Consider the following 57,671-nt stretch of genomic DNA (forward strand, 5'->3'; position numbering starts at 1 on the left):
AAAAAAAAGAGCGCCTCAGCTTTTGCTGAGTCGCTCTTTTAAGGTTGTTACTAAAAGCGTTGTGCTATTAGTCTTCTGCGACGAATGGCAAAAGACCCATAACACGTGCACGCTTGATAGCAGTCGTCACCTTACGTTGGTTCTTAGCAGACGTACCCGTCACACGACGAGGCAAGATCTTACCGCGTTCTGAGATGAAACGCTCCAACAATTCAGTGTCCTTGTAATCCACGTATTCGATGTGGTTGGCTGCGATAAAGTCAACCTTACGACGACGGCGAGGGCCGCCACCACGACGTTGTTGTGCCATGATTAATTCCTCCTGATAGACTTATGTCGTTAGACAATTAGATATATCAACTTAGAATGGTAGATCATCGTCAGAGATATCAACCTCTTGACCACCACCGAAAGGATCATTAGATGATTGTGCAGGTGTTGACGCTCCACCAAACACATTACCATTCGATGCAGGTGCACCAAATGGGTTTTGTGCTGGTGCGGCATTAAAGCCGCCTTGGTTGCCACCCTGTTGACCACCGCCGAAGTTATTGTTTGCTGAACCACTTTGTGCGCGGCGTTGCTCACTTTCAGCGCGACTCTCCAACAATGAGAAGTTATCAACGACAACTTCTGTGACATATACACGTTGACCTTGTTGGTTCTCGTAGTTACGAGTTTGCAAACGACCTTCAACTGCAACCAATGACCCCTTAGAGGTAAAGTTCGCAAAGTTTTCAGCCGACTTACGCCAGATAACAGCGTTAATAAAGTCGGTCTCACGCTCACCATTAGCGTTAGTAAACTGACGGTTAACAGCTAGTGAGAAAGTTCCGACAGCAGCACCTGAAGTCGTGTAACGTAATTCAACGTCACGCGTCAAGCGACCAACCAGAACAACACGATTAATCATATGGAAAGTCTCCTTTCAATGGTCCATCGACCAGTAAAACTAAGTCAATACAAATGTTAGACAATTAAGCTAACAATTACTCAGCTGATGCAAAGTCGCGCTTTACAACCATGTGACGCAAGATATCTTGTGAAATCTTTGCCAAACGATCAAATTCGTTGATGGCTGCGTCATCTTCTGCAGAAAAGTTAACGATGTGGTAAGTACCCTCACGGTAACCTGCAATTTCGTATGCAAAACGACGTGATGACCAGTCCTTAGACTCTGCCACCGTTGCACCGTTATCCGCCAAGATCTTGTCGAAACGCTCAACCAATGCCTTCTTAGCATCAGCGTCCATGTCAGGGCGAATGATGTACGTCAATTCGTATGCCATAATAACTTCCTCCTTTTGGTCTATGGCCGACTTCCTGCCGGCAAGGAGAGCTGTTGAAACAAATTTCAACATAACTCACAAGAATTAAGTTTACACGCCCCACCAACGTTTTGCAAGTAGAATGGATACGCCTTTTTCAACATGATTTTTTTGCACACAGCTAAGATTCCTAAACTTAGCGATTAATCATTATGGCATTCCTCACGAGAGCGACAGAATAGTCCTGCATATGAGACACATTGATCAAATGAACCCGAACCACTCTAAAACAATGGGAAACAAATAAAAAATTATATAAAAATATTTTTTAAGTCTGGTTTTGTAAAAGTTTAAAACTCACCAAAAAATCCGAACGCCATTTTCGTCGTTTACGCACTCAAAACTAACGATACTATACAAAGATTATTGCTTATTATTAGTAATTACAAAAGAGAAGGAAGGAGTTAGTAACATATTATGGATACATATAAAGTTTCACGACGTTCAGCAACACGTCGTTTGCTATTTAGTGTCGCACCACTAGGGACCGTGACACTATCTGTGCCAATTTCTGTTGTCGCTGCAACGAACGGGTTTTCTGTTTCAATACCATCATCTCCTTACGATGTGGTAAACGGATTTCTCACCTTTGATTCCCAAACCTCAAAAGATTAAAGCTGGCTAGTTCCAAGTGGTAATTGGTAATTCTCAGTTAATACCGCAGACATTAACGCCGGTTTAGCGAACCCCGAAGTGCACGTATTTTACATCAGTGCCTACGGTCAGCGCACCCAATTAACCTTCAATGGCAACGGTACGCAAACTCTAACTGGCGATTGTGGCGTCTCATATCGTGTTCAAGTTAAGAATTGTGAAGTTAATTTGTATAGCGGCGGTTCAAATGCTTCAATGGCTATCCCCTTTCGCACAACACAAACAACGTACTTCAAGGATGTTAAAGGCAAGGATATCGCACCTGCCGTGGCACAAAGTAACGCAATCGTTGGGCAAGACTACACCACAACGTCTAAAGCAATTCCTGGTTATGCCTTGACTGAGACACCCGTTAACGCCACCTGTACTGTTTCAAATCAAAAGACGACTTATGTTGTTGGCACAACAACAACGGAGCCACTTTACGATGACAACAGGCGCCAATGGGCCATCGCAACTAAGACAATTACCGATCCAGCTGGCTCAATTACCGAAACATTGCAAGTCACGGATCGCAACGGGAACCCCATCAGTGGCGTCTTACGTCCGTCAGAAGGCGGATCAATTTCACCCGGTATTTATGTACCTTTGCTGATGGTGATATCAAGGTCACTTACCATAACAAGCCTGTCAGTGACGTGGACACAAAGAGTAACATACCAATCGCCAAGGCAGTTACAGGCGTGCACGAAGCCACACCGACGCCTACCACGGCTACTCCCGCTACGACACCAACCAATAACACAAACACAGCGACATCAGATAATGCACCTGTTAACTCTGATGACAAGCCAGCACTAGCACAACTATTGCCAGAAACTGGTCAAGACTTGCAAGTAGTCGTATCAATTATTGGTTTTGTGATGCTTGCATTCGCTGCGATTTACACCTTTGTAATTCACCCAGTGCATCGTCGCAATAAATAAATTACGTTAAAAAAGCGATGGGAAATCGATATGATTTCCCATCGCTTTTTACATGTTAATTAACGAAACAACGCTGTCGTGTAATTCATGAAACGTTCCAAGTAGAATGGTTCATCAACTGCCACAGCTGCAAAGTTATTCTTATGTGGATTACGTAAGCGGGTTGGATCACCAATTGTACGTCCATCTCCATGTGTCACCATCATATTCAATGGCAACAACGTTACCAAGTTGGGGTCGACTGCCACACCAACGGCCAACGGGTCGTGCAAAGCTGCCCCAGCTTTGTTGATATCCAAGTCGTAGTAAGCATCAATGTAGTAATCAAAGATATCTGCAAAGACACGGCCCTTTTCAGTACCCAAATCACGCCAAACTTGTGTTTCTTTCTTTGTTAACAGTGTTTGCAAAGTAACATCAAGACCAACCATCACTAGGTGCTTAGCATGCTTGAACACATAATCAGCTGCTTCAGGATCTTGATTAATGTTAGCTTCGGTATAAGGCGTCACATTTCCAGGCACGACCAAAGCACCACCCATTAGCGTTATGTTACCAATCAAGTTTTCGATTTCAGGGTCCTTTTGATAAGCTTCAGCTAAGTTAGTCAATGGACCAGTTGGTACGATTACCAAGTCATCAGCGTACTTGTGTGCTGATTCAATAATAAAATCGACCGCCGTTTGCGATGACAAAGCTGTCGTCGGCGCAGGCAACGTCACATCCCCGATACCATTCTTACCGTGAATATCCATTGACACTTGCATTGTCTCAAAGTTATCCGTTGTCGATGAATGAGCCGCCCCGATAAAGACTGGAACATCCGCACGACCCAATAGCTCAAGTAGCTTCAGTGTATTTTCACCTGCCGTCGTCACTCGTGTATTTCCAAATGAGGAAACCACACCAATCAAATCTGAATCCGGCGTGGCCAACGCATACGCCAAAGCCAAGGCGTCATCTACACCAGTATCCAAATCCAAAATCATCTTTTTCTTTGCCATCATATAACCCCTTTATAAAATAAAAGCACTGCTCTAAATCATTATTAGAACAATGCTGTTACTGTCAAAATGTATTAGTCGACCGTACGGTGGAAACGGTTCTTAAACAATGGAGAAACAGCTTGGTTCTCATTGATTCGCTTAATCGCTTCACCAATCAATTCAGCAGTCGTAACTTGTACCAACTTAGGGAACTTCTTCTCTTCTGGCAAGTTAATTGAGTCCGTTACAATAACCTTCTCAAAGACCGAGTTTTGCAATGTATCGACGGCCTTACCCGAGAAGACAGCGTGCGTTGCCACAACATAGACTTCAGCAGCCCCTTCATCCTTCAACTTTTGGGCACCTTGTGAAATTGTACCACCGGTATCAATCATGTCATCAATCATGATGGCACGCTTACCCTTAACATCACCAATGATGTTCATGATTTGCGCAACGTTCGCCTTTGGACGACGCTTATCAATAATGGCAATTGGTTCTTGTGAACCTAGCAATTCAGCCAAAGCACGTGCACGCGTCACACCACCGTGATCTGGTGACACAACGACAGTATTATCATCGGCGATCCCCGATGTAATTAAGTAATCAGCCAACAATGGTGCACCCATCATGTGGTCAACCGGAATGTCGAAGAACCCTTGGATTTGCGCAGCGTGCAAATCCAAAACCAAGACACGCGTTGCACCAACCATCTCAAGCATGTTGGCAACCAACTTCGCTGAGATTGGCTCACGTGAACGAGCCTTACGATCTTGTCGTGCATAACCATAGTATGGCATAACAACGTTGATTGACTTTGCGCTTGCACGACGCAATGCATCAATCATAATCATTAATTCCATCAAGCTATCATTGACAGGCGCTGACGTTGGTTGGATAACGTATACGTTATCGCCACGTACTGACTCTTCAATGTTAATTTGAATTTCTCCGTCACTAAATCGTGCAATGTTGATTTGTGACAATTCCACGCCAATTGAAGCGGCAATCTTTTCCGCCAAAGGCTGATTGCTACTCAATGAAAAAATCTTCAAATGCGGATCCGCATAGGTCGCCATGTTGCCCTCCATAGACACATCACTGTGTTCCTCAAGTGTTCAATAGTTACATTGTACAGTTTTTTTCAGTATTCTTCAACGAATATCCCATCACAGTTCCCGAAGGTTTTCACATATTCTTCTAATTTCGTTAACAATGTGTACAAAAAAAGCCGGATCAGAAAGTCTCTGAACCGACCTATTTATTATCATCATTTACTTATCAGCTAAGAAAGCGTCAAACGCTGCTTTTGCTGCCCGCTTTGCTGATTCCGTATCATCAAACTTCTCACGCAATGGTGTGCGGTTCCAGAAATTAAACTTTGTAATTTGACGTGAACGCGCAATACCCATCGCGTGCGTTGGCACATCATCAGTTATCGTTGAACCAGCCGCAATAAAGGCTTCTGCGCCGATATTAACCGGTCCAACAATCTTTGAATTTGAGCCGATAAAGGCGCGATCACCGACGTTTGAGTGCCACTTGCGCAAACCATCATAGTTAACAAAGATTGAACCGGCACCGATATTAACATCTTCGCCAACCGTCGCATCACCAAGATATGACAAGTGGCCCATCTTTGATCCCTTACCCAAATGCGCCTTCTTAACTTCCGTGAAGTTTCCAGCGTGGGCTTCAACATCCAAGAATGCTGCCGGACGCAAGTGTGCAAATGGACCAACTGAAGCACGTTCGCGAACTTCCGCTTCCTCAAAATGTGAGGCATCAACTTGGGCACCATCTGCCACAATTGAATCAACCAAGCGCGATCCTGATGTAATCAAGACATCAGAACCAATAACTGTCTTCCCCTTCAAGTAGACATTCGGTTCAATAATCGTATCGTGACCAATCGTGACATCAGCATCGATGTACGTGTTGGCTGGGTCAATCAACGTGACCCCGTTTCGCATATGCATCTCATTGGTTCGATCACGTAATACCTTGTTTGCCCGGGCCAAAGCAACACGGTCATTAACACCCATCGATTCATCAAAATCATCCATAACAAAGGCACCAACTGTGTGGCCAGCGTTACGCAAAATTTCCAACGTATCAGGCAAGTAGTACTCACCTTGGGCGTTATCATTTGTTACATGCTTCAGACTTGCAAACAACAATTGATTATCAAACACATAGACCCCAGTGTTGATTTCATCAACAGCTGCCTCTTCAGGCGTGGCATCTTTTTGTTCAACAATGCGAACCACGTTGCCGTTTTCATCACGAATAATACGACCATAACCGGTTGGGTTAGGTGCCTTCGCCGTCAAAACAGTTACGGCATCACCAGATTGCTCATGGAAATCAAACAACTTGTTAAACGTATCCACCGTAAATAAAGGCGCATCCCCTGAACCAATTAAAGTCATGCCTTCTGCATCACCCAATTGTGGTTCAGCCATTTGAATGGCATGACCAGTACCAAGTTGTTCTGCTTGCAAAGCAAATTCTGATCGTCCAGCCAACGTTGCTTCAACTTGTTCAGCCCCGTGACCAACAACCGTCACAATTTTTTCTACGCCAGCCTTTTGAGCAGTTTCCAGAACCAACTCAACCATTGGCTTGCCACCAACTTCGTGCAAAACCTTTGGCAAGTCTGACTTCATGCGAGTTCCCTTACCAGCGGCCAAAATAATAACAAAGCGTTGCATGTTTTTTTACTTCCTACCTCATTAATCTGCAGATGAAATTTCAGCAGGTGAGCCTTCACCGTAAATTTCTTCAGCATAGTTTCCAGCTTTAACTTTGATGATGCCGTCATCCTTGTTGGTATCAACATGTACCAATGATGTGTACTTATCAATCACACGGTGCTCAACGCGACCTTCCGCAACAACAGCGACACCAACAACTTGGCCTTCGAATTCCTTAACCAAAGATGCCATACCACGAATTGTACCACCTGCCTTCATAAAATCGTCAACAATAAGGACACGTGATCCCATCGGTAACGATCGTCGTGATAATTCCATCTTTTCAAGCCGTTGTGATTGTCCAGTCACATAGTTAACAGACATCGTGGGACCTTCCGTCACCTTAGTATCATTACGGACAATTACAAATGGCACATTCAATTGTTCAGCAACGGCTTGCGCAACCGGCACCCCCTTTGTAGCTGCTGTCATCACCGCATCAATTGGTTCACGCAGATATTGTGTCGCAATCAAACGACCAATGCGTTGCAAGAACCAAGGTTGTCCCAACAAGTCAGACAGGTAAACATAGCCACCTGGCAAGACACGGGTCTCATCGTCAATTGCGTTGACTAACGAGGCGACGAAATCAGCAGCTTCCGATTCAACCATGTATGGCGTAAAACGTGCACCACCAGCGGCACCTGGAATCGTTTCTAGTAAACCAATGCCGCGCTCGTGAAATGTACGCTTCAAAATCGTCAAGTCTTCTGAAATTGATGACTTGGCACTTTCATATAATTCTGCAAATTGCGTCAATGAGACCAAAGTGCGTGGTCGTTCTAACAAGTAACGGGTCATATCGACCAATCGATCACTACGACGTGTTTTCATATTTCTAAACCTCGAACGTTCGGTAATTTTTATAGTTATAGGTTTAGTATAACACGTCCGTTCATATAAAAAATCAAAAATAGCTTTAAAACCGAAGACAAACAAGAAAAGTCGACTCTTTAGCCAGCGTTTTTCGGACGTTCGGCTTTTACAAGTTGAACGTTTTAACCTACTGCCATGAAATTGTGCGCGCTTCACCATCGACACGAGCGCCTAATGCTAGCTCATTAATAGTTGGATCATCAAATACCGGCAACATCTCTGCGAATGTATTTGGCAGCACATAGGTCCCGTCGAGCAGTTTTTCACGCGTTGTCCAGAAAATCTCACCTTCCCGACCCGAATGAATGGCACCACTATACGACGTTGTTTTGTACAAGAAGACAATATAGCGCGCGCCATCTTCTAGTGGCCATTCCTTAATGCCCATTAATTGAGGCGCTTCAATTTCTAGCCCTGTTTCCTCACGCGCTTCACGAAAAACCGATTGAGTCACCGTTTCACCTACTTCAACGTGCCCGCCGGGAAAAGTCACCCCTGGCCACTTTGGATTTTGACGGTCTTCAACCAATATTTCATGCGTCATTGGGTTTTCAATCATAATCATGTTCGTTAGTTCAATTGGGGTATACCGTTCTGCCATTTAACTGTCTCCTTATCGCAAAAAGGCACACACCGTTAATAGTGTGTACCTTTTTTAACTCTATTTAATCCTAATGAATTAGCCCTTGAATACCCATTCGTTGCCATCCTTGGCCAACAATTCATCTGACGCAACTGGTCCCATTGAACCTGAAACGTAATTAGGGAATTGTTCACGGGTTGCATCCCACGCTTCTTGAATAGCATCAACGAACTTCCAAGCAATTGCCACACCGTTCCAGTCGGCAAAGTTAGATCCGTTACCGTCCATTGCATCGTGAATCATACGTTCGTATGGTTCCGGCGTCAACTTCTTGTCTTCGTCCGAAACCATCCAGTTCAAGTTAACAACACGCGTCAAGAATTCTGACGTCACGTCCTTGGCGTTAATCTTAAATTCGATACCACCCTTAGGATCGATCAAAATAGTCAAAACTGGGTTTGCCAATTCAACGTCACCACCGAAGATGTTCAAGCCCTTCTTGAAGACAACATCCACACGCGTTGACTTAGCAGCCAAACGCTTTCCTGAACGGATGTAGAATGGCACACCTTCCCAGCGAGGCATCTCAAATTGCAACTTACCAGCCACAAATGTGTTGTTTTGTGAATCAGCTGGCACGTCCATTTCATCCAAGTACTTCTTTTGCGTACCATCAGCAGACTCGCCGTATTGACCACGCACAAAGTTTTCAGCAACTTCTTCACGGTTGTAAATCTTCAATGAATTGAAGGCGGCGTTCTTAGCGGCACGAATATCCGTATCCTTAAATGATGCTGGCTTCTCCATTGCCAACCAACCAATGATTTGCATCGTGTGGTTTTGGATCATATCACGTAAAGCACCAGCTGTATCGTAGTAACCGGCACGCTCTTCAACACCCAAAACTTCTGACAGAGTCACTTGCACATTTTCAATGTAATCCTTGTTCCAAGCTGCATCAAACAATGGGTTTCCAAAACGGACAGCCGCAATGTTTTGTACCATTTCCTTACCAAGGTAGTGGTCGATACGGAAAATTTGGGCATCATCAAAGGCTTCTGACAACTCATTTTGCAAGTCTTCAGCAGTGCCAAACGATGTTCCGAATGGCTTTTCAATCATCAAACGGTTGTACTCACCGTTCTCAGTGATCAAACCTTCTGACTTCAAGTACTTGGCAACTGTTCCAAAGAAACGCGGGGCAACTGACATGTAGAAAATGCGGTTACCCTTCAAACCGTACTTAGCATCCAATTCGTTGTTCAACGTCAACATATCTGCATAAGCAGCTGAATCCGTAATATCTTGTTGGATGTAGTAGAAGTGTGAAATAAACTCTTCAGCATTCGCTTGGTCTTCGACGAAGTCAGCAATTGATTCGCGAACCATCTCGTGGAACTCTTCTGTCGTTAATTCTTGACGGGCCGTTCCGATAACGGCGAAGTGTTCTTGCAAGAAGCCCTTCTTGAACAAGTTGTATGTTGATGGGTACAACTTACGCTTAGCCAAATCTCCAGTTCCACCGAAGAATGTCAACAATGTTGTAATTTCTGCAGGCACGATGAATGCTCCTTTACTCTCAAAAAATCAGTTTCATTTCGTATTTCATAATACCAGCATCTCACCACCGGTACCTTTTATAAACATTATAAACTTTTTTACAAAAATATGCTACAAAAATGTAAAACGCTTACATTGCGATTTTTCTGATTATTCGGACTCAGATGAGAAGATTTGCGTTGCCCTGACTGCATTTCGCCAGCCAGTTAACAACGTTGCTCGACGTTCTGCCGTCAAACTTGCTGTAAATTGACGTCCTTGTGGCACGTACTGTTCTAAGTCTGACAAATCCTGCCAATAACCAACTGTTAGGCCGGCTAAGAATGCGGCGCCAAGTGGTGTCGTATCTTCATCAATTGCCCGTTCTACTTGAATATCAGCCACATCCGCCTGAAATTGCATCAAGTACGGATTACGCGAAACCGTGCCATCAGCCTTCATTTTAATGACATCATCTTTCGACTCAGCTTTCATAATCGCCAAAATATCCGCCGTCTGATATGCAATGGATTGCAACGTCGCTTTGATGAAATCATTTTTACCCGTGCCTCGCGTCATACCGAAGACTGCCCCACGTACTTGGGGATCCCAGTACGGTGCCCCTAACCCGTTAAAGGCCGGGACAACATACACTTCATCAGCGTTTTCTGATACTTCTGCCGCTTGCCAGGCATCCAACTGCGTCTCAATCAACCCTAATCGGTCATGGAGCCATTGCACAGCCGAACCAGCTGAGAAAATTGACCCTTCCAACGCATAGGTAGGACGATTCCCCACTTGATAGGCAATGGTTGTGACCAATTGATTGTCAGACATCACCGGTTCATACCCAGTATTCATCAATAAAAAAGCACCTGCGCCATAAGTATTCTTAATCGTGCCAGGTTCTAGCGCCAATTGACCAACTAATGAGGCATTTTGGTCCCCGATTACACTGGCAATCGGAACTCGACCACCGAAAAATTGCATCGGATTCGTGTGCGCAATTACATCGCTACTCGTGTGAACCTGTGGCAACATGGCTGCTGGAATATTGAACAGCGCTAACAATTCAGCATCCCACGCTTGCGTATGAATGTTATATAGCATTGTTCGAGCTGCATTGGACGCATCAGTTGCATGAACTTTCCCGTCCGTAAGCTGCCACACCAACCAAGTATCAACTGTTCCAAAAACTAGGTCGCCAGCTTCAGCTTGTGCCTGGGCACCCGGGACATGATCCAATATCCAACGAATTTTGGTTGCTGAGAAGTACGCACTAACCGGCAGGCCTGTCTTGGCACGGATTAACTCATCGTGACCATTATTGTGCCACGCATCTGCAATGCTCTGCGACTGTGCTGATGACCAACCAATCGCGTTATAAATCGGTTGGCCGGTGTGGCGGTTCCAAATTAATGTCGTCTCGCGCTGATTGGCAATGCCGATTGCTTTAATTTCATCCCCACGAATACCCGCATTAATTAGTGCATCCGCAATCGCAGTTTGCGCCGTCCGCCAAATATCAAGCGGACGTTGTTCCAACCACCCCGTATGCGGGACGATCGATGTCATAGGAATTGCAGTTGACGTCACGCGTCGTGCATTGTGATTAAAAATCACTGCACGTGTCCCCGTTGTTCCCTGATCAATTGCCAAAATATATTCTGGTCGTGTAATAGCCATAATGCGTTCCCCGATTTATTTCGTTTAAAATTTTTTCACTCCTTATTAGTATATCAAGATGTGAGAATGTGCTACACTTTTCTGCATAGCATAAACGGACAGGCACGGTTACAGTACCGTGCGCGACGTTATATATAGTGGTTACCTACTGTGGAATAACGTTAATTACAATTAGTTGTGTCAGCTAACACAATGGAGGATTTTATGGCAATCCAGTCATCACAACAAGATGGCGAAGCGCTCAAACCGCAACACGTTGAGATTAAAGCACCAATACTCTATATCACCACATTATTCCAATCAACCGGCGCCTCACTCATTTGGCCCATCGCGACATTGTACATGCACAATGTCTTACATGAGACCATGACCATGGCTGGCATGGTCGTGATGGGACTCTCGATTATGATGATGCTTGGTAGTTGGGTTGGTGGTCATCTATTTGATCGTTGGAGCCCTTACAAATCAATCTTAGGCGCTGTCGCCTTAGCAACGGCTATGTTGGCAGCCCTGACTTTTTGGCATTCCTGGCCAGTCTTTGCAATTTTCATGCTAATTCTTGGTTTTGCAGATGGGATTATCTACACGCTCTTAAATTCATATGCGGCCACGATTCAGTCGATTGATTCCCGTAAGGTTTTCAATTTGCAATATCTGTTCATGAACGTCGGTGTCGTCGTCGGAACCGCTATTGTCGGTTTTCTATTCAATCACGGCGTACAATTCGTTTTCGGTGGTGCGACAATCATGTATCTTATTTTCTCGGTCATGGTTTTCTGCTACTTCAACGTGAAGGGACTCACCGCCCAAGCGACTAAGGACGCCGCTAAGGCCGCTAAGAGTAGTTTCAAGACGCCTGTGCTGATTTATGCCTTGCTCGGTTTAGCCTTCTCCCTTTATATGGGTTATATTCTATGGGAAACCGTCGTTGCAACGCACATGACTGATCTGGGGATGACAACCCAAGATTACTCATTCCTATGGACGATTAACGGTATCGTGATTATCGTCGGGCAAGGTCTACTAGACCGCATCATCGAAAAGCTAACATTCCGACTCACCGTCTTAGGTGGAACCGCCTTGTTCGCGGTATCATTCCTATTCTTGATGAACGCGAAGACCTATCCGATGTTCATCTTCACCTTCATGATTTTGACGATTGGTGAAATGTTTGCCAGCCCACAAATGCCTGCTTGGATTGATCACATCAGTGACCCCAACGCCAAAGGACGGGCACAAGGCTTCATGACGATGGCCATCTCACTTGGTCGTGCGGTTGGCCCACTATACGGTGGCTTAATGATTGATCGCGGCTCATACAAAGCCTTGTTTGCCTCAATGTTTGGCTTCATGATGCTCTTCGTAGTCGTCACCTTTATTCTCGACCGCGCCTCAAGACGTCGCCAACGTCGCCTGGCTAATTAATTTGATAACACAAAACGACCCCTGCAGCGTATCCGCTGTCAGGGGTTGTTTTTTATCGTCATCGGAAGATTTGTTATTTTAGGAGTTGTTAATTACGCGATGACCTTTTGAATGTTCCCTCTCACGTGGAACCCATTATTCAGATTAGGTCACGCAATTTAACTTTTTAAAGACTCTTGAAATCAAAGACCATACGGCCAGTAACCTTGTTGTTGTGCATTGCATCAATAACATCGTTAATGTCACGGATATCAGCACGAGTCACGATTGGCTTTACCTTACCTTCTGCACCAAATTGGAAGGCTTCCTTTAAATCTTCACGCGTTCCTACAAGTGAGCCCTTCACTTCAATACCGTCCAAGACTGTCTTCACAACATTCAACTGCATGTCACCCTTTGGTAGTGCCACAGCAACCAGCTTCCCCATTGGTCGCAATGATGCAATTGATTGATCAAACGCCTGTGTGTTAACAGCCGTTACCTGTGCGTTGTGCACGCCGCCAACCTTTTCTTGGATAATAGCAGGCACATCTTCTGTCTTACGGTTGATAAGCAATTCGGCTCCCATTTGACGGGCTGCTTCCAACTTGTCTGGGTTACCATCGACCGCAACCACGTGGGCACCAAACACGTTGTGCGCATATTGGATGGCCAAGTTCCCTAAACCACCGGCCCCAACTACTGAGACCCATTGACCTGGCTTTGTTTCGCCAACCTTAAGAGACTTGTACATTGTCACACCGGCACATGTAATTGATGATGCTTCCATCGGATCAAGACCTTCTGGTACCTTAACCGCATACTTGGCGTTGACGACTACTTGTTGCGCCATCGCCCCATCAACTGAGAAACCAGCATTGCGCACCTTACGGCAGAACGTTTCATTTCCCGTGTTGCAGTACTCACAGTTTCCGCAAGCATCATAGAACCACGCAATTGAAACGCGATCACCTAACTTCAAATAATCCGATGCGCCTTCACCAAGTTTCGTCACGATTCCAACGCCTTCGTGCCCAATGACACGACGGAATTCGCGTGGATTAATCTCATTTGGATTACCGAAATCACCATTAGCGACGTGCAAATCAGTGTGACAAAGACCACTGTATTCTACATCAACCAACGCCTCACCAAATCCCAAGGCGCGGGGTTGCCAATCATCAATCAAATTTACAAATCCATCTGGTGTTTCACGAACAACTGCTGCTTTCATGTCTAATCTCCTCGTGTTATCAATGACTATTTGTTCTTTTATTCACAAACATTATTATAAACGAGTTTCGTTCTTTTGCAAGCGTTTTCTTGGAATATAATCAAGAATTTTTTGCGTTTTTTTATAAGCTGGAACCTGAAAAAAGCGTCCTCCCAAATGGCGGACGCTTAACTTCTTTTAAGTTAGTTTAATGCGATGATTTTCTCTGCACTAAAGGCATAAATAAACCGACGTGGCATCGGCTTTCCCATCGCTACTAGCGCCTGTGCATAAACGTTCAATTGACCTGAATAACGTTGCGTGAGTGTTTCAGTCGCTGTTTCAGGTGTTACCCGATCAGTCTTATAATCGAACAACCACACCTCATCATCAACTTGGAAATAACCATCAATAATACCGTGAATCAAAACTTTTTCTGATCCCTGGAAGTCTTTGTATAGACGATCTGCATCAAGCAAAAGTGAGAACTGCACTTCACGTTGCAAAGAGTCAGCATGCGCCACCATTTGCTGGCCCAACGGCGAATTCGTGAAGAAACGTTCAATCTTAGACAACGAAATCAGATGAGACACCTTATCTTCGATTAACTCTTGGTCAACCAAATCGGCCACTAGCCCGCGCAAGTCAGCCTGAGTCGGTGCTCCTGTCGATAGATCAACGCGTTGCATAACTAAGTGCGTTGCAGTTCCAATCGCAGCTGATGAAATACGCGTTTCTGTTTCTTGCATAAAGGTTGGCTCCGGTAACGCTTCATCCGTAAAACGCAATCCTGCAAATTCGTCTGCTTGGATACGCCCGTCGACTAAGCCACGGCCAGCTGCCAAATCCGGATCTTCAAATAAGCGTTTAATTTCTGAAACTGACTGGTACGCCGTAGCGCGGGTCGCCTCATCAAATTGATAATCAAATTGCAACACCGAACGCCAATCATTGATGATGCCGTCCTGCGTGTCACCGGTTTTTTCTGATATCGACTTAGACATTGGCATCGCTTGATAGGCATCAACTAGTGCGCGTAAATCAGCCCCATTCATGATTTCTAGACCAAAGTTAAACGGTTGCTTTGGTGCTCTCGTCCGAATTTCATCGAAATCAACAACATTCTTATCATCGTAAGCTGTCAGCACGTTAGCCAATTCCGGTGCATTTGGATGGCGCATCAAGGCCATCCCCATCAAGTCCATGAACGACTTTCCTTCAAGACGGGCCCACTCTGGCAACATCCATTCCGTGCCTGCTTCAGCTAACGACCACTTATCCCACAGGGCTTTCACACTGTCATATGCCCCCACCAAAAACAAGTGTTGTTCCGCACGCGTTAACGCAACATAGAGTACCCGTAATTGTTCGGCGAAAGCACCACGAACGCGCGCCTGTTTAACGAATTCACGTTGTGGCGTTGGTAGCTTGAGGTGGTGATCCAAATCAATGTAATCCATCCCGGCACCAGCTTCAGCATCAAGCAGAATGTCACCCATTGTTTCGCGCTGACTAATCATGCGACGGGTACTATTCAGGACAAACACAATCGGAAACTCCAGCCCCTTCGAGTGGTGAATCGTCATCAATGAGACACTATCGCTCGCCACGTTTGCATCCGCTTCACCGAGGTCTTTGTCCTGACTTTGTAGCTGCGTCACATAATTAATAAATTGATACAAGCCGACGAAGCTACTCTTTTGGTAGGCGGCAGCCCGTTCATACAATGCATGCAGATTAGCTTGACGCTGCGGACCAGATGGTAACCCACCGACATAATCCAGCCACCCCGTTGTGTTATAAATCTGCCATAGCAAATCCACAATTTGGTTTTGGACGGCCAACGTCCGGAAGATCTCCAAATCCGCTAGGAAACGTCGCACCGCCGCAATCGTCTCATTAACCTGGGTCTCAGAAACGCCGGCAACTGTAATTGTCAACGCATTATTTGCTAACGCCTGCACCGCTGTATAGAAATCTTCGGTCATCGCTTGCGTCCTAATTAACGCTAAACCATTTTCATCAATGTTATATAGTGGTGAACGCAATACTGCTACCAACGGTATATCTTGGTGTGGATTATCAATCACCTGCAACAAGCTCATCATGACGGAAATTTCAGTCGTTTGGAAATAACTCTCTGCCCCATTAACGACGATGGGAATGTCCATTTCACGGAACACATCCAAGACATCCAAATTTTGATTCTTAGTCGGCACCAAAACAGTCATATCACTATACATCACCGGTCGCTTTTCACCGGCTTTACGATCAAATATTTCAAACTTGGTGTCGATTAACTCCCTAATTTTCAACGCCATCATCCGAATTTGACCGGTTGCTTTCGTAAAGCCATACTCATTGGCGACCTCTGGATTGTCATCCGCATCGTCTGTTGTTGTCCCATCATCCAGGTACACCATCATTTCCGCTTCTTTGGGTAAGTCAACTGGATAATAATCGGACCCGGCGACCAATTCTGCTTCGCCAGTATAGTCAACATCACCCAAGCCAACGCTCATGATTTGCGCAAAAATGAAGTTAATGAAATTCGTGACGTTTGGTTGTGAGCGGAAGTTTTCTTGCAACGTAATCACCGTATTACCCGGCGTTTGTGGGTACGTTGCGAGTTTATGACTAAACAAAGTTGGATCCGCCTGACGGAACTTATAAATCGACTGTTTAATATCACCCACTTGGAATGTATTATCACCGCTCGCAATAAAACTTAAAATCGCTTCTTGCAGCTGATTCGTATCTTGATACTCATCAACCATCACTTCGTTATAACGTGATCGCAATTCAGCTTGCACTGTCGGTTGGCTGACAATTTGAAGCGCAAAGTGTTCCAAATCATTAAAATCTAGGACCTTACGCCGTAACTTTTCAGCTAAAAAGGCTTCACGAAAAGCTTGCGTAAATGTAACTAATTCGGCAATCACCTCACCAGCCCCACGCACAGCTAGTTGCATGGCCGCTTCATCCAGGGAAAAAAAGCTGGTTTGTAATGCTTCCAATCGTTCCTTAATCCGTTCACGCTGGGTCTTCACCAGTTCCCAGGCAGCTTTTAGTTCAGGATCATGCTTTGCAGTAAAATTCTTGCGCTTGCCGTCTGCGCCACTCCCCCAGCCCATCACATCGGCTGACAAAAAGGCTTGGCGCATATCGTCCCAACTAACCGTCGCATCCTGGACGACTTGCAATAACCGTTGGTAGGTGTCGGAATCCGTCTGCAAATTTAATAAACGGTTCAAAGCAGGCGCTTCATCCATCGTATCGGGCGCTTGATTCAGTAATTGCTCAGCCTGTGTCACTAGCGTCTGCAATTCAGACGTCATAACTGGCAACATCTGCTTCTGATAGAACGGCGTCTCAGTCAACGAACCGGCAATTTCATATTGTGCAGCCAATCCTTCTAACCACGCTGTCGTATCTGGTCGCGCCATAGCAAAGTTGAATAGTGTAAAAACGGCTTCCTGCAACGTCCGATCGTCCGTCGACCCTGAAGCAAACTGCGAAGCAAAACGGGCAAACGCTTGGTCCTTGTCATCAGCGTAGCGCGCCTCTAATAGATCGCCATACACTTCCATCATCAACAACGTCCGTTCAGCATCATCAGATAGACGGAACTGCGGATCCAAATCGATAGTGTAGTGATATTGTTCAATCAACCGCAGACCAAACGCGTGCAGCGTTGAAATGTTGGCGACGTTTAATAATCGCAATTGCTTCAACAGGTGTTGGCGTTGTGCACCCTCAGACTCGGCTAAGGCGCTACGAATCGCACCTTCAAGTCGCTCTTTCATTTCCGCAGCGGCAGCTTCAGTAAACGTAACAATCAAAAACTCATTCACATTTTCGCCGGCTAACAAACGACGGGTCACACGTTCAACCAACACGCGAGTCTTACCTGATCCCGCTGAGGCAGACACCAAAATATTTTCACCGCGTGCCGTAATGGCGGCTTCTTGTGATGCTGTAAAATTCATGGTCTAGTCGTCCTCCTCGTCTGTAATAACTGATTGCATCGCTGCCAAAGCATCCTTAGCATCTAGCTTTTTAATATTGCGATACTGATTTCCCATCATGGCATCAAACATCATGACTGGCTTAAATGGCGTATACATCATCCCGGTTTTGTTTGGGCCATCGCGGAATGGCAACAACGGAAAATGCCCGAGCAAAATTTGACTCGCAATCTGGCGGATTTTGACTTCGTTAAAGGCCAACAGAATATCCAAATCGGCTTCATCGACGACGTCTGCTGTCTTCGCAAACGATTCGTTTTTATTACGTTTGATGGCAAATGGTGCCTTCACACCATCGACGCCCTCAAGTCGCTTAATATATGCCTCATCATTGCGCAAAACCCCGCGATAGGTGCCTTGGTTTGCCGCTGCCACGTCAGCTTGTGTCTGTAAATCTGCCAATGTATCACCTGCGATATCCTTGGCCTTAATCCACGGATTCTGGAGAGACCAGAAGACAGCCCCCCCCACCTCGCTTGGTGGTAATACTGTCGCATTCGCCAACATAGCCGTCCAATAAGTCATTAATTGCAACTCCAACCCTGCGAAGGCCTGGGTGTAATCAAATGTCCGCTTGCCCGACTTATAATCAACAATCGTCAAAAAGTTGCCAGTCGGAGTTTCGACCAAATCATACCGATCAACCTTACCGCGGACCGTCACCTTACCTAAGGGTAATTCGTACTGGACTGGCTTGAGCTTACTATGCGGTAAGCCAAAACCGGCCTCAACACCTAACGTGTGAACACCACCATCGACCAACTGCCCACGTTTCATATTTAGCACCGCATCATGAACTTGATCGGCCAAACGTTGCGTCAAAAACGTCATTCGCGCAGAACTGCTGAAGATATCAAATGTGGCATCCCCACTGCGTAGCAAGCCGTTCAAGATATTGCATTCCAGGTTTTCAAGATCACTATCTGTTAATTCGCTTAACGTTTTATCTTGGCGAATCAATTCCGCGAACAACTGCTCTAGAATTGTATGCATCAACGTCCCCTTTTCAGCCGGAGTTAGTTGCAAAACTTGTCGCTCCTTGAGACGCAAGCCGTACTGCAGGAAGAACTCAAAGGGGTTCTTGGCATAATTTTCTAAACGTGAAATCGACACCTTCAAATCATTACTAAATAATTGACTCATCAGTGATGCCAAGATTTGTTGTGGCTCATTACGATACGTCAGGCCACCCATCACCCGTGCCGTCTTATCCGGGGCTATTTGGCTAACTTGTTGTTGCAACGTTTGCCAAGCGCTACTCAATGTACCGGCGGGTTGCTGATTGACCGCTTGGCGATTCACACTAACCAAATGCGCTAATGTACTATCAACTGTGCCGACATAATCGCCAATGCGCATCGTATTCGGATCTGGCAACGCCGCAAAACGGCGGACCGGCACGTTAAATTGTTTTGCTAAGCGGGTAACATACGTTGATGGTTGTTGGCTGCCTTCGCCATCACTAGTTGCATAGAGCCAAATCAAACGATCAGCAGCCGTCATCATCGCACTATACATCAGCAATGATTCTTGTGCCATTTGCTGTTCAGATGTTTCCCGCAAGAACGCGTGCTCTGGTAACCGATCCTGCAAGATTTCTCGATCACCGTCATGCAACAATGCTTTTGTACGTGTCGTGGCCGGTAAATTCACACTGGTGGCACCAAAAACAATCACCGTATGGTAATCCTGGCGTTGCACAATGCCACTTTCCGACACGCGTACTTGATCCATCGTCGCTGGAATTCCCGTGTACTTGGCACTATCAAAGGCCGCCTTCAGTAATTCTTGCAGCTCTGCAATCGTCATTGGCGTATGATCAAAGACCGCGACAAAATCGTCCAATACACCAATAAATGTTCGCCAAACTTGTTCGGGCTGCTGGGCCGTCCACAAGTCACCCTGCGCAATTGACGCATCACGCCATGCTAGCAAACGTTGTTGCACGCCAATTTCTGTTAGGAAGAGGTAGAAACGGCGTGCCATCTCGCGCGCATCTGGCGCCTTGGCAAGATCGGCCAAGAACGGCGCCACCACGGTGCTAATTTGATCATGAATCAGTGCCAATTGCGCATCCTTTTCCGCAACGTGTTCTCGTAAAACTTCATCATCTGAATCGGCGACGTTACGATCAAATTGCCAAGGTTGCTTGTCTGTCCAGCGCCATCCTGGGGTATTTTTAGCCAATACATAATTCTCAGTTTCCGCCAACGCTTCCCGGTACTCAGCGACAGTCACATCTGCTGGAATCAGTAATTCCGTTTTCAACAAGCCCATGACATCCGCGATTGTATACGCCGGTGCTAAGCGGAAAAGTTTATCAAGAAAGGCCACTAGGGGATGGGCCGCCATCGGCCGGTCCAAATCCATGAATACCGGAATTTGATAGCGTGCAAAAACTGCCGGCAGCATGTTTTCATACTGTCCTAAATCTCGGGTCATTAACATGAAGTCCCGGTAGCGGCGCTTGCCACTGGCCACTTCTTGCCGAATCATGCGGGCCATCTGTTCAATTTCTTGATATCGCGTCGTCGCCTGCCAAATCGCCAAATCCTTGGGGCTTGGGGTCTGACCGTTGGGTTTCACCCCTTCTTGTTCATAATCAATCCAAAATGATTCAACTGTCGTCATTGTTTCACTGACTGGTCGTTGCACAGTGACACTGCTTGCGGTAACCGCAACCCGATGGTCGGTCGCAAACTGACGCAATTGTTGTGCTAAGCGCTTAGGCCGATAAAATAAATCATTTTCTGACAAACTCTCTGCTGTCACGCTGGCCGAACCATCATCAGCCGGCAGGGCAATCGTGACGCCCCCTGCCCGTTCGATTAACGCTTCAACCACGCCACGTTCTGGGGTCGTCATTTGGGAATAACCATTAATGAAATAGTAGTGGTGTGAGACATCCGTCTTCTCAGTTGCTAAATAAACCTGTAAGGCTGCCAATAATTGACTGCTTAAATACTGGTTACGCGCTGCTAATTCTTGATCCAAGGCCTCACCAATCAAAGCTAAGTCATGGAGTTTCATTTGAAGCGTCCCCTGTTGGGTTAAGTCATCCGCCATGTCACGAACTTCTTGCCATGACAAGCCAGCTTGCTTAAGTTCCAAAATTTGACTCGCAAACTGGCTAATAAAACCTTGCTTCGTTAATAGGTTACCGTACAATTCAAGTTCCGTTTGATGCGCCCGTAACAATGATTGCACCAGCATTGTCATCCCCGTCGCTGACAAGTTGGCTTGCCGATAGATGGGATCGTTTTGCATGTAGTACCAAGCCAAACGACTCAGTGAAAAAACCTGCACATTTGGCACAGCAACTGCCGCGCCATGCCGATCCTGTAGAGTTGCTAGTCGGTTCAAAACCTGAATTTCCGTTTCAAACTTAATGTGGTTCGGGACCACGTAAAAGATTTCCGCTTGATCATCAGCCGCTAACGTAGCTTGGACACGTTCGAGCAACGCTAATTCATGGTCTGAGCTTGCCCGACCAAACAATAATTCAAGTGCCATTTGCCCCTCCTTTAAAAAGCGATTTGTTGGGTCTATTTTACCAGTTATCTTGAGTTTCCCCTAATCTCTCTCATGCAACACCCAATCACCAAAAGTTCCGCTGATTTCGCTTACTTCCTTGGTGGCGTGCCAAAGGGTGTCACGCGTTTCTTCGATTGGATGTTCAATCTATTCAGCAAGTAAACTTAATCAACAATAAAAGCCGCCAATCTCCCGATGTAAAATCGGAGGATTGGTGGCTTTTAAACGTGTTCCGAAAGGCTGAACCCCTTCCATCTCACTCTCTTTTTTATTTTGCTAGTTTTAACAATGATTCTGCAAAAATAGCCATCGAGCGCGTCAAATTAGCAACAGGGGTTGATTCATTTGCTTGATGACTTGTGACTGGCACATCTGGGAACTGCCCACCAAAAGCAACGCCACGCTTTAGCAAACGCGCATATGACCCGCCATTTGACGTACGGGGGTTCATATACATCCCAGTCTGCTTCGCATAAACCAATGACAACGTCCCAACTAATTCATCTGTTTCGGGGACTAAGTGTGGTTCCATCCCACCTGGCCACACTTCAACAGTCGTCGCAAAATCCCCCAAGTGCCGTTGGACCTGTGTGGTCACCGCTTGCACATTCACACCTTGTGGGTAGCGGAAATTCAACAAAATGGTTCCTTGCCCATTTTGACTAAATCGCATGACGCCAACATTAAGCGTTAAGTCCCCCATCACGTCATCATGATACCGCAGTCCAAGGTTTTCAGCGCCAATATCATCATGTACAACGCGACCAATGAAATCCAAAAAGGTTTTGGCATCAGCATTAAATGCAAAACGACGCAGGAAGTTGGCCAAATAGGTTCCCGCATTTTCCCCATCTTGTGGGTAAGCCCCGTGCGCTTGCACGCCCTTCAACAAGAGGCGCACTTCTTGATCCCGAACTTCACTTTGCCCACTTAAAAACGGATATTGCGTCAGATACGTCGCAAATTCAGTTTGTACTTGATCCGGATTTGGCACTGAGATACGCGCTCGTGCTTCACCTGGAACAACGTTTGGTCGCGCTCCAGCAATGAAACGGCGCAACACATAATCTCCGGTCGTCTGGTTCGCAAACCGTAGTTGCACCGTCTGAAAGGCTTTTTCACCATTCACAACTGGGAAGGCACCGTCTGGTGAAAAGCCCATTGTCGGCTCGCCCTCTACCTCGAAGTAACGAGGTAAATCACGCCAACCATTTTCTTCATCTGTCCCAATAATTAAACGAATTTTGCGGGTCAGTATGATTTCATGGTCTGCTAAATACTTCATCGCATAATACGCACTCATCAGGTCGGCCTTCATGTCGGCTGCGCCACGCCCAAAGTAAAGTCCGTCCAAAATTTCTGGCTTAAACGGATCACGTAACCACCCTTCACCAGCGGGCACGATATCAACGTGTGTCAAAATGGCGACCGTTTCTGCGGCATCGGCCGGTCCGTACTCGATCCACGTAACCATGTTGTCGACCCGACCATAACGGAATCCATCGCGCGCAGCTAGCTCTTCCATCTTCGCCAAAGCACGCGCCATGTCAATGCCAAATGGTGTCCGATCCGACTGTGTATTTGGATCTAATATTGATGGTATTTTTACAATTTGATTTAGGTCGGCAATCAAATCCGCCTCATACGGCTTTGTTCGTTCGAACCACTCCATAGCCTTCTCTTTTCTCACGATTTTTTAATACTTTAGATTTTAAACCAGTTGGCCAACCTATGTAAAGCCAAAAAGCGAGGACAACCATGTGTCCTCGCTTTTCTATAACCTGTTTTATGCGCGCTTCTTCTTGTAGTAGTAGAAGACTGGTAATCCAATCAAAACTAGCACAATTGACAAAGCAGCCCCTGCAAAATCGTTGATAATTGTTGAGCCCAAAACAAACAAGGCACCAAAAATGGCAACTAATGGTGTAATTGGGAACAATGGCGTCTTGAACAACGTATCCTGTTCAGCCAAAAGTCCCTTCTTCACTTGGCGACGTAAGATGAATATACCTAAGAATGCGGCGGTATAGAAAATCCAAATCGTAAAGATCGCAATATCTGACAAACGGTCCACGCCCTTCGTATAGAAGATATCCAACAATACCGTCATCAACGTCACCGTGATAATGGCATTCACTGGTTCTTGCGTCTTACGTGTTAGCTTGCTCAAATACTTTGGGAACAACCCATCTAATGACATCGCATAAGCCATTCGTGGGAATGACAACATCTTACCATTCAACGTTCCCAACATTGAAATAATAATGGCCAAACTCAATGCACGCCCGCCAAAGTCACCAAAGGCAGCCCGAACCACCGCAAACGTGGCATTGTTTTGCAATGCCACGATCTTATCTGATGGCAAAGCATGGTACACACCAAACGTAACCCCAACATAAGCCAAGACAACTATTAGCAACCCACCCACGATTGAACGAGGCAATTCACGGCGTGGATTCTTCAACTCACCAGCGATGTTTGATAGCAAAATCCAACCATCATACGCAAACAAGGTTGCCAGAATGGCCATTCCAAACCCACCACTGGTCGTTGCCACTTTGTGAACCGTTTGCCCCAAGGCATCAACCTTACCGAAGAACAATCCATACATAATCAAGACCGCGATTGGTACCAGCTTAATTGAAGTTGTTGCTACTTGGAAAGCAGCCGGCACACGATTCTCCAACATATTGATGCCCGCCACAAAGACCACGAAGATAACCGAAATCCAAGTAGCTGATGATTGTGACAAGCCCAAGAAGTTCGCCGTCAAGAATGCGGCATACCCTGCAATCGAAGCAATAACAGCCGGTGCATAAACCACCACCTGCATCCAACCGGCTAAGAATCCCGCCGCAGGACCATAAAGCTCTTCAATGTAACTGTACAAACCACCCGTCTTTGGCAAACGTGCGCCAACCTCGGCAATTGTTAGTCCTGCCGCCAGCGTAATCACACCACCGACAATCCAAGCCAACAAACCAGCAGTTGATGAACCAGCAGTTTGCAAGACACCCGCTTGCTTAAAGAAGATTCCCGAACCAATCACGGTTCCAATAACCATCGCTAACCCCGACCAAATACCCATCGATCGTTTCAATTCTATCTTGTTTTCCATAACGTAATTCCTACAACTCCCACATAACAATGATAAAAAAAAGCAGCCACCCAATCCTAGCGATTGGATGACTGCAAATCGTTCTTACAGTTCAAGCGTTACACGAAAACGCCCAATCACTAATTGTGTTGAGTTTGAACGATCATTATTATTATTGTTATTAGCAATGACGAACATAATCGTTCTCCCTCTTTTTAGTGTGCGTTTTTTATAACGATTAAAACCTTATCATATTCTCAGAAATTAAACAAGCAATAAAAAAATCTCAAAAACCAAGCACGTTACCCTTAGTTTTTGAGATTAATTGTTTTTAATATTAACTATTAACGAGACTAAGCTTCTTCATACCATGAGTAGTGGTACATCTCACCAGCTGGCTTATCCGTACGCTCGTAAGTGTGCGCACCGAAGTAATCACGTTGCGCTTGAATCAAGTTAGCAGGCAGCACTTCAGAACGGTATGAGTCAAAGTAAGCAATCGCTGCTGACAATGATGGTATTGGTACACCAGCTGCCGTTGCCAAAGCAATGACACGACGGGCTGCTGCTTGATACTTTTCGGCAACATCCTTGAAGTATGGATCCAACAACAAGTTGTGCAAACCAGCTTCATTGTCGTAAGCATCTGTAATACGTTGCAAGAAGCGAGCACGAATAATCGCACCAGCACGCCACAATTGGGCTAACTCACCGTATTGCAAATCCCAGTCATAGTGATCTGAGGCCATACGCAATTGGTCGAAACCTTGTGCATATGACATGATCTTACCGAAGTACAACGCTTCACGAATGTCTTCGACCGTTGCGTCGACATCTCCTTCAAAGCTAAACTCAGGACCGGCCAAAACCTTAGAAGCAGCCACACGGTCGTCCTTCATTGCTGAAATGTAACGCGCGTAAACTGATTCCGTAATTAATGATTGTGGGGCACCAACTTCAAGGGCCGATTGTGATGACCACTTTCCAGTTCCCTTGTTACCAGCACGGTCCAAAATCATATCAACCATTGGCTTGCCTGAGCCCAAGTCATCATCACGCGTCAAAATGTCCGCCGTGATTTCAATCAAGTATGAGTCCAGCTCACCCTTGTTCCACTCAGCAAACGTGCCTGCCAAAGCATCCTTGTCCAACTTCAACAAACGCTTCAACAAGTCATATGACTCAGCAATTAATTGCATATCACCATATTCGATACCGTTGTGGACCATCTTGACATAGTGACCGGCACCATTTGGTCCGATGTAAGCAACCGTTGGCTTACCATCTTCAGGCGCCTTCGCAGCAATTTCCTTCAAGATTGGCTCAACCAATTTATAAGCGTCACGTTGACCACCAGGCATCATTGAAGGACCTTGCAAGGCACCCAACTCACCACCTGATACACCCATGCCGATGAAGTTGATGCCTGATTGGGCCAACTTCTCTGAACGACGCATTGTATCCTCGAAGAACGTGTTTCCACCATCAATCAAAATGTCACCCTTTTCCAAGAAAGGTAACAATTCTTCAATGACGGCATCAGTTCCGGCACCAGCCTTAACCATCAACAAGATACGACGTGGGGCCTTAATTGACTTCACGAAGTCCTCGACAGTATAACCTGGCACAAACTTCTTATCTGAGTGCGTTTGTACCAAGTCTTCAGTACGAGCGCTTGAACGGTTGTAAACAGCCACCGTGTAACCACGTGACTCAACATTCAAAGCCAAATTACGACCCATAACGGCCAACCCAACAACACCAAAATCTGCAGTTGCCATGTTTTATTTTCCTCCAAAGTTTTATCTCTATCCCTCGATTAACTATAAGTTTAGTCCTCATTAGTTTAAAGTCAAAATAAAAAGTGTTGGTGAATTAATTATGAAATTGTTTATCCCATATACAGACGTCAGCTAAGTTGATGCGCCTTGATTGGTAATTGAATTTGCGCAATAAAAAACGCCGGATACCTTGCTGTACGACATTCTTTATGCTTATTTAATATTGTGCCAATACGGACGTCACTACTTCATCTGATGCAGTTATCATCATAAACCGCCCCATTGGGGTGATAGCATGGCGATCTTTAAAAGCTAGCTTCTTGGTTTCTACTAACATCACGGTTAGGTTGTTTTCCGTCAAAAATAGTTGACCTGGCTTACCGAGCTTTCCCTTTGTGTGCTTACCAATACGCCAACTGTGAAAATCAGCCGGCGTGAGCGGGTTCTCCTTGGGTTCAAAAGCGCCACTGTTGCTTTGCGTCATCACAACGCCAATTAATTCTGCTGTTGGATATTTATCTGCCATCATTAACCTCGATAGTATGACCACGGCACTTGCGGATCAAATTGGTCATCCGTTGAGACAACCAGTCCTTTCTTAAAACGTGTTAATAACCAGAAACGCAATGGTTCTGGAATGCCCAACATGTCAAAATCACTTGTCGAAATAGCGTACCGAATACCCTTTTCGTCTTGATTAGTAACTTTTTGGACCCAGTTAGGATCGACGATTAACTCACGCCCAATCGCCGCGCCATCGACCCCTGCTTGTACAAGCGCTTCAACCTGTTCTGGCGTGCGTAATAAGCCAGCCACAATCAATGGAATGTCGCCTAAAATGGCCTTATACTTCGCGTACAACGGCTCATGGTCTTCCTTATTCATAAACGGCGTCTGGAACGCATCTTTCAATGACATGTGGAAATAAGAAATTGGACGCTTGATAATTTCTTGGGCCATCGCCAAGGACTGATCGAAACGGATACCTGGCGTTGTTGGTTCTTCAGGTGATTGACGGTACCCAATAATAAATTGGTCATCGGCATACGTGGTCCGTGCAGCCACAACCGCATCCAAAACCGCCAATCCGTACTGCATACGCGCAGCTAAATCACCGCCCCATTCGTCCGTCCGCTGATTAGCGTGTTCTGAGAAAAACTGTTGCATCGCATACATATTGGCTCCGTGCAATTCCACACCAGCAAAGCCAGCTGCAATTGCCCGGCGTGTAGCCTCACCAAAATCAGCGATACTCTGCCTAATTTCGTCATCCGTCATTGGTCGTGGCGTTGCCATGCCTGGTTGGTGGCTTGGTACATCTGAAGGGCCAACAACATCATCGTGCAATACAGCAGCCGTTTGGGCGATACGGCCACCAAATGATAGTTGCAAAACGGGAACCGAGCCGCGATTTTTGATCGTATCCGCAATTTTCTTCAGACCCGGAATATTCTCATCGACATCCGCCCCAATTTGGCCGACATAGGTTTTACCCGCCATCGATACGTAGGCCATTTCGACAATGACCAAACCCGGGCCACCCGCCCGCATCTTATAGTAATTCACCTCATCATCGGTCACGACACCCGTCGCAAATGATGATCGCAAAGTTGTTGGTGGAAAAACAACACGGTTTTTAATTTCAACACCGTTCGCCAACTTAAACGGTTCAAGGAATTTATAACTCATCAGATTTAACTCTTTCTACTTTATATGTGATTACAATTATAGCATTCTGGACAACGGCGTATTTATGCCCCTTTTTCTCGCTGAAATCTCAGCTGACATTTACAATAAGTTTAACAAATTTGTCGGCTTGTTTTGTAGAAAAAGAGGGGACTCGAATATGAAGTTTGAAACAAAGGTCATTCACAGTGGGACACAAGAAGATCCCTACACGGGTGCTATAACAACGCCAATCTATCAGACGTCAACTTATCACCAACAGACACTTGGTGGTCATGCAAAATACGAGTATACACGTGGTGAAAACCCTACCCGATTCGCTTTGGAATCAGTGATGGCAGCCATCGAAAACGGCACAGATGGGTTTGCCTTTTCATCTGGTATGGCAGCGATTCATGCCACAATGAGTTTATTGAAATCCGGCGACCACATTGTGATGGCCAACGATGTATATGGCGGCACCTTCCGCTTAGTTAATCGGATTTTAACGGATTTGGGCATTACGTTTACGGCCGTTGATACCGCTGACAGCGTAGCTTTACAAGAAGCAATTAAGCCAACGACGAAAATGGTTTATTTGGAATCACCATCGAATCCATTAATGCACGTAACCGATATCGCCGAAGCAGCCCGCATCGCTCACGATTCTGGCGCCATTGCTGTCGTGGATAATACGTTCGCCTCGCCTTACAATCAAAACCCCTTAGACCTAGGTGCCGATGTCGTTATTCACTCCGGCACAAAGTATCTAGGTGGCCACGCCGATGTATTATCTGGCTTCGTCATTGTGAAGGACGCCGAATTGGCTGCACGAATTAAGTTTATTCAAATGTCAATTGGTGCCGTTTTGTCACCCCAAGATTCATACTTAATACAACGCTCGATTAAGACATTGGCGTTGCGGGTACAGCGTCATAATGAAAACGCCATGGCATTAGCCGAATTCTTAAACAATCACCCCAAGGTAGCCAAGGTTTATTTCCCTGGCTTGCCTGGCACACCAGACTACGAAATTGCACGTCGTCAAATGCGCGGGTTCGGTGGCATGATGTCAATTGAGCTGCAGCCCGGGCTGGACGTTAAGCAGTTCGTCGAGAATTTGGCTGTCTTCTTATTAGCTGAGTCACTTGGTGGTGTTGAATCTTTGATTGAAGTGCCAGCCATCATGACCCATGCATCAATTCCGCGCGACATTCGTTTAGCTAACGGCATTAAGGATGAATTAGTTCGTATTTCAGTCGGCATTGAAGATATCGATGATTTGATTGCCGACATGACAAAGGGCTTGGATGCCTTGTAATATTGCTTAAACAGGCAAAATAAAAACCGCGTTAACGTATATCTACGTTTAACGCGGTTTTTCAGTAAGCTACTGATGTCGTCAAATTACTTTGACTCCAATTCAGCCTTACCCTTGGCCCATTGTTGAATGTTAACAACTTCAGCCACACGAGCCTTCTTTGCAGAATCGTGTGATGTTGGTCGCTTACGAGCCCATGAGTTATATGGTGATTGAACAGCCATGATCATTTCCTCCATTTATGTTATCGATAACTTTACTAGTATACCGATAAAAACAAAGTGCGTCAAACCTTTATCCTAAATCCGTCAAACTTTCTCTCATAAATTGTTGAGAAGCATATGCTAAGCCCGTATACTAAAGTTACTATGATTACACAAAAGACAACGTTCCCAGATTTCATCTGGTATCAAGTACATGATATGACACCCGAAGAGCGATCATGGCTCACAACCGACCAGCTCATTCCCAATGAATTACTTAGTTATGCTGTTGACCCCTACGAAAGCGCCCGAATGGAGTATGACGAAGATGCTGATTTAACTCTAATCATTTTCGATGTGGTAACGCCAACATCAACCAGAGCTACAACCGAGCCAATCGGCATGCTCTTCAGCAATGATCAAACGCGTTTGTTTACCTTTACCCGTCCCGAAACTGATTATGTGGATAACTATCTCAGTGGTACCGAAGTGAGTCGCCGGCCATTGCCCGACCACGCTACCCCGCTCGACGTCATTCTTAACGGCGCTGAGCTACTATCTTCTAAATTCATGTCAGCAATTCTGGAAGTCAATCGCCGACGCACGCCAATCCAAAGTGAAATTCGTAAAACCAAGCAAACCCAAAAGACCATCGACCAACTAATGGATTTGCAAACCGATTTAATCTATTTACTTAATTCGCTGCATACCGACCATGATTTACTGCGTTCATACAAAGTACGCAAAACAGTACAATTAACCGACCACCAGGCCGAGCGGATTGATGATGTTACCGTCGAATTACAACAAGCCATCGATACCGGTGAACTCTCACAACTAGTGACCAATAGTGTTTCAGATGCGTTCGTTAATTTGGCGAATTCTAATTTGAATTGGACCATGAAATTGCTGACGGTTTCATCAATCATATTGACGGTTCCTAACATTGTGTCAGGGTTCTTTGGCCAAAACGTTTCATTGCCCTTCACACATACACCAATGGGTTGGATTATCACGATCCTTCTAACCTTGATTCTAATGAGTATTACTACCGTCATTCTATGGCGGTCAGGTTTCTTTCGAAAGTAACCAATTACACAAAAAAGCACCTTCGGCGGAAGGTGCCTTTTTTGTGTCTTACCGACCCATTAATTTCTTCAAAAAACTGTACATCGCATACTTAGGGCCATTGATTGGCTTAACGAACGTTCCCACCTTTTCCTCAGCAAACCCGGCAAAGCCTTGCTTGAAACCAAGCACACCGTCTGATCCATCAAACACACCTGAGATACCATAGAAATTATAGTGTGGAATGTGACGCGCAACTGCTTGCTTAAAGGCATACTCTTGAACGGCATAGGGACCATAGAAATTCTTGTACTCGTCGTAAGTACCTGAATACAAGTAAATCATCTCATTAGCGGTTGCCAAGAACAATGAACCCGCAATGACCACCACATCTTGCCCCGCCTTCTCACGCTCGACCAGTGCTTGAGCAATGCGCTTTTCGTGTTGCTTATGTTGATCCGCATATTCCGCACGTTGACGTTGCAACTTCTTGTAGTTAGGCTTTTTCGCGATGCGGGCATCCAAATCCGCCACAATTTCAGCTAAGTGATCACGCGCAGCTTCTTGGCCCGCAATGTAAGCTGGAAAGTCCATTTCTGCAAAGACAAAGTACGCATCCTCACCAAATTCATGAAAAACGATTTGATAGAATTCTAAGTCCTTATCGTGGTAATCCAATCGATCAGCTGTGTCTTGCGTCAAGGCCTTGAAGTCCGTTAAATCTTCACGCCCTAAGCGACGCAACTTAATCCCAAATTGATCCGTCTTCTTAAGGTAGTATTTGCCATCCTTAGCAAAAGATTGCCGTAACGCCTTTTCGACATCATCAGCTGCCAGCACTGGCGTTAAATCCTTCACATATTGCCATGATGGCGAAGCGTTCGTTGTCCATCCCTTAGGTGCTGGCGTGTGCTTAAAGCCCGCAGCTGTTAAGGTGGTCATTGGTGCTTCGTTAGCTGCGCCGATTTGAGCCCCTTCATCATCGTAACGGCGGTAAATTTCATTGGGCACGACACGCAAGAACAAACCATTATGCGACTTAGCGAACTTTTCAACACCAGCCACAAACTCATTTACAAGCGTTTGGTTGCTGTAATCAATTAGCATCCCCCCATCAATTTGGAAAAGATTGCCCATACGTACTGGAATCCAAGCTAGTACGGCGGCAGCCACAACCGTTGCGTCTTCTACCAGCCCTACCAAAGCTGTTTGCCAGCCACGGCGTGCGAGCAAACGTGCTTGAGCACTGGTTTGCAGGTAACTACCGGCCTGATGACCTTGCGCAAAGTCATCAAATTGGGCCTCCGTCAATTGTTCAAATGATCGTGTCATATCTTCTCACTTATGTCCCTTAACTAGAATTTCAATACCTTAAATTATACGCTATCTACCTGTAAATTAACAAAAACCGCGCGAACCTCTTAATAATTCGGCACTGTGGGTAACCTGTTGAAAAGACTAAACACTATCCACCAGTTATACAAAGTTATCCACAAACCAACAGTTTTATCCACAATAATATCCACAGAAAGCTGTGTAAAAATTAAATTAAACACAAATAAAAACGAACTAACGATAATCGCTAGTTCGTTTTCTATTATTTCAAATGTAATTTACGAGCTAAATTAGTTGCTCGGGCGCCCAGCACTTCCTCACCAACGTGTGTCTTTAACATGGCAATACCGTAAATCACGGCACCAACCAAACCGCCAACAGTCAACAAGATAAGTTGTGGGATTTTCCCATCTGACACAAAGTAGCCTAATGTACTAACGACTGGTGCAACTACAATGTAAATCGCCAGACTCCAGAATAGGATAATCATTGCTGAGTAATTAAATGGTGCCCAACTAATATCAAAACGCTTCGTCAAACGACGAATTGACATCGCTAATCCGACAATAAAGGCCAATGCCGTTGAAACCAATGGCCCCATGCCGTACAACCAAATCGTTAATGGCACTTGTAAAGCGAACTTCAAAACTAGCATCAAAATCAATACTTTAACGGTGTAACGCAAATCATGCAATCCTTGGTATAACGCCAACACAACCATGTAAGCCCCTAGCAAGATTGCCATGAAGCTAGCAAATTGCAACACCAGCGTACCATTCGTTAAATCAGCCGTGTTATAGAACACAATATAGAGCGGTCGTGCTACAGCTGCCATGCCAAGCGAGGCTGGAATCATCACAAATGCCAACAACTTAAACGCAAATTGAATTTGGTTGTTAATATTGTCGCGATCCCCAATTTCATGGGCACGCGCCAGCATTGGCAAAGCTGTTTCGGCCATACCGACTGCCAATGACACAACCAACATAATTAGCTTATTTGAATTAAACGCAAATTGTGAAAACATCGCTTGTTGCGCATGGTTCACAACTGACGTGAAGTGATTCATAATGCGGAAGAACGTGTATTGGTCAATCACTTGCACCAGTGAAATTGCTGAACCAGCAAAAATAACTGGCACTGATTGACGCGCCATGCGTAGCATCACTGCGCGGGGATTGAAATCTGGTGCTGGTACTGCATTTGCAAGCTGCGTTGCAAAGAATTGACGACGACGCCAAATACCATATACCAGAATTACAATTCCAGCTAACGCGCCCCAGAAAGCAGCAAACGTTGACTGGACCGTTGCATCAATCCAATTGCCATGGTGTCCAATCATAATCCAATAAGTCGCAGCTAGCATGTAAATCACACGCACAAGCTGCTCGATGAACTGTGACATAGCCGACAAGCCCATGAACTCGAATCCCTGTACGTAACCACGCAACATTGAAAGTGCCGGAATAATAACCACCGCGGCGGCCAATGAGTGAATGACTGGGATCACGTTTGGATCACCTTGTGACAACACCCCAGCCAAGAAGTAGAGCACCGCCCCAGAGGCGATTCCCAGGATAGCTCCCAATTGTAAGGCCTGGCGGAAGACTTGCTTCACCGCCCCATATTGGCGAGATGCCCCATATTCCGCAACCAACCGTGCCAAGACGTTTGGCAGACCAGCCGTTGCAATTAGCAGGGCCACACTATAAATTTGATAACCTTGGGCAAACAACGAGTTCGCTGACGTGAAATACAAATTTCCAATCATTGCAACCCAGGGGATGATGTACAAGGCTCCTAATACGCGGGAGGCTAAGCTACCGATGGTCATCCATGCCGAGCCACGTAACATGCGCGATGCTGCATTCTCATCATCAATGAAGTCGGCTTCGAGCTCCGGTACGGTTTCAATTTCATCAGCCATAGCTGACGTCGTTTCTTCAGGCACAATTTCTGCCGTGTACGAAGGTTCAGGACGAGTCACGGTTTTCGTAACTGGCGGCCGCACTGGTGCAACCTCTTCAGCTACGGTGGCTGGTTCAGCTGTCATAATATCCGACGGTGTCACCGCCCTGGCCGTCACCGGCTGAACAGCGGCGGCCTCATCCGTATGGTTTTCCTTAATCGAATCTGGCTTCACACTCGCTTCACGCACGAATGTATCAGGTACCTCATGTACCTTGAATGTTGAGATACCTTCCGGACGGGTTACAACTTCGGTCACTGATTGTGGCTCTAACTTCGCCGAAGCTGAATCGTGCTGTGCCTTTTTTTGCTCATCACGGGCTTCGAAGATATCATCAACTGTTGCACCGTTTAATAAAGCTGCCAATTCCTCAAACGTGATGTCACGACGGAATGGTGATTCTTCGTAATTGGATGATTTGTCGTCAGCCATTTCTTGACCGTCCCCTTTCGTTTGTCACAGTAGTCACTACTATAATCGATACTACTTTCAATGACGCTACACAGACTCGAACTGTGATCTAAGACTTAGGAGGTCCTTGTTCTATCCTGTTGAACTATAGCGCCAAAACTTACCTAAGTTATTATTATACACAAGAAAACCCGTTGTTTGTAGAGTCAAAGTAAATCCGAAACAACGGGTATGATTTTCTATTCAATTAATTGTTGCCATTTCGTCATAATCGGTCCCGTCACAAAGTCTTTCGCGCGAGCTAATGACTTTGAGGCCAACACACGCCGCATTTCCGTACTGTGCAGCAATGGTTCCAATCGGTGCCAGATGACTGTTGCGTCCTTTGTGGCTAACTCACCGTACACACCACCTTCAAGTATTTCAGCCGCCCCAGTGTTATCCGTCGACACAATTGGCAAGCCAAAGCTCATTGCCTCAACCAGAACCAGTGGTAGTCCTTCCCATCGTGATGTTGCCAAAAAGATAGATGCCTGCCGATAATGCTCGGCCAGCGCCTCATCATGGAGCGCACCACGATACACGACTTTATTTTCCGCATGATTAGCATGAATCAATCGCTTGAACTCCGCGACATCCGTCGGCGTACCATCACCAGCAATGACAATCTGCCAATTGTCAGGCAAGTATTGTGCAACGGCTAACATGATATCAATACCTTTGTGTTGGATGGCAATGCGACCCGTGAATGCAATTTTGTGGCTCGTCACATCAGCCTGACCCACAATGGGCATCGTAACCGGATTCCAAATTTTAATAGCCCGATCAGTGACTGTTTGAAAGCCAGCTAAATCTGATTCTGTTAAAGCAACTACCACGTCAGCCGCCTTCACACCGTCTACAAATTCAGGTTGCATCTCACGATAATACTGATTAAAGTACGTATCAATATTATTATGCATCCAAGCAATCATCTGCACATGCGGCGCCCGCGTCTTAAGATACGGAATAAAGCTTGTCAAAATCCCCGCATTTACAATTAGCACATCAATTTTTTCAGTTATTAAAACATCCCCCAAATCGGCCATTTGCACCGCATAACGGGTTAATGGCGTGGCCCCATTTTCGGGCATCACTGGATGCTTGGCCGGGACTAAACGGCCTTTTAACTCATAATAAGAAGGCACGTCTGCCAGTTGATAGTACTGTACATCCGCAAATGCCGTCATCGCATTACCAACCACTGTCGCAGCTCGTTTCATGCCGCCAAGTCCCAAATTTTCTATCGCCATGAGTACACGCTTCATACTGCACCCTCCCCTCTACCAAAGGCATAAAAAAAGAGGAACACCCACAATTTGAGTGTTCCTCTTAAGTATAGTCACTTCTGAATAAAAAGTATCATGTCATGTCCTGAAACCTGACATGTTATTTTTTACAAAACGACGTTAACCAACTTACCAGGGACCGCGATCACCTTCTTAGGTTGGCCACCATCGAGTTGCTTTTGCACCGCTTCATCAGCAAGCGCTAGTTCTGTCATCTTGTCACGATCAGCATCGGCTGGGATTGTCAAACGACCACGCACCTTACCGTTAACTTGCAAGACGATTTCAATTTCATCTTCAACTAAAGCAGATTCATCAAACGTTGGCCAAGCAGCATACGTCACAGATTCATCCTTGTGCAAGTAGCTCCACAATTCTTCCGTCATGTGTGGCGCAATTGGGTTCAACAACTTGATGAAGCCTTCAACATATTCAACTGGCAAGTTTTCAGCCTTGTAAGCTTCGTTGATGAAAATCATCATTTGTGAAATGGCCGTGTTGAAACGAAGACCTTCATAGTCATCCGTTACCTTCTTGACCGTCTCGTTGTAAATCTTGTCCAACTTGTGGTCGTTAACCGTTGTAATGTGATCACGCAACTTGTCATCATCATCAATGAACAAACGCCAAACACGATCCAACCAACGACGTGAACCAGCCAAGCCGTCTTCAGACCAAGCAATTGATTGTTCCAAAGGTCCCATGAACATTTCGTACAAACGCAATGTGTCAGCACCGTATTGCTCAACGACGTCATCAGGGTTCACAACGTTGCCCTTTGACTTCGACATCTTCTCGTGGTTTTCACCCAAAATCATACCTTGGTTAGCCAACTTTTGGAATGGCTCCTTAGTGTGCACAACACCCAAGTCGTACAACACCTTGTGCCAGAAGCGGGCGTACAACAAGTGCAACACGGCGTGCTCAGCACCACCAATGTACAAGTCAACATTCTGCCAGTAAGCCTCAGCGTCTGGTGAAACAATTTCCTTATCATTGTGTGGATCCATGTAACGCAAGTAGTACCATGATGAACCAGCCCATTGTGGCATCGTATTCGTCTCACGCTTACCCTTACGGCCATTTTCGTCAACCACATTTACCCAGTCGTCAACGTTAACCAATGGTGACTCACCAGTACCTGAAGGCATGATGTTATCAACTTCTGGCAAACGCAATGGCAATTGGTCCTCTGGTACAAGCGTCTTTTCGCCATCTTCCCAGTGGATGACAGGAATTGGCTCACCCCAGTAACGTTGACGTGAGAAGATCCAGTCACGCAAGCGGTAGTTAACTTGCTTGTGACCAACACCTTGTTCTTCCAACCAAGTAATCGCCTTGTCGATAGCTTCTTGCTTACCCATGCCGTCCAAGAAACCTGAGTTGATGTGCTCACCGTCACCTGTGTAGGCTTCGTCGGCAATATCGCCCCCAGCCAATACTTGGCGCATTGGCAAGTCGTACTTCTTCGCAAACTCGTAGTCACGCGTATCGTGCGCAGGAACTGCCATAATAGCACCCGTTCCGTATGACGCCAAGACATAGTCACCAATCCAGATCGGCAATTCTTCGCCGTTCATTGGGTTAATGGCGTATGCACCAGTGAAGACACCGGCCTTATCCTTGTTTAAGTCTGTACGCTCCAAATCTGACTTTGAAGCAATTGACTTCTTGAAGGCTTCGATAGCTTCCTTTTGGTCGTCAGAAACAATTTCTGATACCAACGCATGTTCTGGTGACAACACAAGGTATGTCGCACCAAACAACGTGTCAGCACGCGTTGTAAAGACTTCAACTTCGGCATCTGAATCCTTCACCTTAAAGTTAACAGAAGCTCCGATTGAACGACCAATCCAGTTACGTTGTTGTTCCTTGATGGCATCTGGCCAATCCACATCATCCAAATCTTCCAACAAACGGTCAGCGTAAGCCGTAATCTTCAATGCCCATTGACGCATTGGGACACGGTAAACTGGGAAGCCACCACGCTCCGTCTTACCATCAATGATTTCTTCATTGGCAACAACCGTACCACCATTGTAATCAGGGGCCCAGTTAACCATGATTTCATCTTCGTAGGCCAAACCCTTCTTGTACAATTGTTCGAAGATCCATTGCGTCCACTTGTAGTACTTAGGGTCCGTCGTGTTAACCTCACGTGACCAGTCATATGACAACCCAAGCGTCTTCATTTGGCGACGGAAGTTCTTAACGTTCTTTGCCGTCACAACACGAGGATCTTCACCCGTCTTAATTGCGTACTCTTCAGTAGGCAAACCAAACGCGTCGAATCCCATTGGGTGCAAAACGTTAAACCCTTGCATACGCTTCATACGTGAAACGATATCAGTTGCCGTGTAACCCTCTGGGTGTCCAACGTGCAGTCCCTGTCCTGATGGGAATGGGAACATGTCCATTGCAAAGAACTTTTCCTTTGAGTGGTCTGATGACGTCTTAAAGGTCTGATTTTCTTCCCAGAAGCGTTGCCACTTCTTTTCTACTTCTTTGTGTTGATATGCCATTATCGATAACCTCACTTTAATGTTCTAACTTTAACAAAAAAACCGCCTTATTTCAATGAACAAGCGGGGTTAACCACTCGAACATTCAGCCGAATTGAGACGTCATTTTGTGATAGACTGAGTTTATGAAATTTTTAATGTGAAAGGAGCTGTTGCATATGTCCCAAATGCGTAAATTCGACTACCTGCAACTTGGTGTCGCAATTGCGGGTTTGCTGATGTTTATCTTTTTAGCGTTTGGTTATACACACCACCTGGGCTATATCGATTGGATTGACCAATTTGGGTTCAAACACATTCGTGAACCCCTAACCCCTGAACGGTCTTGGTTTTTCCGTAACATCACCCGTGGTGGTAATACAAAATGGACCGCCTTGGTCATGGCCATCACCGCCATTATTGCCTTGCTAATCCGTAAAATTGACGTTGCTGTCTTTATGGTCGTCAATGTCGGTGTCTTTGGTCTTGGCGTAATGATGTTAATGAAACATATCTTTCATCGTCCCCGTCCTGACATTTATCATGTCATTACACAAGGTGGCTATTCCTTCCCATCCGGGCATGCACTAAATGCTGTGTTACTATATGGTTCATTGATAGTTTTAGTTCACTACTATCTAAAGAAGCAGGACCAATTGCGCTACGCCTTCATGACACTCTTTGGCGCGTTGGTTTTCGCTATCCCCATTAGCCGTGTCTACTTAGGCGTACACTACTTGTCCGACGTCTTGGCCGGCTTTAGTTTAGGCGTTTTCTTTTTGATTATGTCTAAGGAACTTATTTTTAAATATCGAACACGAGAGGTTTTCGAACATGCAATCAACCCAGAACCTAGCGCAAATCACGCTTAACGAATACTTAGTCCCCGGCGATTTGGCAATTGACGCCACCATTCGTCACGGTGATATCACGCGTTTCTTGGCTAGCCGTGTTGGCGACACTGGTAAGGTATTGGCCTTTTCAGATGTCAAAGCTGAAATTGATGACGTCGCAACCTCACTATTTTTGAGTGGTTTGCACAATCGCGTTGAACTTATCAGCAAGGATTTTTCTGCCATTACGAACTACCTGGAACCAACAACACCCGTTGCGGCTGCATTGTTTCAAGTCGACGAAACCATGGATACCACAACGCTAACGAACACCGTGAAGATGTTATTAATGGTGTTGAAGACAAACGGTTTGGTTTTGTTGCTATCAGATAACCCAGCTAACTTAGTTGCGGCACAAGAATATGTGGCACAATTACCAACCGATTCTTACAATGTCCACAAGTACGAAGACATTTTGACTGGCGAAACTGCTTTACTTGTTCAACGTCGTTAAAAAATAACGCCTAGATCATTGCATCTAGGCGTTATTTTTTACTTTTCAATTGGTTCAAACACTGCCACCGCTTCAACGTGCGCAGTTTGTGGGAACTGGTCCAACGGTTGGATATCACCCTTAATACGGAAGCCCTTATCAATTAGATAACGGGCATCGCGCGCCATCGTCTCTGGGTCGCATGAGACGTAAACAAACCGGTCAGGGTTCATATCAGCCACCGCATCAAGTAATTCTTCCGTCAAGCCGCGACGAGGCGGATCAACGAAGATGACATCCGGCTTAAGACCGCCATCTTTCCACTTTTTCATTTGCTCGGGTGCGTCTGCTGTCACAAACTCTGCATTTTGCACGTTGTTGTTTGCGACATTCTTTTGCGCGTCAATAACGGCACGTTCGATAACTTCCACACCTAAAACTTTGTCGACACGGTCAGCCACTGTTAATCCAATGGTGCCAATACCTGAGTATGCGTCGATAACCGTATCCGATTCTTTCAACTCACCCTTTGTGGCTGCCATGTCATACAACACTTCAGTCGTCTGTGGGTTAACCTGGTAGAACGAGTTTGGCCCGATTTCAAAATCAATGTCCAGCAACTTATCGTGGATGGCATCCGCCCCCCACAATGTGCGATTATCACCTGAAGTCAACACGTGTAAACTACGCGGATTATGGTTTAAAATAATACTCTTAATACCTGACACAGCAGCAGCGATATCAGTAGCAATCGCGTCTTCATCGGTCAAAGTTGGCGTTTGCGTGACTAGCACCACCATCACCTCGTGACTATAGTAGCCACGGCGAACCATGATGTATCGCATTTCACCTTCTTGTGTGTCGTCATCAAAGACTGATACTTTGTGCGCATCAAGAATATCCCTGACAATGCCAATGATTTGATCAATTTTTTCGTCATTAACAAAGTAATCATCCAATGGCACAATATCGCCCGGTGTACGTTTTTTAATGAAACCGGTCGTTAATTTCCCATCAACGTACTTCACTGGCACCACCGTCTTATTACGGTAGTGTGTGGGGTTATCCATCCCAATTGTGGGCGCCACGTCAACATCAATGCCAACCGCCTTGTACAACTTCTGCACTTGTTGTTGCTTCAAACGTAGTTGGGCATCATAAGCCAAGTTAACATAGGGTGCAATGCCCGCTTCAAGCAAGCAATCTTTGCCTGAATCGACACGATTTGGTGAGGCAACTTCAATTTCAACGACCTTGGCACGTCCAAACTTACGGTTGACTTGTGTCACTTCAAATCGAATTTTTTCGCCTTCAAAGGCGTTCTCCAAATGGATTGGGTAATCATCCACCATAATGACCCCAACCCCCGTGTAAAGCACGTCGACAACAGTGCCTTCGTACTGTTCGCCGAGCTTTACCGGAATAACTGTATTGCTCATATTTTTTATCTCGTGATTCTCAAATTAATTTCCACTATCCATTATACCTGAATGCACGGCGGAATATTCATCACGTAGTCGGTTAGCCTTAGTACGTTACCATTTCGACAAGCTGCCGCACAGTAAACGTCAAGCCCGGTAGCACAACACCAAGACCAAGTAACCATTTAACCGCACGGTTATCGGAGCGCAGTACTGCCATATCTTCGCCGAAACCGTTCATTTTCGTCTGTATGGCTGCGACATCGTCTTTAACTTCTTGACGTAGCAGCGCAACATCCTTTTTCACATCATGTAATCCCTCTCACACATCATGCACATCATGTTGCAAATCAGTCACATCGTGTTGCAACGTCATAAATTCATTTTTCTTGAACGATTCAAACTCTTGCTTCGTGACGAATTGTGCCGTCGGTTCTGGTAATAAAATCCCTTGATACATTGCCTGTCCCCCCTATTAATTACTTCCACAACATAATTTCATCATATCTGATAATTTTTCATTTTGCAACAAAACAATCAGCCGGAAACGCCTATATAGCAACGTTTTTGTTAGTTAATGCGACGTCCGTGTTCTTCAACATACGCTGCCGCAACCGGCATCATTTGCCCCTTATATTCAACTGCTAATGCTCGCGCAGTCTCATCCTGAGTTGGGACCATCGCCACAAATTCGCCACTATCTAGCCGGTACAAAGCCACCCGTTGGCCCGCATCATTGAGTAGGAACGAATAGTCAATCATGTGATCATAATCAACAAATTTAAATGGCCGTGCGTCCTCACGATAATCAATTTCGTCTGGTTGTGATGTGACCGTTGTCTGTCGTTCTGCTGGCAACTGCCCAATCAACTCAAATTTCATTTCCTGCAAATCTATCAATGCAGCCTGGTAACTAATTGGCACTTCATCAACAACTGCCCGGAAAAACTTTGGCAGTAATTTCTTAGGGCGGGTCACCGGATCAGCTAATTCAGCAAAAATTGTATAGACACTTACTTGTTGGGCAACTAAATCATCCAACGTTACCGTAATACGCGCTTCACCGTCAGCCACCGACCACTCTAGGCCGGCATTTTGCATTGCCCGTTCAGAAACAAACGGCGCTACCAAAGTACCCAACGTCATAATAATTAACCCATCGACTTGGTTAATTGTCACATCAAATTTCTTAGCAGCATCTTCAAATAACATCCCCACCGTGCGGGTTGAGAATATATTAACAGCGCGCATATCCTGCAAAAGCGTCGTGGCCCCTTCAGCATCCTTAGCGGTGATTAAATCAATGAGTTCGTGATACATTTCAAGGCTCACAAAATCAGTCGGTGATAAAATCAACTCACCATAATCATCAAACATTTCATTTAATAACATGTATCACCATTCCAAACTGTACTTAATTATTGTTAACAATCATAACAGCAATTAGGCCCTTATGGCTAATTATCAGGTCAAACAAAAAATGACGACCAGCAGATTTGCGAGTCGTCATTTCATTAGTCTATATTTTAGCCAAGAACCTTCAAAACGAAGTCGTTGTACTTAGCAGCTGATTCAGCCAAGAACTTCTTTGTACCTTCGTTAGTGATCTTGCCACCTTCGTCAGCCAAGTCCATTGTGTTACCAATGTAAAGTTCTGGTTGGTGCATAACAACCATGTCCAAGAAGTCCAACGTGTTACGCAACACGTGGTGCGCCACAGCACCACCAAGACCGGCGATTGATTGTGATGCAGGCAAAACTGGCTTACCAGCCCATACATTTTGTCCCCATGGACGTGAAGCAATGTCCAAAGCGTTCTTCAATGCAGCAGGCACTGAACGGTTGTGCTCAGGCGTTACGATAGTGAATGCGTCTTGTTCAGCAACCAACTTGCGGAAGTCTTCATATTCCTTAGGAGAGTTTGCATCCAAGTCTTGATTGTACAAAGGCAAGCTTGCGATGTCGAAGTACGTTACTTCTGCATCGGCTGGCAAACCAGCAACAAGGGCCTCAGCCACGCCAAGTGAGTATGAGTTCTTACGAATTGATCCAACAATTACACCGTACTTTGTCATGAATAAATCTCCTAACTGTCTGTGTGCTACATTTCACTTACAAAATATAAGTTTATACGGCGTAGTACAAAAAATCAACAGGTCAAATTAAAAATCCTACATTTTCATCGTAATTTTTTGATGGTCATGATGACACCGGCGCCAGTAACCGCAATGATTGTGGCACACAAATATAACGACATATAATTAACCAATTGATTACCAATTGCCAACACGAGCGCTAAGCCGTTTTCCGTAATTAAGATTGGTAACTGATAACGATTGTACAAGCGAACCAGGGTCTCTTCAATGCGAATTGGTCGCATATCCCACCCCATGTCATTGACCTTTTCGTTAGGCTTTTTAACTGCAAAGCCATCATAACTATCGTCGTTATACCAATTCATACCTAAGAAAAGCAATTTCTTGCTCGTTATATACACCCGGTTCGGGTTCGACCTGGCCCATTCCACACTGAATCGAAAAGCGCTAAAGTGTAAGGGTTGTAGTTTATCAAAATCGGCATCATAGCGTTCACGGTGGTGAATACCCATGCCACTAATATAGTTTTGCGGATCGTTCCCAACTGCACGGAAATCATCGACCGTTGGGACATCCTTGAATACCGTATCATACTCACTTGCTAAGTGGCCAGCATTCGCAAGCTCCCACTCATGCCATTGCGTATTTTATGCGCCATCCGTTTGATAGTTTGCAATTGGTGCACCCCATAAAAATTTTTTGCCCTGTAATGCCATTTTCTCTTACTATTCTTTCTCCAAATAACTATTTGTAAACTAGTCATTCCTTTTAGTATAGAAAATCTTTTACAAAAAATCTGTACACCGGCGTTTTTTAAATTTTTGATTTCAGCAAATTTGTCAGCTTTCTGATCTCAAGATATGTAAAGTTATCTTTATATTTTTGCGATTTTTCATTTTTTATAAAGTTAACTTTATAAAGTTTCTGTATAATGATTTTTATAAAGTTAACTTTATATAAATAGGAGGATTACGATGCTTGTTACACGCCCACAATATTTAAATGAAGTCCTGAGCTACCAAGATACAGAATTCGTCAAAGTGATTACCGGTGTGCGCCGTTCAGGTAAGTCTTCTGTCATGCAGATGTACCGCCAACACCTATTAGATCATGGTACATCTGTCAATCACATTATGTACTTAAATTTTGAATCATTCGAAACTGCCAGCCTACTGACAGCTAAGGCATTAATCCAATACATCCAAGGCCACGCAACTTCTGATGTCAAAATGCATTTCCTGTTTGATGAAATTCAATTAGTAACTGATTGGGAACGAGTTATCAATGGCTTAAGAGTCTCCTTTGACGCTGACATTGTCGTAACCGGTTCAAACGCCAAAATGCTTTCAAGCGAAATCTCGACACTGCTATCAGGTCGGTATGTCACAATTGAGGTATATCCATTATCCTTTGCTGAATTTCTGCAATTTAAACAGTTTGATATCTCAGATATCCGCCAATATGCCAACTGGTTTAAAGAATATATCCGTTACGGCGGATTTCCCGCGGTTGTTTTATCGGATGAACAGTTAAAAGAAAGTATCTTAAGTGGTATTTACGATACCGTCCTTTTAAACGACGTTGGATTTCGGTCCGGCATCAAAGAACCTGAAATTTTGAAATCTGTCAGTCGCTTTCTAGCATCTAATATTGGCCAAATTACCAACCCAAACAAAATAAAAGGGGCGTTAGAATCTGTTGCACACTTAAAAACGAGCGTGCCAACCGTGACCAGATATATGGATATGTTAGAAAACGCTTTCCTGTTCTACCGCGCCGAACGTTATGACATACGCGGCAAATCCTATTTGCATGGATCCGGTAAATGGTTCATTGCCGATACAGGGTTACGCAACGTCACTTTAGGAAAAACCAACAAAAACATTGGCAGCGAGGTTGAAAATGTTGTCTACATTGAGTTGCGACGACGCGGTTATAATGTGTCGATTGGCCGGCTTGATAAAGATGAGGAAATTGATTTTGTCGCGCGAAAACTAGGCGAAACCCTGTACGTACAAGTTGCTGAACAGCCCCCCTCAACATCCGACCGTGAAACAGCCAATTTATTACACATTCCAGATAATCACAAAAAATTACTCTTAATGGCAACGCCAACGTATGAATCTGAAATCGAAGGCGTGCCGGTTAAAAACGTATTTGATTGGCTACTAGAAACCGAATAACTAAAAAAGCCGTCTCGCGATTTTTTCTGCGATACGACTTTTTTACTTACATATATTCACCACGGTATTGCTAATCACGACTCGGATATGCTGCATCAACTTCTTGCATGACGACAATCATTTTATGATAACCGCCATCTCTTTAAACATCCGCTTTCACTGACTGCCAAACCATCTACTCTGACGCCAATAACTGCAGAATTAATCGTTGCCGCTGATTGCCATACCGGCTATGCAATTGTTCTATAAAGTCATGATTAGCTGGAACAACTGAAATCACCACATCAAATTGATGTTTCACAAAATCAAGACCTATGACAGCACGCTGGTTTGATTGTTGCGCTTCAGCCAATAAGCGCACCATCGTAGCCAGCAGTGTTTGACCGCTTTTTTTCGTGACATATATCGCGTCCATTTCTGATTCAAATATCGCCACATCATCAGCCGGACTATAAATAAAATTAATATCTCCGTGCACGGCGGCGGTTTCCGATGCTAGATTATCACGCTCAAAGATAAGTAATTTATCAGCTAAACTTCCTGCAGCAGTCAAATTCTAATTCATGAGTTTCATATCAATACCCAGAAACGCTAAATTATCCTCTGTCGTGACAATCTCGACTGTTTTTGTTGCGCGACTTTCAAACCAGCCAGCGCTCCCACGTTGTTTTAACCGACGAGCCGCCTTATTGTTTACTCTTTTCACCATAGTCGCCCTTCATCCAAAAAGAATTACCTGTATCATTCATCCTATCAATGTTAGCTAATTACCAACGATGCCGTTCGTGGCACTTGATTGTCCGCCGTTCTTCGTCCCAGCGATCCAAATCTTCTTGAGTTGGTCCGCTATCATTTGAATCAGACGCAAAACTTTGAATTTTAGCTGTATGGCCATTCTCATAAACCGTTAACGCCATGGCTTATTGTAGCGTTAAGTCGAAATTGACTTGTTTGATGCCCCTTTTGTTAAGGTCGTTAAGGCTGGATCGTGTATCAAGACCAATTTGCCATCCTTAGTTTGACGAATATCCATTTCAACATAGTCTGGATGTGCCTTCGCCACTGTATCTTGTAATGCCGGAATCGTGTTTTGCACCCCATTACCGCCGTCAACACCATGGTGAGAAATGATTTTCATGTGCCGATTAGCCGTATTGACCACAAACCAAAACGATGGCGTCGCGCCTTGCACAATCAAATTCAAAATCAAGAACGCCTCAACCCAGCGTTTTGACCGCTTTGACTTGCTGACAAAATCAGTTAGTGCTACTACCTGATAATCACGTGTCATCAGTCCAAATAAAAATTGCAGACCCACGATACTGAATAAGATGTCGCTTAATGTTGCCAAAATGAACGTCAGCACCGCGCCTAGCGCACTCGCATCAAGGTTACCCAGCTGATCAATTCCAAGTTGCAACAAGTACGTCACACCAAACGCCAGTAACGTCATCGCCCCAATAAGTAGCGAACCAAAGAACAATTTAAACATCAAATACCAACCTGCCCGGCCAGTCTTTTTTGCCAGCTATTATGTAGCGCGGTTTTGGCTGATTGCTGATGTAGAACCAGTTCCGGCAACACATAGAAGAACCAAATCGCTAAAAACAATGCGCTCACAAACAATATTGCCAGTGTTCCCCACATCCAGGTAGTCGCCATAAGCGTCGACCAGACAAATTCTGGAATTTTCACATTCGTCAGTAACGCCGAATGAAAAGTCAGCATCGGAGATGGCAGAGCTAACACCCCATACGCCACAATTAATGCACTACGACCGAATCCCATTCGTCAAATCTGATAGCCAGCTTGTTTCATGGCACTCAGTGCAGTTGGCTTTTGACCAGCATGAATCGCTGAAAACCCAAGCGCATAACTAACTGCCTGCCAAACGAACTCTGCTAACAGCGCCACAATCGCCATAAGCAAAATCACGGTAAAGGCTGGATTTTGTAAAAGCATCTGTTTAAAAGTCGACAGTGCAAAAATGGTACATTATCCAGCCACTGCCCGACGTAAACCAGCCCCTTCAACACTGGAATCACCAATGCCGTAATGACGATGGTAACAGCTAGGTAGATGCGACTAAACGCCCAACGCGATTGCCAAAATCGCCCCCATGTTAACTCCCAAAGTCGTTTCATAATTCTTTGCCCCGTTCGTTTTTTATTGGAGCTATTATAGCAAGCTATCCAGTGTTTTCTGGGTGTTGCGGTTCAAACGGGATTAAAAAAGAAGCGTCGCGAGTCCAAAGACTCACAACGCTTCCACAATCTCTATTACTTGTTAAAGTATGCCTTCAACTCATCAACCTTATCCAAACGCTCCCATGGCAAGTCCAACTCTGGACGGCCGAAGTGACCGTAGGCAGCCGTTGCTTCGTAACGAGGCTTGCGCAAATCCAAGTCCTCGATAATTCCGGCTGGACGCAACTCGAACAAATCACGGACTGCGGCAACCAATTCGTCATCAGAAACCTTACCCGTACCGAACGTGTTGACGTTAACTGAAACAGGCTTTGCTACACCGATAGCGTAGGCAACTTGGATTTCAACCTTTTCGGCCAAACCAGCTGCAACAATGTTCTTGGCAATGTGACGCGTTGCATAAGCGGCACTGCGATCAACCTTAGTAGCATCCTTACCTGAGAAGGCACCACCACCGTGACGTGCGTATCCGCCGTACGTGTCAACAATAATCTTACGACCCGTCATACCAGCATCACCCTTAGGTCCCCCGATAACGAAACGACCAGTTGGGTTGATGTAGTAACGTGTGTCATCATCAACCATGTCGGCTGGCAACACAGGGTCAAGGATGACCTTACGCACGTCAGCACGTAATTGATCCAATGTCACTGAATCACGGTGTTGCGTTGACAAAACAACTGCGTCGATACGTGTTGGCTTGTCGTTTTCGTCCAATTCAACTGTCACTTGCGCCTTAGCGTCAGGCAACAAGTATGACAATTCACCATTACGGCGAACTTCAGCTTGCTTCTTCACCAACTTGTGTGACAAAACAACTGACAACGGCAAGTACTCATCGGTTTCGTTCGTTGCAAAACCAAACATCAAGCCTTGATCACCGGCGCCAATTTGGTCCAATGGATCAACCCCACCGTCTTCACGTTGCTCAATTGCTGAATCAACACCTTGGGCGATATCTGGTGATTGCTCATCCAACGTAATCCCAACGTGGATATCATCCGCCAAGAAACCAGCATCCTTATCATCGTAACCAATACGCTTCAATGTTTGGCGTACGATATCGTTGATGTTTACATAGGCCTTCGTTGACATCTCACCAAAGATGTTCACGTAACCCGTTGTTACTGATGTTTCAACGGCGGTACGGGCTTGTGGGTCTTGCGCCAAAACAGCATCCAAGATGGCATCTGAGATTTGGTCTGAAACCTTATCGGGGTGACCTTCTGAAACTGATTCTGACGTAAACAAACGCTTTTCTGTCATGTATAAAAATCTCCTAAACTTAATATCTCTCAAAAACTAAAAACCCGACATACCACTCGTAGGCGGCATGTCGGGTTGAATCGATATGCGCCTATCTGCTAGAAAGTACCACATCGCCCGAAACGGGTAAGTTGGCGTCAGATCAAAGGGTCTAGTCCCTCCCTGAACTCTCGATAGGAAAGTCGAATTTATTTACTTTTTAATACTCAAACTAGTTTACGGTTTTTACATAGAATTAGCAAGTTAGAAATTTTCTAATCATTTATGACGCCGTGGCATGTAACGTAACTTTTACCAGTGTACTCGTGCCTGGGTTCCCTAAAATAAAAATGTTCATCCCCTCACGTCGCAACTGATGGGCTTCGTTGACGGTTTCATGATGGGCACCTCGTAACACGACAATCCGAACATCGTACAACTCTTTTCGTATTTCATCAGCCACTTTATTGTTAGCAACGGTCGACGTGTCGATCCATTTCACATTTGCCCCCATCTTCTCCAGTTTGCGTTTCGCGTGATTGGCTGTCTCACCCCACCAGCTGACAATGAGCACGTCCTTACCCGCTAAGACAGTTTCGTCTTCAAAGCGCTGTAAATCATCGTCATTATAAACACTAGCCGGTCGCTCATATTGTTTATGGATCGATCGAATCAAGACAATCCGGTCACTATCGATGCGTTGCCGTGCAGAGTACAGCTCCCCATCTGTAATATCAGTCACGTCAAGGCCATTGCAATCAACGTCTGAGAGTTTATGATAAGCGAAACTGTTATCCACAAAATACCGATCATCATCTTCAGTAACAAAATAGCCCTGTAACGTCGTCCATAATGTGAGCTCATCCCCCTCAACCAGATCGTTATATTTTTGCACCAGGCGTTCAATGGGATGGTATTCCGCCAATGAATCAGCTGTCAAATTTGCAATTAGCTGACGCAGCAATTTAGTATTCGTTAACAACGTCGGTTGTGGCGCAATCTCAACTGGTTCTGTCTCAATCAAAGCCGGTGCCACTTCACCAACTTCCGGGTGCGCCGCCACTTTAGCCTGTTCTAACTCCGTAATCCGGGTAGCTAAGGTTTTTAGAATCGTTTGCACGTTATGATCAGAAAGTGGAGCGATTGTGGATTGCTGAGCTTGATGTAGCTGGTCTTGTTGCGCTTGTACTGTGTCCTTCAGCATCGCGATTTCATCTGTCAGTTGCACCTCCGTCTGCTCACTCGTGGTCAGGTCGTCTTGTTGCGACCGAACCGTCGTCTGTGCCTCACGCAACGTTTGGCGCAATGTCGTTAACTCAGTCGCCTGTGTCTGATTTTGATGGCGCAAACTGAGCAATTGTTCCGCCGTATTCCCTTGTTCTTGTTCAGAGGCTTGTAACTGATACTGTTGATCCGTTATCGCTTTTTCCTTTGCATCACACTCGCGTTGCAGCCGGCGCAAGTCATCTTCCGCCTTCAAAGCCCGTTCCATCGCATCAACCGCTTGGCGTTTCAACGTTTTATTCGCGCGTTCTAAGGTCTTCGTTAATTCTGTCGTTGCATCAAAGCGTGGCGTTTCATCATCCGGCGTCATCCATGGTGTGGCTAAGGCTGCCAAATATTCATCCCCTGACAGCCGTTGCCACAACAACCCGTTCGTCACGTCTTCGAATTCTGGCACATCAAGTAGCACGCCTTGATCGGTTTGGTATAGCAACTGACGCGTTTCACCCAAAACGAATTCGTAGTCATGAAGTGGCACGGCTTGCTCTGGTGATAAATGCGGATGTACCACCTTTTCTAAGCGATACATAATTTGTGGTAACCGCAAATTAACCCGTGATAGAAAACTCGGCGTCAGGACATTATCTTTTTTCTGCACCGCCAAAATAAAATGATGTAGTTCTTGTAAGTCATCATGCAACTTACCTTTATTTTTTTGCCCATCTTGATCGTTGATTCTCTTTTTAAGTCGCTTTTTGTCTATTTTCATGGAACCCCCAATCCTGAAACAGGCAGTCTTCGCTCGGTCAAACCAATTAGTTAGATAATCGCGCTTTTTATTTCTAAACGCATGCATTAATACTTCTGCGAACTACTCTATCTGATTTTTAACGCCAACACAACCTATTTTTAGGCATAAGAAAAACGGCATCCCCACTTAGGAAATGCCGTTAATTTTTAAAGATATTTTGCATCAAATTCCGGATCTTGACTGGTCAAAATCTTAGGACCGTCTTCCGTAATGGCAATCACGTGTTCGTACTGAGCTGACCATGAACCGTCCAACGTGGTCACTGTCCAGCCGTCTTCTTCAGACGTTTCAACTTCCCACGTCCCCATGTTAACCATTGGTTCAATGGTGATGGTCATGCCCGGCTTCAAGCGCAAACCGTGGCCAGCTTCACCGTAGTGGAACACACTTGGATCTTCGTGCATCGTGGGTTGAATACCGTGGCCAACATAGTCACGGACATTCCCGAAACCATTTTCATCTTCGACATACGCATTAATCGCAGCCCCAATATCCCCCAAACGGTTACCAACTTGCGCTTGCTCAATACCAATGTACATAGCACGCTTGGCAACGTCCATCAGTCGTTGCACTTCTGGTGACACTTCACCAACTGCATACGTCCAAGCTGAATCTGAATAATAACCGTTCAAATCAACGACCGTATCAACTGTGACAATGTCGCCTTCTTTTAAGGATAATTGCTTACGGGGAAATGCGTGAGCGACTTCATTGTTAACCGACACAGTCGTGGCATATTCATAGCCTTCAAAGCCAATCTGTGCCGCGCGTCCACCGTGACTTTCGATATAATCACGGCTGAAAGTTTCAATTTCCCAAGTTGAAATGCCAGGCTTAATAATATCGCGTAGCCCTTGGTGCATACCAGCAATAATCGCACCAGACTGGCGCATGCCTTCGATTTCACGAGGTGATTTTAATGTAATCATGCCTAATCTCTTTTCTAATCTATAGTTATTTCATTGTAACTGTTTTTCCGTACTAAATGTGTAACATATAAAAAACTCGCATTAACGCCAATGAATTTTGACCTTAATGCGAGCTATTTTAATCATTTTTTAGCCAACAACCGTTGCCAATTGCATCGTCAAGAATTGGTCAATCCACGCCTTATCCAACAACAAATTTGTGTCATTAGCTGACATCAGAAAGACCTGCAAGTAACCACGAACCAATTCATCATCAGCCAACGCTGCCAACTTTGGCAAGCGTTCTGACAATTCAGGGTTCGCCAAAATCATTGCTTCATTGGTCCGTGCAACACGTGGAATGTTCGTCCGGATAGCGCCCGCAATCTTCGTCACTGCAGCATCGTTAATTTGAATGGTAATTCCCATGGTTATAGCCTCTTTTCACTAACTTATATTTGCATTATACGGTAAGTTAGTTCGCAAGCGGGAAATAAAGGGCTAGTTTTGTGTCTGTGTCGCTAGTGTTGGCACCCCAATGGCGGCAATCTCAGAATCTGAAATGTCACCCCCATACAAGTTACCGGTTTCTTTATGTTGCAACCCCAATGAACGTCGTAGCACGTTGGTTGCCCGTTGCTCTTCGTTGTGCGAAACAACTTCAGTTGAACCAGAGGTTAAGTTATACCCGGTACCACGGATGTAATCTGACTTAATTGTTTTCGTCGCTGACAGGTAATGCGTCCCAATCGTTGTCATGTCACCAAAGGTCAAATCAGTCTTAACCGATTTTGACAAGAAATTCATAAAGCCATGCGTAAGTAAGCGAGCTGGATTCTTTTTCGCCTTCTGTACCACCGCTTCTAAGACCATGCGTTGACGTTGCTGACGCCCATAGTCCCCTTGCGGATCGTCATAACGCATCCGCGAAAAGGCCAAGGCCGTCTTACCGTCCATCGTGTGGTACTTAACAGTTTCGCCATCCTGACCGCTGAAGGAATAATTCGTCGTCCCCGCCGTAAAGTTGAACGTATACCCTGGCGTATCATGGGCCGTGTAGGGATTATAACCAAAGGTCAGTGGGGATTTCACTTTCACCCCACCGATTTCATCGACCACCTTTTCAAGGCCGCCCATGTTAACTAAGGCGTAATAATCAATCGGCACATTCAGCCAATTTTGTACGGTTTCAATCGCCGCTTTGGCTGAACCCAATTCATAGGCTGCATTGATTTTTTGTGGGAATGTACTTTCATAGCCCGGAATGGCCATCAATGTATCACGGGGAATTGACATGATCGTTGTTTCAGACTTAGTTGGATTAATCGTGACAACCATCATCGAGTCTGTCCGGCCTTTATCATTACGACCAAGTTCACCTGTATCTGTACCCAACATCAAAATTGAAATTGGCTTACCGGCTTTGACGGTTTCCGATACATCACGAGCTTTTTTCATATGCGTTCCTGCATACGTCTGATCTACCACGGTCTTAGCACGCCATGTCATCGCAGCCGCGCCACCACCAACAACCACTAGGCCAACCAAGGCGGCAATACCAATGATACGATCCCAGCGTGGTTTGCGTTGGCGGGTCGTTCGTGATTTTTGCTTCTGCTCTGTCATGAATTTGCTCCTTAATTCTTTTTCAGGAGTTAGCATAACGAACAGTTGTATCTAACTTGTATCACATCAACTAAACCGGCATCAGTAATAAGTTTGATTGCGAATATGTCAAACGATAATCAATCGTTTTACTATACAGCTGGCTAACTTCACCATCTGCTAAGTAAGCCGTATGTTTAACTGGGAGCCTAATATTTCGTTGCCAATTTTGCAAGACCTGTTGTTCATCAATGGCAACATGCTGGCTAATCCATTGAAAACTAACAATCAATTGATTACTCGGTACATATTCAAACTCGATATCGTTATCAGCATCAGTTGCTGTGACCGCAAAGGCTGTTACCACCTCACCATTTTCAGAATGATAGACTCGTTTCTCAACGGATTTTACCTTAATTGTTGGCAACGCAATCCCCGTCACCTGCTGCGTAATTCCCGCAACGTTGATTCCCCCCGCTTCAAGGACATCGCTTTTGAATTTGATGGCACTTGGATAATCTAAAATAACCGCTAACGTTTGGGCATTGGTCAGTTTACTATTTTTTTCATTCGGCAACGTGTAATCAACTTCATGTGATAACCGTTTCGTATAGTGAGTGTCCTGCCAGGCAACAAACCATTGCAATCCACTGACTACACCAGCAAATATCAACATCGACAGGATGATCACTAATAAATTTTGCTTTTGCTTCATAATTTAATGGACGCTTGTGGTATCTGAATGATGATCATTGCGCCTGCTCCTTCACTGTTATTTTTTAATGTGATTTGCCAATTTAGGGTCTCGCTAATGCGCTGTACAATTGATAGCCCCAACCCAAGATGGTCATCCGCGCCCGTTTGACTTCCCGTGACGAATGGGGCAAACACATCGCCTAATTTTTCGGTTGCAATCCCATGCCCATTATCCTGAATTTGCATTTCTAACCCATCTGTCGTTAGCGACTCACTGACGACGATGCGTCCACCAACATCTGGCAACGCCTTAATGGCATTATCTAACACGTTCACGAGTATTTCGGCAAATAAACTCATATCAGTGTTGAGTTGATACGATTGCGGCGTCTCATAACGAAAGTCCACTGGTTGCGTGACTTGTTGCCGAATGCCGACAATAATATCCGTCACCTTGGCGTGCACCTCATCGCTTGATACCCAAGCCGTGTCCAACGTCACGTGATCATATTGAATAAGCTGGCTAATCCGACTACCAAGCTCCTTTAACCGGGTACTTTCTTCAACGATATAATGCACCGCTTCTGCCTTGGTGGCCTCATCAACGGTTGGTTCCGCAATCAATTCGGCATACCCTAAGATAATCGTCAGTGGCGTATTAATTTCATGTGTTAAATGACTAGCAAATTCTTTTTGAAAGTCCGCATTATGCCGTTCCGTAGCCACCATCGCCTGAATTTGCTGGGCCATCTGATTGAAATCAATCATCAACTCAGTTAGCTCATCATGCCGCACGGGCTGTAATGGCTGGTATGACATTGGTTCTTCCTGAAAGGATCGACTTGCGCCACGCAACTTATACACCGGTACCAGGATTTGTTTCGTCAACACATAAACCACACCGGCTGCAATAATAAAAATCACGAGTAGATTAACCTGAACATCATGTAACAAGCGCTTCTGAGCCACATAAACCGTATGCAAGTTAGTAAACGAGCTAATGTAATAGGTCTTACGTAATAAGCGGACCTTAATCGTCGCCACAACGAGCTTTTCGTTACCTTGCAATAAGTACTGTACTTGCTGTTTATTCGACGTGGTAACCTTGATCTGCTTAGCCGTATTGGTCGCAACATCTTCATGATAAATTAGGTCACGGTGCTTGTCCCAAATCAAAACGTTATCTTGTGTATCACCGACAAATTTGACCACTTGATCCTGCTTGATTCCCTTAACTTGCTGATAGTCCAGTTGTTGAACCTGGCGCGCCGTTACTTTATTCAGCATGGTGGTACTGTTCTCTTTTTCCTGCAAGCCACTCTGAAAACTCCGATGCAACACCAGTACGCTGTTAATCGCTAATGAGGCAACGATAATCACAATGAATGATAAAAATAATTTAACTGATATTTTCATTGCGCAACCATCCGATACCCAACTTTAAAAACCGTGACAACATCATCGGTCAGCTGTAACTTTTTGCGAAGTCGTTGCACATGTAAATCGACCGTGCGTGTGTCATTCGCGTCATCCGCGAAGTCCCACAACGCTTGGTAAAGCGCATCACGGGTCAAATTAACCCCTTGGTTACGGATAAAGTACACCAATAGTTCGAATTCCTTACGGGTCAAATCGATGATTTGTTCACCGCGCTGCACGGTTTGTTGGGGAACATTGACCGTTAACTCACCATAATGCAAAATCTGATCCGTTTGACCATCTGTTCGTCGTAATACGGTTTCAACTCGTGCCTTTAGCACTTCCAAATGGAACGGTTTCGTAATATAGTCATCCGCGCCTAATTGCAGGCCTTGCACAACATCACCGACCTCGGTCTTTGCTGTCAAGAAAATAACTGGTACCTGTGCATCGATGACATATGGCAAAACATCATAACCGCTCATTTTAGGTAAGGTAATATCTAGTAACACTAAATCAATTTTGTCGGCAGCTAATATCGCGATCGCTTTCTCACCGGTATACGCCTGACGAATATCATACAAAGATTGCAGACTCATTTTTACCAATTGATTAATGCGGACACTATCATCCACAATCAGCAACGTACGTTTCATATTCATCACCTACTTTTCATCACTTACCGTCAGTCTATCATAAGTAAAATTTGTATCCGACTTGTATCTTCGAAAAGATTTACTTTTCATTTAATTTTTGCGCGGTAGAATAAGGACATAAGGGAGGTATTAATGATGACAACACAAACTGCAACCTTTGCTGGGGGATGTTTCTGGTGTATGGTCGAACCATTTGAAACCATGACCGGTATTGAAAAGGTGCGTTCTGGCTATACTGGTGGTTTTGTGGCAAATCCTACGTATGAACAAGTTGCCGCTCACCAAACCGGTCACACTGAAGCCGTCAAAGTTTGGTTTGATGACCAACAAGTGTCGTACCAAGACCTGGTTGACCTCTACTGGCAACTAGCCGACCCAACTGATGCTATGGGCCAATTTGCCGACCGCGGCGACTCATACCGCCCCGTTATTTTCGTTGCCGATGAGCAACAACGACAAGTGGCTGAAGCTTCCAAAGAGGCATTAGCGACATCAGGCCGTTTTACTGACCCAATTGTGACAAGCATTGAAGATGCAAAACCTTTCTACGACGCCGAAGAAGAACACCAACAGTTCTATAAGAAGAACCCCTTACGAGAATACATGATGATGATGCCCCGTAAGGCCTACCAGAAGAAATATTGGTCAGATAGGACATAACGTAAAAGAGCGACAAGGTAATCTTGTCGCTCTTTTACGTTAATACGTGTGCACCGGAATCTTACGCAAGCGCACCGTCTGATTTTCGGTGTCTGCATCAAACATGCAAACTGTGTCGCCAAGTGCTAATTCGTAAACACTCTGATACTTTAGAATGTGACCGTTCACCGTAATTGTTCCCTTAGTGAAATTGCCCACTGTTAAATGCACGGTCATGCCTGGCAAAATATCTTTCATGATTAATCCCCCTTCAAGTTGTCACGACAACAAGTTATCCTACCAATAGTTTAGCATAAAAGCGCTTTCATTACCGTTTAGACATGACCCTATTTCATTTCATATTCCTCAAATAGGTTTATGATAGTTATTAAGGAAATCGCTTACTATAAATAAGTTAGAATATCAGCACTTTCGACTTTGGAAGTAATACACATGACAAAGCGAATTGTTTTAGTAGATGCAGCCGGCATGTCAATTTCAATGCTAGCCAACAAGATGAACGAAGCCGCTCAAGCTGAAAATCTAGACGTGACCACTACTGGCGTTTCTGATAGTGCTGCCCGTGACCAAATCGCCACAGATCAGCCAATTGTAATTATGACTGCACCACAAGTGAAGTACATGAACCAACGCTATGAAGATGACTATGGTAAGGATTACCCTGTTTTCGACACCAATATGATGGATTATGGCATGATGCGTGGCGCAAATATTTTGCACGAGGCACTAGACGCTGAACGGGGCTAACCGCAACCGCGATGATTTTTTGGCATATACGAGAAGGCGTAAGTGATTCGACTAAAAACCGAAGTACTGACGCCTTTTTCAATTCTTATTCATAATTATCAGAATTACCACCGTCAGTAGTCAGATGACGAAGCTGATTAGGCGTTTTCCCATATAGTTCTTTGAAGCACTTCATTGCTAATTTAACGTTATTGGCACCGTGTCGCGAAAAAATCGTCTTAATCGGCTGATTGGTCCCCAGAACATCCTGGTAAATCGCATCCAAACGAACCTGA

Annotated in this window: 52 protein-coding genes, 1 tRNA gene and 1 pseudogene; 11 read left to right on the plus strand and 43 right to left on the minus strand. The window is 45.1% G+C overall.

What is annotated here, in order from left to right; translation table 11 throughout:
• Positions 1-67 precede the first annotated feature (67 nt).
• From rpsR to rpsF, 3 genes are all read right to left on the minus strand, one after another.
• On the minus strand, positions 68-310 hold the full coding sequence (gene rpsR / locus EST42_RS09850; protein ID WP_003608765.1) for a 30S ribosomal protein S18: 243 nt from the start codon (positions 308-310) through the stop codon (positions 68-70).
• A 51-nt stretch (positions 311-361) separates the two neighbouring features.
• A complete protein-coding gene (gene ssb, locus EST42_RS09855) occupies positions 362-913 on the minus strand; it encodes a single-stranded DNA-binding protein (RefSeq protein ID WP_010375108.1) in 552 nt (183 codons plus the stop codon).
• 76 nt (positions 914-989) lie between these two features.
• The gene (gene rpsF, locus EST42_RS09860) at positions 990-1,289 is read right to left on the minus strand and encodes a 30S ribosomal protein S6 (RefSeq protein WP_134645257.1); all 300 of its coding nucleotides are present in this window, start codon (positions 1,287-1,289) and stop codon (positions 990-992) included.
• Between the two features lie 456 nt (positions 1,290-1,745).
• Between rpsF and EST42_RS11285 the strand changes: the two genes are divergently transcribed.
• From EST42_RS11285 to EST42_RS11295, 3 genes and pseudogenes are all read left to right on the plus strand, one after another.
• The gene (locus EST42_RS11285; RefSeq protein ID WP_245150476.1) at positions 1,746-1,943 is read left to right on the plus strand and encodes a hypothetical protein; all 198 of its coding nucleotides are present in this window, start codon (positions 1,746-1,748) and stop codon (positions 1,941-1,943) included.
• A gap of 234 nt (positions 1,944-2,177) precedes the next feature.
• Positions 2,178-2,312 (plus strand): annotated as a pseudogene (locus EST42_RS11290) (hypothetical protein); the annotation flags it as partial.
• Between the two features lie 308 nt (positions 2,313-2,620).
• Entirely contained in the window at positions 2,621-2,908 is a 288-nt protein-coding gene (locus EST42_RS11295) for an LPXTG cell wall anchor domain-containing protein (protein ID WP_245150481.1), read from the plus strand.
• A gap of 59 nt (positions 2,909-2,967) precedes the next feature.
• Here the strand turns inward: EST42_RS11295 and EST42_RS09870 are convergent, their stop codons facing one another.
• From EST42_RS09870 to glpK, 7 genes are all read right to left on the minus strand, one after another.
• Entirely contained in the window at positions 2,968-3,912 is a 945-nt protein-coding gene (locus EST42_RS09870) for a nucleoside hydrolase (protein WP_134645258.1), read from the minus strand.
• A gap of 74 nt (positions 3,913-3,986) precedes the next feature.
• The gene (locus tag EST42_RS09875) at positions 3,987-4,973 is read right to left on the minus strand and encodes a ribose-phosphate diphosphokinase (RefSeq protein WP_010370699.1); all 987 of its coding nucleotides are present in this window, start codon (positions 4,971-4,973) and stop codon (positions 3,987-3,989) included.
• A 195-nt stretch (positions 4,974-5,168) separates the two neighbouring features.
• Positions 5,169-6,608: a bifunctional UDP-N-acetylglucosamine diphosphorylase/glucosamine-1-phosphate N-acetyltransferase GlmU gene (gene glmU / locus EST42_RS09880; protein WP_134645259.1), complete on the minus strand. Its 1,440-nt coding sequence runs from the start codon at positions 6,606-6,608 to the stop codon at positions 5,169-5,171.
• Between the two features lie 21 nt (positions 6,609-6,629).
• Positions 6,630-7,484, minus strand: coding sequence for a pur operon repressor (purR, locus tag EST42_RS09885; RefSeq protein WP_010370704.1), 855 nt, complete (start codon positions 7,482-7,484; stop codon positions 6,630-6,632).
• Between the two features lie 169 nt (positions 7,485-7,653).
• Positions 7,654-8,127: an 8-oxo-dGTP diphosphatase gene (locus EST42_RS09890; protein ID WP_134645260.1), complete on the minus strand. Its 474-nt coding sequence runs from the start codon at positions 8,125-8,127 to the stop codon at positions 7,654-7,656.
• A 78-nt stretch (positions 8,128-8,205) separates the two neighbouring features.
• Positions 8,206-9,669: a glucose-6-phosphate dehydrogenase gene (zwf, locus tag EST42_RS09895; protein ID WP_134645261.1), complete on the minus strand. Its 1,464-nt coding sequence runs from the start codon at positions 9,667-9,669 to the stop codon at positions 8,206-8,208.
• 150 nt (positions 9,670-9,819) lie between these two features.
• Entirely contained in the window at positions 9,820-11,334 is a 1,515-nt protein-coding gene (gene glpK / locus EST42_RS09900; protein WP_134645262.1) for a glycerol kinase GlpK, read from the minus strand.
• Positions 11,335-11,538: 204 nt separating this feature from the next.
• Between glpK and EST42_RS09905 the strand changes: the two genes are divergently transcribed.
• Positions 11,539-12,759, plus strand: coding sequence for an MFS transporter (locus EST42_RS09905; protein ID WP_134645263.1), 1,221 nt, complete (start codon positions 11,539-11,541; stop codon positions 12,757-12,759).
• A gap of 166 nt (positions 12,760-12,925) precedes the next feature.
• Here the strand turns inward: EST42_RS09905 and adhP are convergent, their stop codons facing one another.
• From adhP to EST42_RS09945, 8 genes are all read right to left on the minus strand, one after another.
• Complete coding sequence (gene adhP, locus EST42_RS09910) at positions 12,926-13,972, minus strand: alcohol dehydrogenase AdhP (protein WP_134645264.1); 1,047 nt, start codon at positions 13,970-13,972, stop codon at positions 12,926-12,928.
• Positions 13,973-14,154: 182 nt separating this feature from the next.
• Positions 14,155-17,940 carry a helicase-exonuclease AddAB subunit AddA gene (addA, locus tag EST42_RS09915; RefSeq protein ID WP_134645265.1) on the minus strand — a complete coding sequence of 1,262 codons (3,786 nt, stop codon included), beginning with the start codon at positions 17,938-17,940 and terminating at the stop codon, positions 14,155-14,157.
• Between the two features lie 3 nt (positions 17,941-17,943).
• Positions 17,944-21,492, minus strand: coding sequence for a PD-(D/E)XK nuclease family protein (locus EST42_RS09920; protein WP_134645266.1), 3,549 nt, complete (start codon positions 21,490-21,492; stop codon positions 17,944-17,946).
• 289 nt (positions 21,493-21,781) lie between these two features.
• Positions 21,782-23,185 carry a dipeptidase PepV gene (pepV, locus tag EST42_RS09925; RefSeq protein ID WP_134645267.1) on the minus strand — a complete coding sequence of 468 codons (1,404 nt, stop codon included), beginning with the start codon at positions 23,183-23,185 and terminating at the stop codon, positions 21,782-21,784.
• Between the two features lie 114 nt (positions 23,186-23,299).
• Positions 23,300-24,631, minus strand: coding sequence for an APC family permease (locus tag EST42_RS09930; RefSeq protein WP_134645268.1), 1,332 nt, complete (start codon positions 24,629-24,631; stop codon positions 23,300-23,302).
• A gap of 332 nt (positions 24,632-24,963) precedes the next feature.
• On the minus strand, positions 24,964-26,391 hold the full coding sequence (gene gndA, locus EST42_RS09935) for an NADP-dependent phosphogluconate dehydrogenase (protein ID WP_134645269.1): 1,428 nt from the start codon (positions 26,389-26,391) through the stop codon (positions 24,964-24,966).
• A 217-nt stretch (positions 26,392-26,608) separates the two neighbouring features.
• On the minus strand, positions 26,609-26,920 hold the full coding sequence (locus tag EST42_RS09940; RefSeq protein WP_425335789.1) for a DUF7671 family protein: 312 nt from the start codon (positions 26,918-26,920) through the stop codon (positions 26,609-26,611).
• Positions 26,920-28,080, minus strand: coding sequence for an oxidoreductase (locus tag EST42_RS09945; protein WP_134645271.1), 1,161 nt, complete (start codon positions 28,078-28,080; stop codon positions 26,920-26,922). The genes EST42_RS09940 and EST42_RS09945 overlap by 1 nt, the downstream gene beginning before the upstream one ends.
• A gap of 157 nt (positions 28,081-28,237) precedes the next feature.
• Between EST42_RS09945 and EST42_RS09950 the strand changes: the two genes are divergently transcribed.
• Entirely contained in the window at positions 28,238-29,377 is a 1,140-nt protein-coding gene (locus tag EST42_RS09950) for a trans-sulfuration enzyme family protein (RefSeq protein WP_134645272.1), read from the plus strand.
• Positions 29,378-29,463: 86 nt separating this feature from the next.
• Here the strand turns inward: EST42_RS09950 and EST42_RS10680 are convergent, their stop codons facing one another.
• Positions 29,464-29,601, minus strand: coding sequence for a hypothetical protein (locus EST42_RS10680; protein WP_003608805.1), 138 nt, complete (start codon positions 29,599-29,601; stop codon positions 29,464-29,466).
• 117 nt (positions 29,602-29,718) lie between these two features.
• Here EST42_RS10680 and EST42_RS09955 point away from each other — a divergent pair, with 117 nt between their 5' ends.
• The gene (locus tag EST42_RS09955) at positions 29,719-30,669 is read left to right on the plus strand and encodes a magnesium transporter CorA family protein (protein ID WP_245150477.1); all 951 of its coding nucleotides are present in this window, start codon (positions 29,719-29,721) and stop codon (positions 30,667-30,669) included.
• A gap of 48 nt (positions 30,670-30,717) precedes the next feature.
• On the opposite strand, the gene EST42_RS09960 is transcribed toward EST42_RS09955, so the two are convergent.
• From EST42_RS09960 to leuS, 5 genes are all read right to left on the minus strand, one after another.
• Complete coding sequence (locus EST42_RS09960; RefSeq protein ID WP_134645273.1) at positions 30,718-31,980, minus strand: aminoacyltransferase; 1,263 nt, start codon at positions 31,978-31,980, stop codon at positions 30,718-30,720.
• Between the two features lie 265 nt (positions 31,981-32,245).
• A complete protein-coding gene (locus tag EST42_RS09965; RefSeq protein ID WP_134645274.1) occupies positions 32,246-34,384 on the minus strand; it encodes a putative polysaccharide biosynthesis protein in 2,139 nt (712 codons plus the stop codon).
• 61 nt (positions 34,385-34,445) lie between these two features.
• Positions 34,446-34,518: transfer RNA gene (locus EST42_RS09970), tRNA-Arg, on the minus strand.
• Positions 34,519-34,602: 84 nt separating this feature from the next.
• Positions 34,603-35,670: a glycosyltransferase gene (locus tag EST42_RS09975; protein WP_134645275.1), complete on the minus strand. Its 1,068-nt coding sequence runs from the start codon at positions 35,668-35,670 to the stop codon at positions 34,603-34,605.
• A gap of 128 nt (positions 35,671-35,798) precedes the next feature.
• On the minus strand, positions 35,799-38,213 hold the full coding sequence (gene leuS, locus EST42_RS09980) for a leucine--tRNA ligase (RefSeq protein ID WP_134645276.1): 2,415 nt from the start codon (positions 38,211-38,213) through the stop codon (positions 35,799-35,801).
• A 158-nt stretch (positions 38,214-38,371) separates the two neighbouring features.
• Here leuS and EST42_RS09985 point away from each other — a divergent pair, with 158 nt between their 5' ends.
• Both EST42_RS09985 and EST42_RS09990 read left to right on the plus strand, forming a co-directional pair.
• Complete coding sequence (locus EST42_RS09985; RefSeq protein ID WP_134645277.1) at positions 38,372-39,064, plus strand: phosphatase PAP2 family protein; 693 nt, start codon at positions 38,372-38,374, stop codon at positions 39,062-39,064.
• Positions 39,027-39,539, plus strand: coding sequence for an rRNA methyltransferase (locus EST42_RS09990; RefSeq protein WP_134645278.1), 513 nt, complete (start codon positions 39,027-39,029; stop codon positions 39,537-39,539). Before EST42_RS09985 ends, EST42_RS09990 begins: the two co-directional genes overlap by 38 nt.
• Positions 39,540-39,577: 38 nt before the next feature.
• On the opposite strand, the gene rlmD is transcribed toward EST42_RS09990, so the two are convergent.
• The 6 genes from rlmD to EST42_RS10015 all read right to left on the minus strand — a co-directional run bounded on the left by rlmD (position 39,578) and on the right by EST42_RS10015 (position 43,415).
• On the minus strand, positions 39,578-40,957 hold the full coding sequence (rlmD, locus tag EST42_RS09995; RefSeq protein ID WP_134645279.1) for a 23S rRNA (uracil(1939)-C(5))-methyltransferase RlmD: 1,380 nt from the start codon (positions 40,955-40,957) through the stop codon (positions 39,578-39,580).
• A gap of 88 nt (positions 40,958-41,045) precedes the next feature.
• The gene (locus tag EST42_RS10000) at positions 41,046-41,246 is read right to left on the minus strand and encodes a hypothetical protein (RefSeq protein WP_134645280.1); all 201 of its coding nucleotides are present in this window, start codon (positions 41,244-41,246) and stop codon (positions 41,046-41,048) included.
• A gap of 15 nt (positions 41,247-41,261) precedes the next feature.
• Complete coding sequence (locus EST42_RS10685; protein WP_167711245.1) at positions 41,262-41,399, minus strand: hypothetical protein; 138 nt, start codon at positions 41,397-41,399, stop codon at positions 41,262-41,264.
• Positions 41,400-41,509: 110 nt separating this feature from the next.
• Positions 41,510-42,331, minus strand: a complete 822-nt coding sequence (locus EST42_RS10005; RefSeq protein ID WP_134645281.1) for a hypothetical protein — start codon at positions 42,329-42,331, stop codon at positions 41,510-41,512.
• A 134-nt stretch (positions 42,332-42,465) separates the two neighbouring features.
• Positions 42,466-43,014: an NADPH-dependent FMN reductase gene (locus tag EST42_RS10010; RefSeq protein ID WP_134645282.1), complete on the minus strand. Its 549-nt coding sequence runs from the start codon at positions 43,012-43,014 to the stop codon at positions 42,466-42,468.
• A 104-nt stretch (positions 43,015-43,118) separates the two neighbouring features.
• The gene (locus EST42_RS10015) at positions 43,119-43,415 is read right to left on the minus strand and encodes a family 1 glycosylhydrolase (protein WP_167711247.1); all 297 of its coding nucleotides are present in this window, start codon (positions 43,413-43,415) and stop codon (positions 43,119-43,121) included.
• A 594-nt stretch (positions 43,416-44,009) separates the two neighbouring features.
• Between EST42_RS10015 and EST42_RS10020 the strand changes: the two genes are divergently transcribed.
• Positions 44,010-45,218, plus strand: a complete 1,209-nt coding sequence (locus tag EST42_RS10020) for an ATP-binding protein (protein ID WP_134645284.1) — start codon at positions 44,010-44,012, stop codon at positions 45,216-45,218.
• Between the two features lie 175 nt (positions 45,219-45,393).
• On the opposite strand, the gene EST42_RS10025 is transcribed toward EST42_RS10020, so the two are convergent.
• The 12 genes from EST42_RS10025 to EST42_RS10075 form a co-directional block, all read right to left on the minus strand.
• Positions 45,394-45,771 carry a hypothetical protein gene (locus EST42_RS10025; RefSeq protein ID WP_134645285.1) on the minus strand — a complete coding sequence of 126 codons (378 nt, stop codon included), beginning with the start codon at positions 45,769-45,771 and terminating at the stop codon, positions 45,394-45,396.
• Positions 45,772-46,149: 378 nt separating this feature from the next.
• On the minus strand, positions 46,150-46,710 hold the full coding sequence (locus EST42_RS10030; protein WP_134645286.1) for a glycerophosphodiester phosphodiesterase family protein: 561 nt from the start codon (positions 46,708-46,710) through the stop codon (positions 46,150-46,152).
• Positions 46,710-47,006 (minus strand): glycerophosphoryl diester phosphodiesterase membrane domain-containing protein, encoded by a 297-nt coding sequence (locus EST42_RS10035; protein ID WP_134645287.1) that lies wholly within the window; start codon positions 47,004-47,006, stop codon positions 46,710-46,712. The genes EST42_RS10030 and EST42_RS10035 overlap by 1 nt, the downstream gene beginning before the upstream one ends.
• Before the next feature lie 3 nt (positions 47,007-47,009).
• The gene (locus EST42_RS10690) at positions 47,010-47,180 is read right to left on the minus strand and encodes a hypothetical protein (RefSeq protein WP_167711250.1); all 171 of its coding nucleotides are present in this window, start codon (positions 47,178-47,180) and stop codon (positions 47,010-47,012) included.
• A 317-nt stretch (positions 47,181-47,497) separates the two neighbouring features.
• On the minus strand, positions 47,498-48,691 hold the full coding sequence (gene metK, locus EST42_RS10040) for a methionine adenosyltransferase (RefSeq protein WP_134645288.1): 1,194 nt from the start codon (positions 48,689-48,691) through the stop codon (positions 47,498-47,500).
• Between the two features lie 262 nt (positions 48,692-48,953).
• The gene (locus tag EST42_RS10045; RefSeq protein WP_134645289.1) at positions 48,954-50,663 is read right to left on the minus strand and encodes a phosphoribosyltransferase; all 1,710 of its coding nucleotides are present in this window, start codon (positions 50,661-50,663) and stop codon (positions 48,954-48,956) included.
• Positions 50,664-50,851: 188 nt separating this feature from the next.
• A complete protein-coding gene (gene map, locus EST42_RS10050) occupies positions 50,852-51,634 on the minus strand; it encodes a type I methionyl aminopeptidase (RefSeq protein ID WP_134645290.1) in 783 nt (260 codons plus the stop codon).
• A gap of 129 nt (positions 51,635-51,763) precedes the next feature.
• Entirely contained in the window at positions 51,764-52,042 is a 279-nt protein-coding gene (locus tag EST42_RS10055) for a hypothetical protein (RefSeq protein WP_134645291.1), read from the minus strand.
• 72 nt (positions 52,043-52,114) lie between these two features.
• Positions 52,115-53,239 carry an LCP family protein gene (locus EST42_RS10060; RefSeq protein ID WP_134645292.1) on the minus strand — a complete coding sequence of 375 codons (1,125 nt, stop codon included), beginning with the start codon at positions 53,237-53,239 and terminating at the stop codon, positions 52,115-52,117.
• Positions 53,240-53,309: 70 nt separating this feature from the next.
• The gene (locus tag EST42_RS10065) at positions 53,310-53,933 is read right to left on the minus strand and encodes a hypothetical protein (protein WP_134645293.1); all 624 of its coding nucleotides are present in this window, start codon (positions 53,931-53,933) and stop codon (positions 53,310-53,312) included.
• A complete protein-coding gene (locus EST42_RS10070; protein WP_134645294.1) occupies positions 53,930-55,330 on the minus strand; it encodes a HAMP domain-containing sensor histidine kinase in 1,401 nt (466 codons plus the stop codon). Before EST42_RS10070 ends, EST42_RS10065 begins: the two co-directional genes overlap by 4 nt.
• Complete coding sequence (locus EST42_RS10075) at positions 55,327-55,995, minus strand: response regulator transcription factor (RefSeq protein ID WP_245150478.1); 669 nt, start codon at positions 55,993-55,995, stop codon at positions 55,327-55,329. Before EST42_RS10075 ends, EST42_RS10070 begins: the two co-directional genes overlap by 4 nt.
• Before the next feature lie 129 nt (positions 55,996-56,124).
• On the opposite strand from EST42_RS10075, the gene msrA reads away from it, so the two are divergent.
• A complete protein-coding gene (gene msrA, locus EST42_RS10080) occupies positions 56,125-56,649 on the plus strand; it encodes a peptide-methionine (S)-S-oxide reductase MsrA (protein ID WP_134645311.1) in 525 nt (174 codons plus the stop codon).
• 39 nt (positions 56,650-56,688) lie between these two features.
• Here msrA and EST42_RS10085 read toward each other — a convergent pair whose 3' ends face one another.
• Complete coding sequence (locus tag EST42_RS10085; RefSeq protein ID WP_010375137.1) at positions 56,689-56,886, minus strand: hypothetical protein; 198 nt, start codon at positions 56,884-56,886, stop codon at positions 56,689-56,691.
• A 195-nt stretch (positions 56,887-57,081) separates the two neighbouring features.
• Here EST42_RS10085 and EST42_RS10090 point away from each other — a divergent pair, with 195 nt between their 5' ends.
• Positions 57,082-57,396, plus strand: coding sequence for a PTS sugar transporter subunit IIB (locus EST42_RS10090; RefSeq protein ID WP_134645296.1), 315 nt, complete (start codon positions 57,082-57,084; stop codon positions 57,394-57,396).
• The last annotated feature ends 275 nt before the right edge of the window (positions 57,397-57,671 follow it).

Source organism: Weissella cibaria (assembly GCF_004521965.1).
Lineage (GTDB): Bacteria > Bacillota > Bacilli > Lactobacillales > Lactobacillaceae > Weissella > Weissella cibaria_A.

Coding starts and splice junctions, on each gene's coding strand:
- EST42_RS10070 (WP_134645294.1), bottom strand. CDS start 55,330: ATGAAAATATCAGTTAAATTATTTTTATCATTCATTGTGATTATCGTT.
- EST42_RS10020 (WP_134645284.1), top strand. CDS start 44,010: ATGCTTGTTACACGCCCACAATATTTAAATGAAGTCCTGAGCTACCAA.
- EST42_RS10090 (WP_134645296.1), top strand. CDS start 57,082: ATGACAAAGCGAATTGTTTTAGTAGATGCAGCCGGCATGTCAATTTCA.
- EST42_RS09985 (WP_134645277.1), top strand. CDS start 38,372: ATGTCCCAAATGCGTAAATTCGACTACCTGCAACTTGGTGTCGCAATT.
- EST42_RS10065 (WP_134645293.1), bottom strand. CDS start 53,933: ATGAAGCAAAAGCAAAATTTATTAGTGATCATCCTGTCGATGTTGATA.
- EST42_RS09905 (WP_134645263.1), top strand. CDS start 11,539: ATGGCAATCCAGTCATCACAACAAGATGGCGAAGCGCTCAAACCGCAA.
- glmU (WP_134645259.1), bottom strand. CDS start 6,608: ATGCAACGCTTTGTTATTATTTTGGCCGCTGGTAAGGGAACTCGCATG.
- EST42_RS10690 (WP_167711250.1), bottom strand. CDS start 47,180: ATGCTTTTACAAAATCCAGCCTTTACCGTGATTTTGCTTATGGCGATT.
- EST42_RS09940 (WP_425335789.1), bottom strand. CDS start 26,920: ATGATGGCAGATAAATATCCAACAGCAGAATTAATTGGCGTTGTGATG.
- rlmD (WP_134645279.1), bottom strand. CDS start 40,957: ATGAGCAATACAGTTATTCCGGTAAAGCTCGGCGAACAGTACGAAGGC.
- EST42_RS10075 (WP_245150478.1), bottom strand. CDS start 55,995: ATGAATATGAAACGTACGTTGCTGATTGTGGATGATAGTGTCCGCATT.
- EST42_RS09870 (WP_134645258.1), bottom strand. CDS start 3,912: ATGGCAAAGAAAAAGATGATTTTGGATTTGGATACTGGTGTAGATGAC.
- EST42_RS09930 (WP_134645268.1), bottom strand. CDS start 24,631: ATGGAAAACAAGATAGAATTGAAACGATCGATGGGTATTTGGTCGGGG.
- rpsF (WP_134645257.1), bottom strand. CDS start 1,289: ATGGCATACGAATTGACGTACATCATTCGCCCTGACATGGACGCTGAT.
- glpK (WP_134645262.1), bottom strand. CDS start 11,334: ATGGCTATTACACGACCAGAATATATTTTGGCAATTGATCAGGGAACA.
- EST42_RS10010 (WP_134645282.1), bottom strand. CDS start 43,014: ATGACAAAGTACGGTGTAATTGTTGGATCAATTCGTAAGAACTCATAC.
- EST42_RS09955 (WP_245150477.1), top strand. CDS start 29,719: ATGCTAAGCCCGTATACTAAAGTTACTATGATTACACAAAAGACAACG.
- msrA (WP_134645311.1), top strand. CDS start 56,125: ATGACAACACAAACTGCAACCTTTGCTGGGGGATGTTTCTGGTGTATG.
- pepV (WP_134645267.1), bottom strand. CDS start 23,185: ATGGAGTGGTTCGAACGAACAAAGCCGTATGAGGCGGATTTGATTGCC.
- EST42_RS10045 (WP_134645289.1), bottom strand. CDS start 50,663: ATGAAAATAGACAAAAAGCGACTTAAAAAGAGAATCAACGATCAAGAT.
- EST42_RS09990 (WP_134645278.1), top strand. CDS start 39,027: ATGCAATCAACCCAGAACCTAGCGCAAATCACGCTTAACGAATACTTA.
- EST42_RS11285 (WP_245150476.1), top strand. CDS start 1,746: ATGGATACATATAAAGTTTCACGACGTTCAGCAACACGTCGTTTGCTA.
- EST42_RS09945 (WP_134645271.1), bottom strand. CDS start 28,080: ATGAGTTATAAATTCCTTGAACCGTTTAAGTTGGCGAACGGTGTTGAA.
- EST42_RS09920 (WP_134645266.1), bottom strand. CDS start 21,492: ATGGCACTTGAATTATTGTTTGGTCGGGCAAGCTCAGACCATGAATTA.
- EST42_RS10060 (WP_134645292.1), bottom strand. CDS start 53,239: ATGACAGAGCAGAAGCAAAAATCACGAACGACCCGCCAACGCAAACCA.
- purR (WP_010370704.1), bottom strand. CDS start 7,484: ATGAAAACACGTCGTAGTGATCGATTGGTCGATATGACCCGTTACTTG.
- EST42_RS09975 (WP_134645275.1), bottom strand. CDS start 35,670: ATGAAGCGTGTACTCATGGCGATAGAAAATTTGGGACTTGGCGGCATG.
- EST42_RS09950 (WP_134645272.1), top strand. CDS start 28,238: ATGAAGTTTGAAACAAAGGTCATTCACAGTGGGACACAAGAAGATCCC.
- EST42_RS09960 (WP_134645273.1), bottom strand. CDS start 31,980: ATGACACGATCATTTGAACAATTGACGGAGGCCCAATTTGATGACTTT.
- EST42_RS09965 (WP_134645274.1), bottom strand. CDS start 34,384: ATGGCTGACGACAAATCATCCAATTACGAAGAATCACCATTCCGTCGT.
- EST42_RS10005 (WP_134645281.1), bottom strand. CDS start 42,331: ATGTTATTAAATGAAATGTTTGATGATTATGGTGAGTTGATTTTATCA.
- EST42_RS10685 (WP_167711245.1), bottom strand. CDS start 41,399: ATGTATCAAGGGATTTTATTACCAGAACCGACGGCACAATTCGTCACG.
- EST42_RS10055 (WP_134645291.1), bottom strand. CDS start 52,042: ATGGGAATTACCATTCAAATTAACGATGCTGCAGTGACGAAGATTGCG.
- metK (WP_134645288.1), bottom strand. CDS start 48,691: ATGACAGAAAAGCGTTTGTTTACGTCAGAATCAGTTTCAGAAGGTCAC.
- map (WP_134645290.1), bottom strand. CDS start 51,634: ATGATTACATTAAAATCACCTCGTGAAATCGAAGGCATGCGCCAGTCT.
- EST42_RS10030 (WP_134645286.1), bottom strand. CDS start 46,710: ATGTTTAAATTGTTCTTTGGTTCGCTACTTATTGGGGCGATGACGTTA.
- adhP (WP_134645264.1), bottom strand. CDS start 13,972: ATGAAAGCAGCAGTTGTTCGTGAAACACCAGATGGATTTGTAAATTTG.
- EST42_RS09875 (WP_010370699.1), bottom strand. CDS start 4,973: ATGGCGACCTATGCGGATCCGCATTTGAAGATTTTTTCATTGAGTAGC.
- ssb (WP_010375108.1), bottom strand. CDS start 913: ATGATTAATCGTGTTGTTCTGGTTGGTCGCTTGACGCGTGACGTTGAA.
- leuS (WP_134645276.1), bottom strand. CDS start 38,213: ATGGCATATCAACACAAAGAAGTAGAAAAGAAGTGGCAACGCTTCTGG.
- rpsR (WP_003608765.1), bottom strand. CDS start 310: ATGGCACAACAACGTCGTGGTGGCGGCCCTCGCCGTCGTCGTAAGGTT.
- EST42_RS10680 (WP_003608805.1), bottom strand. CDS start 29,601: ATGGCTGTTCAATCACCATATAACTCATGGGCTCGTAAGCGACCAACA.
- EST42_RS09890 (WP_134645260.1), bottom strand. CDS start 8,127: ATGGCAGAACGGTATACCCCAATTGAACTAACGAACATGATTATGATT.
- gndA (WP_134645269.1), bottom strand. CDS start 26,391: ATGGCAACTGCAGATTTTGGTGTTGTTGGGTTGGCCGTTATGGGTCGT.
- EST42_RS10035 (WP_134645287.1), bottom strand. CDS start 47,006: ATGGGATTCGGTCGTAGTGCATTAATTGTGGCGTATGGGGTGTTAGCT.
- EST42_RS10085 (WP_010375137.1), bottom strand. CDS start 56,886: ATGAAAGATATTTTGCCAGGCATGACCGTGCATTTAACAGTGGGCAAT.
- addA (WP_134645265.1), bottom strand. CDS start 17,940: ATGAATTTTACAGCATCACAAGAAGCCGCCATTACGGCACGCGGTGAA.